Source organism: Amycolatopsis sp. NPDC004747 (assembly GCF_053601335.1).
This window is the reverse complement of the sequence record NZ_JBSGBQ010000008.1, coordinates 226,283-283,953: the sequence shown is the minus strand read 5'-3', so window position 1 is coordinate 283,953 and position 57,671 is coordinate 226,283. Positions and strand designations below refer to the sequence as shown.

Below are 57,671 nucleotides of genomic sequence, written 5' to 3'. Positions count from 1 at the left end.
GCGGCACGGCGTGCTGCCGCGCACCCTGCACGCCGACGTGCCGAGCTCGCGGGTGGACTGGCCGGACGGCACCGTACGCCTGCTCACCGAGGCCACGGCCTGGCCGGAGACCGGCGAACCCCGCCGGGCCGCGGTGTCCTCGTTCGGGATCAGCGGCACCAACGTGCACGCCGTTCTCGAAGCGGCGCCTCCGGTGGCCGAGACCCCGTCGCCCGCCGTCACCGGCCCGGTGCCGCTGGTGCTCTCCGCCCGGTCGGCGGCCGCGCTGCGGGTGCAGGCCGGCCGGTTGCGTGAACGGCTGCTGGCCGAGCCGGGGCTCGACCGGGCCGACGTGGCGCACTCCCTGCTGACCGGCCGGGCCGCGCTGGACGAACGCGCCGTCGTCGTCGGGGACGACCGCGACGCGTTGCTGGCCGGCCTGGCCGCGGTCGCTTCGGGCGCCCCCGCGGCGAGCGTGGTGACCGGCTCGGCGGGCCAGGGCAAGACGGCCTTCCTGTTCTCGGGGCAGGGTTCGCAGACCCTCGGCATGGGCCGGGAGCTGCACGCGCGGTTCCCGGTGTTCGCCGAGGCCTTCGACGAGGTGTGCGCGCGGCTGGCTCCCGCTCTGCGGGACGTGATGTGGGGTGAGGACGCCGAGGCGCTGCACCGCACGGAGTTCGCGCAGGCCGGGCTGTTCGCGGTCGAGGTGGCGTTGTTCCGGCTGCTGGAGTCGTTCGGCGTGCGGCCGGACGTCCTGGTCGGGCATTCGATCGGTGAGCTCGCCGCCGCCCACGTCGCCGGGGTCTTCTCCCTGGACGACGCCTGCACGCTGGTCGCGGCCCGTGGCCGGTTGATGCAGGCGTTGCCCGAGGGTGGTGCCATGCTGGCCGTGCAAGCGTCCGAAGTGGACATCCAGCCGGTGCTGGCGGAGCTGGCCGGGGTGTCGCTGGCCGCGGTGAACGGCCCGGACGCGGTGGTGGTGTCCGGGGACGTGGACGCCGTGGCGGCGGTGGCCGAGTGGGCGGCGGACCGCAAGACGCGCCGGCTCGAGGTGTCGCACGCGTTCCACTCGCACCGCATGGACCCGATGCTCACGGAGTTCGCCGCGGTGGCGTCCACTGTGGAGTACCACGAACCGCGGATCCCGATCCTGTCCACGCTCACCGGGAAGCAGGTGGCCGGTGAGCTGTGTTCCGCCGGGTACTGGGCCGACCAGGTGCGCGGCACCGTGCGGTTCGCCGACGCGGTCGGCGTCGCGGCCGCGGACGGCGTGACCCGGTACGTCGAAGTGGGGCCGCAGGGGGTGCTGGCCGCCGCGGCCCACGGCGTGCCGGGCGCGGAGCTGGTCACCGCGACCCAGCTGGCGGGCCGCGACGGTGTGTCGACGCTGCTCACCGCGCTGGCGCGGGCGCACGCACACGGCGTGGCCGTCGACTGGACGCCGGTGCTCGGCACCGCCGGGCAGCGGGTGGACCTGCCGACCTACGCCTTCCAGCGCGAACGGTTCTGGCTGGACTCCGCGGCCGGCTCCCGGGCCGGCACCTGGCGCTACCGGGTGACGTGGCAGCCGGTCCCGGACCGCGCGGCCGAGCTCTCCGGGCCGTGGCTGCTGCTTTCCGGCGGCGGGGACGCCGACCTCGGCGCCGCGCTGACGGACGCCGGTGCGACCGTCCGCGAGGTCGTGGTTCCGGTGGGAACCGGTCGTGCCGAGCTGGCCGAGGCCGTGACGGGCGACTACGCCGGGGTGCTGGTGGCCCTCGACGTCGTGCACACCGCCACCGCGGTGCAGGCGCTCGGCGACGCCGGCGTGACCGCGCGGGTCTGGGCGGTGACCCGCGACGCGATCGCCGTCGACGGTCCCGGCGACCCGGACGCGGCGACGGTGTGGGGGCTGGGCCGGACGATCGCCCTGGAGCTGCCCGACCGTTGGGGCGGGCTGGCCGACGTGCCCGCCGAGCTGGACGAGCGGACCGGGCCGCGGTTCGCCGGCGTGCTCACCGGCACCGAGGACCAGGTGGTGGTCCGCGAGTCCGGCGTCCACGCCCGGCGGCTCACCCGGCTCGGCGGCGTGCCCGGCGGGACCTGGGCCCCGGACGGGACCGTCCTGATCACCGGCGGCACGGGCGCCCTCGGGGCCGAGGTCGCGAAGTGGGCCGTGGCGCAGGGCGCCACCCGGCTGCTGCTGCTCAGCCGCCGCGGCCCGGACGCGCCCGGCGCCGGGGAACTGCGGGCCGAGCTGGCCGCCTCGGCCGAGGCGGCCGAGGTCCGGATCGTCGCCTGCGACGTCGCCGACCGCGAAGCGCTCGCCGGTGCCTTGGCGGGCGAACGGATCACCGCCGTCTTCCACACCGCCGGTGTGCTCGACGACGGGGTCGTCGACGGGCTCACGCCGGAGCGGTTCGAGACCGTGTTCCGCGCCAAGGTGACCGCCGCCCGGCTGCTGGACGAGCTGACCCGGGACCACCCGGTCTCGGTGTTCGTGCTGTTCTCCTCGCTGGCCGCCACGATCGGCGGGACCGGGCAGGGCAACTACGCGGCCGCCAACGCCCACCTCGACGCGCTCGCCGACCGGCGAGTCCACAATGGACTTCCGGCGCTGTCGGTCGCCTGGGGTGCGTGGGCGGCGGCCGGGATGGCCGCCACGGGGGCCGCCGCGGAGCGGGTGGACCGCGGCGGGATCGCCGCCATGCGGCCGGAAGCCGCGCTGCGCGAGCTCGGCAGGCTGCTGACGGCCACCGGGACCGTGACCGTGGCCGACGTCGACTGGGCCCGGTTCGCGCCCGCGTTCGCCGCCGTGCGGCCGAGCCCGCTGCTCACCGGCGTCCCGGAAGCCGCGCAGGCGATGGCCGCCGGGGCGGACGCCGGCTCGCAGGCCGACCGGTTGCGCGCCGCGTCGGCGGCCGAGCGCGGCCGGCTGCTGCTCGACCTGGTGCGGGCGCAGGCGGCCGCCGCGCTGGGCCACGCGTCGGCCGGGGCCGTCGCGCCCGGCCGGGCCTTCCGCGACCTGGGCTTCGACTCGCTGACCGCGGTCGAGTTCCGCAACCGGCTGGCCGTCGCGACCGGTCTCGCGCTGTCCGCGACCGTCGTGTTCGACCACCCGACGGCCACCGCACTCGCCGCCCACCTCGAAGCGGCCTTCGGCGGCGACCCGGCCGAAGCGCTGTTCGAAGACTACGAACGGCTCGAAGCCGCGCTGCTCGGCCTCCCCGGTTCGGAGGCGGCCGCCCGGATCGTGCTGCGGATGCAGAAACTCACCACCGCGTTGAAGGACAGCAGGCCCCTCGACGAACCGTCGGCGGTCCAGGACGTCGCGTCGGCCACCGACGAAGAGATGTTCGAGCTGCTGGGCAAGGAATTCGGAATCTCGTGATCGCACTCGCCGGTGCCGGTGAAGCTGGGAAGAGGACCTGCGGATGAACAACGAAGAAAAGCTCCGGCACTTCCTGAAGCGGGCGACGGCCGACCTGCAGGACGCGCACCAGCGGCTTCGGTACTACGAGGCCAAGGACGCCGAGCCGATCGCCGTCGTCGCGATGAGCTGCCGGTTCCCCGGCGGCGCCGACACGCCGGAAGACCTGTGGCGGCTGCTGGATTCCGGCGGCGACGCGATGACCGCGTTCCCGGCGGACCGCGGCTGGACGGACGCGCCCGGCGACTACGCGCGCGTGGGCGGGTTCGTCCACGACGCGCCCCGGTTCGACCCCGAGCTGTTCGGCATTTCGCCGCGCGAGGCGCTGGCCATGGACCCCCAGCAGCGGCTGCTGCTGGAGACGGCGTGGGAGGCCTTCGAGCGGGCCGGCATCGACCCGCTTTCGCTGCGCGGCAGCCGCACCGGCGTGTTCGCGGGCAGCAACGGCCAGGACTACACGCACCTGCTGACGAACGCGGCGGACGACACCGCGCTGTTCGGCGGCACCTCCGTGGCGGCCAGCGTGGTGTCCGGACGGCTGTCGTACCTGTTCGGGCTGGAGGGCCCCGCGGTCACGGTGGACACGGCGTGTTCGTCGTCGCTGGTAGCCCTGCACATGGCGGTGCAGTCGCTGCGGTCCGGCGAGTGTTCGCTGGCGCTCGCGGGCGGGGTGACGGTGATGTCGACCCCGGGCACGTTCGTGGCGTTCACCGAGCAGAACGGCCTCGCCGCCGACGGCCGCTGCAAGCCCTTCGCCGACGCGGCGGACGGCACGGGCTGGGGTGAAGGCGTCGGCCTGCTGCTGGTGGAGCGGCTGTCCGACGCCCGGCGCAACGGGCACCCGGTGCTGGCGGTGGTCCGCGGGTCGGCGGTGAACCAGGACGGCGCGTCGAACGGCCTGACGGCGCCGAACGGGCCGTCGCAGCAGCGGTTGATCAGGCAGGCGCTGGCCAACGCGCGCTTGACGGCGGACGAGGTCGACGCCGTGGAGGCCCACGGAACCGGGACCCGGCTGGGCGACCCGATCGAGGCGCAGGCCCTGCTGGCGACGTACGGGCAGGACCGCGACCGGCCGCTGTGGCTGGGTTCGATCAAGTCCAACGTGGGGCACACGCAGGCCGCGGCCGGGGTGGCCGGGGTGCTGAAGGTGGTGCTGGCGTTGCAGCACGCCCGGCTGCCGAAGACGTTGCACGTGGACGCGCCGTCGTCGCATGTGGACTGGTCGGCGGGAGCGGTGGAGCTGCTGACCGAGGCGCAGCCGTGGCCGGCGGGCGAGCGGACCCGGCGGGCGGGTGTGTCGGCGTTCGGGGTCAGCGGGACCAACGCGCACGTGATCATCGAGGAAGCCCCGGCAGCCGAGCCGGCCGGGCCGGCGGGTGTTGCGGGGTCGAGCGGTGCCGGTGGATCGGCGGGTGTTGCTGCTGGGCTGTCCGGGGCTGGCGGGCCGGTGGGGATTGCCGGGGCGCGCGGTGTTGCCGGGGCGAGCGGTGCTGCCGGGCTTTCGAGGGCTGGCGGGCCAGTCGAGATTGCCGGGGCTAGCGGGGCTGCCGGGCTGTCCGGGGCCGTCGAGCCGGGCGGGGCCGTCGAGGCCGGGCCGGTGGTGCCTTGGGTGCTGTCGGCGAAGTCCGCCGCCGGGCTTCGGGCTCAGGCCGGGCGGCTTGCCGCGTTCGCCTCCCTGGCGGATTCGCCGGTGGACGTGGGCTTCTCGCTCGCCACCACCCGGGCCGCGCTGGACCACCGTGCCGTGGTCGTCGGCGCGGATCGGGCCGAGCTGCTGGCCGGGGTCGCCGCCGTGGCCGGTGGTGGGGACGGTGCTGCCTCCGGAGTTGTCGCCGAGACCGGTTCGGGTCCGGTGCTGGTGTTCCCCGGCCAGGGTTCGCAGTGGGTCGGGATGGCGGTGGAGCTCCTGGACTCCTCTCCGGTTTTCGCGGCGAGGTGGGCCGAGTGCGAAGCTGCGCTGGAATCCTTTGTGGATTGGTCGTTGACCGAGGTGGCCCGTTCGAGCGATCCCGCGGTGTTGGAGCGGGTGGACGTCGTCCAGCCCCTGTTGTGGGCGATGATGGTCTCGCTCGCGGAGTTGTGGCGCAGCGCAGGTGTCGAGCCCGCGGCGGTGATTGGTCACTCTCAGGGTGAGATCGCCGCCGCAGTGGTCGCCAAAGCACTGTCCCTCGAGGACGGTGCCCGGGTGGTTGCTCTGCGCGCGAAAGCAATCACTGAGCTGGCCGGTTCCGGCGGAATGTTGTCGGTGCCGTTGCCGGTGGCCGAGGTGGAAAACGGCCTGGACTCCAGGCTCGGCATCGCCGCGGTGAACGGCCCGTCGGCGACGGTGGTCTCGGGTGAGGTCGAAGCGCTCGACGAAGCACAAGCGCGGTGGGAGGCGGAGGGCATCCGCGTCCGCCGGGTCCCGGTGGATTATGCGTCACATTCGCCTCAGGTGGAGGCGATCCGGGAGCGGATCCTGCGCGACCTGGCCCCGGTCAAACCATCCAGTGTGGACACGGTCTTCTTCTCGACCCTGGCCGGCGAACCGATCGACACAGCGGAACTGACCGCGGATTACTGGTACCGCAACCTCCGTGCCACGGTGAACTTCGAACAAGCCACCAAGGCCGCAATCACCGCCGGGCACATGGTCTTCATCGAGAGTTCGGCCCACCCGGTCCTCACCGTCGGCATCCAGCAGACCCTCGACGAACTCGAAGTCTCCGGCACCGTGGTACCGACGCTCCGCCGCGACCACGGCGACCTCCGCCGGCTGTACACCTCCTTCGGCGAGGCCTACGTCCGCGGAACCACCATCGCGTGGGAGAACCTGACCCCGGGCCGCCGCGTCGACCTGCCCACCTACGCCTTCCAGCGGCGGCGCTTTTGGATCGAACGCAAACCGGCCTCGGAGAGCACCGCCGACGCGCCGTTCTGGGACGCCGTCGACCGCGCCGACCTCGACGGTCTCGCGGACACCCTCGGCCTGGCCGACAGCGAGCCACTCCAGGCCGTCGTGCCGGCGCTGTCCGCCTGGCACCGCGGCCGCCGGGACGACTCGCTCGTCGACGGCTGGCGCTACCGGATCACCTGGAAGCCCCTCGGTGCGGCGGCCACGCGGCCGTCCGGCACCTGGCTCGTGCTCGACCAGGGCGGCGACCTCGCCGCCGTGGCGGCCGGCGCGCTGGCCGCGCACGGAGCCGAGGTCGTCCGGGTCGTGACCGCGCCCGGTGCGGACCGGGCCGAGCTCGCCGCGCGCGTCGTCGCGGCCCTGGACGGCACCACCCCGGCCGGCGTCGTCTCGGCGACCGGGCTGACCGGCACGGTCACCGCCGTGCAGGCACTGGGTGACGCCGGGGTCACCGCGCCGCTGTGGTGCCTGACCCGCGGCGCCGTCGCTGCCCTGCCGGACGAGACCGTCGCCGACCCGGAACAAGCCCTCGTCTGGGGCTTCGGGCGCGTGGCGGGCCTGGAACACCCCGAGCGCTGGGGCGGGCTCGTCGACCTGCCCGACGGCGAAACCGGAACCGACGCCGACGGCCCGCTCGTGGCCGCGCTGTCCGGTGCGACCGGCGAGGACCAGCTCGCCGTGCGCGCGTCCGGGCTGTTCGGCCGGCGGCTCGCCCGCGCCCCGCGGACCAGGCACACCGCCACGCGCTGGCGGCCGTCCGGGACCGTGCTCGTCACCGGCGGCCTCGGCGCGCTCGGCGCCCACGTCGCCCGCCGGCTGGCCGCCGACGGTGCCGAGCACCTCGTGCTGCTGAGCCGCCGCGGCCCGGAGGCGCCCGGCGCCGAAGAGCTGCGTGCCGAGCTCGAAGCCGCGGGCACCCGGGTCACCGTCGCCGCCTGCGACGTCGCCGACCGGGACGCGCTCGCCGCCGTGATCGCCGGCGCCGGGCCGCTGTCCGCGGTCTTCCACACCGCCGCCGCCCTCGACGACGGTTTCGTCGACGCGCTCACCGCCGACCGGATCGACCGGGTGCTCGCCCCCAAGCTGCGCGGCGCGGTGAACCTGCGGGAACTGACCGCCGGGCACCCGCTGACGGCCCTGGTGTTCTTCTCGTCGATGGCCGGCACCTTCGGCGCGTCCGGGCAGGGCAACTACGCACCGGGCAACGCCTTCCTCGACGCCTACGCCCAGGCCCTGCGCGCCGAAGGCGTGCCCGCGACCTCGATCGCCTGGGGCACCTGGGCCGGCGCGGGCATGGCCGAGTCGGGCATCGGCGAGCTCGCCCGGCGCCACGGCATCCCGGAGATGGCCCCGGACCGCGCGCTCGACGTGCTGCGGCAGGCCGTCGAAGACGGGGACGCCGTGCTCGGCTGCATCGCCATCGACTGGGACCGCTACTACGTCGCCTACACCGCGCGCAGCGCCACGAAGCTGTTCGACGAGATCCCCGAGGTGCAGCGCCTGACCGCGGCCACCGAGCCCGCGCCCGAGGCGGACGGCGGGTGGGCCGCCCGGCTCGCCGCCCGCGATCGCGCCGGGCAGCTGCGCCTGCTCACCGAGCTGGTCGGCGTGCAGGTCGCCACCGTGCTCGGCTACGCCTCGGGCGGCTCGGTCCGCGACGACCAGGCGTTCACCGACGTGGGGTTCGACTCGGTGACGGCGGTCGAGCTGCGCAACCGGCTCGGCGCGGCGACCGGGCTGAAGCTGCCCGCGACGCTCGTGTTCGACCACCCGACCCCGTCGGCGCTCGCGAAGCACCTGCGTGACCGGCTGGCCGGCGCCGAGGACCTGGCTCCGGCCGACACCGGGCCGGCCCCGGTGGCCGACGAACCCATCGCGATCGTCGCGATGGCCTGCCGGTTCCCCGGCGGGGTCGAGTCGCCGGAACAGCTGTGGGCGCTGCTGGCCGAGGGCCGCGAGGGCATCGGCCCGTTCCCCGCCGACCGCGGCTGGGGCTCCGACGGCGAAGGCGGTTTCCTCGCCGACGCCGCCGGGTTCGACGCCGGGTTCTTCGGGATTTCGCCGCGTGAGGCGCTGGCGATGGACCCGCAGCAGCGCTTGCTGCTGGAGGTGGCGTGGGAAACCGTGGAGCGGGCGGGCATCGACCCGGCCGCCCTGCGCGGGAGCCGGACCGGCGTGTTCGCCGGCACGAACGGCCAGGACTACGTGTCGCTGACCGCGCACACCACCGAGGACATCGCCGGGTACATCGGCACCGGCAACACCGCGAGTGTCCTTTCCGGACGGATCTCGTACGCGTTCGGGTTCGAGGGGCCGACGGTCACGGTGGACACGGCGTGCTCGTCGTCATTGGTGGCGATGCACCTGGCCGCCCAGGCGCTGCGGCTGGGCGAATGCCGGCTGGCACTGGCGGGCGGGGCGACCGTGATGGCGACCCCGGCGCTGTTCGGCGAGTTCTCCAAGCAGGGCGGCGTCGCCGCGGACAACCGCTGCAAGGCGTTCTCGGACTCCGCGGACGGTGCGGGCTTCTCCGAAGGCATCGGCTTGGTGCTGCTGGAGCGGCTGTCCGACGCGGAGCGGAACGGGCACCCGGTGCTGGCGGTCGTGCGTGGCTCGGCGGTGAACTCCGACGGTGCGTCGAACGGCTTGACCGCGCCGAACGGGCCGTCGCAGCAGCGGGTGATCCGGCAGGCGCTGGCCAACGCCGGACTGTCCACTAAGGACGTAGATGTTGTCGAAGCGCACGGGACCGGGACGAGCCTCGGTGACCCGATCGAGGCGCAGGCGCTGCTGGCTACCTACGGGCAGGACCGGGAACACCCGGTGCTGCTCGGCACCGTGAAGTCCAACCTGGGGCACACGCAGGCCGCGGCCGGGGTGGCCGGGGTGCTGAAGGTGGTGCTGGCGCTGCAGAACGGGCTGTTGCCGAGGACGTTGCACGTCGACGCGCCGTCGTCGCATGTGGACTGGTCGGCGGGGGCGGTGGAGCTGCTGACCGAGGCGCAGCCGTGGCCCGTGGGCGAGCGGACGCGCCGGGCGGGCGTGTCGTCGTTCGGCATCGGCGGCACCAACGCCCACCTCGTCATCGAAGAGGCGCGCACACCGGAGGCCGCCGCCCGGCCCGCACCCGGCGGGCTCGTGCCCTGGGTGTTGTCGGCGAAGTCGGAACCGGCGGTGCGGGCCCAGGCCGCGCGGCTCCGCGCGCACCTGCTCGCCGAACCGGACGTCGACCCGCGCGATGTCGGGCACACGCTCGCCACCGCGCGGGCCGGGCTGGAGCACCGCGCGGTGGTGGTCGGCGAGCGGGACGCGCTGCTGGCCGGATTGGCGGCGGTGGCGGCCGGTGAGCCGGCGGCGAACGTGGTGTCGGGTTCGGCGCGGCCGGGCCGTACGGGGTTCCTGTTTTCCGGTCAGGGTTCGCAGGTGCTCGGGATGGGCCGGGATCTGTACGAGCGGTTCCCGGTGTTCGCCGAGGCTTTCGACGCGGTCTGCGCCCGTCTCGATTCGTCGTTGCGGGACGTGCTGTGGGGTTCGGATGCCGAACTGCTGAACCGCACGGAATTCACCCAGGCCGGGTTGTTTGCGGTCGAGGTGGCGTTGTTCCGCCTGTTGGAGTCGTTCGGTGTTTGCCCGGATGTGTTGGTGGGGCATTCGATCGGTGAGTTCGCGGCGGCGCATGTCGCTGGTGTGTTGTCTTTGGATGATGCGTGTGCGCTGGTGTCGGCGCGTGGTCGGTTGATGCAGGCGTTGCCCGAGGGTGGGGCGATGCTGGCGGTGCAGGCCACGCCGGACGAGATCGGGCCGGTGCTCGGTGCTGCTGTTTCGCTGGCGGCCGTGAATGGCCCGGATTCGGTCGTTGTTTCGGGTGATGTGGCGGCGGTCGAGCAGGTTGCCGAATGGGCGGCCGACCGCAAAACGCGCTGGCTGAAAGTGTCGCATGCGTTCCATTCGCATCGGATGGATCCGATGCTGGCGGAGTTCGCGGCGGTGGCGTCCACTGTGGAGTATCACGCGCCGGAGCTGCCGATCGTGTCGACGCTAACCGGTGCGCCGATCACCGAATTCGATGCGCGGTACTGGGTGGATCAGGTCCGTGGGACTGTCCGGTTCGCCGATGCGGTAACGGGTGCCGAGCGTTGGGTCGAGGTCGGGCCGGGTGCGGTGCTGGCCGGGCTGGTCGATGGTGTGGCGGTGCAGCGGGCCGACCGTGAGGGCGTGCAGGCGTTCCTGACCGCGCTGGGCCGGCTGCACGCCGACGGCGTCGTGGTGGACTGGACGCCGCTGCTCGGGGACGGGCGCCGAGTCGACTTGCCGACCTACCCGTTCGAACACCAGCGGTTCTGGCTCGACCCCGCCGGCCCCGCGGCCGACCCCGTCGAGGCCGAGTTCTGGGCCACCGTCGACCGCGAAGACCTCACCGCCCTCTCCGGCACCCTCGCCATCGACGACGAAGCACCCCTGCGCGCCGTCGTGCCCGCGCTCGCCTCCTGGTGGCGGAACCGGCGGGACGGCGCGGCGATCCGCGGCTGGGGTTACCGCTTCCGCTGGCAGCCGCTGCCGTCCGACGGCGCCGCGGTGTCCGGCCGGTGGCTGCTGCTGTCCCACGACGACGAACCCGACCTGGTCGCCGCGCTCACCGCCGTCGGCGCCGAGGTCGACCACCGCCGGGTGGCGGCCGAAGTCGAGCCGGTCGCCGGCGGCGGGTTCGCCGGGGTCGTCCTCGCACTGGACGTCGCCGCCACGGCGGCCGCGCTGCAGGTGCTCGACGTCCCCGGCGCGAAGATCTGGGCCACCACCCGCGGTGCCGTGTCCGTCGGCGACGACGACGTCTTGACCACCCCCGACGGCGCGCTCGTCTGGGGACTGGGCCGGACCGCCGCCCTCGAACACCCCGACCGCTGGGGTGGCCTGATCGACCTGCCGACCGTGCTCGGCGACCGCGAGGCCCCGCTGCTGGCCGCCACGCTGACCGGCACCGAGGACCAGGTCGCCGTCCGCCCGTCGGGCGCGTACGCGCGGCGGCTGGTCCGCGCCGCGGTGGCCGGCGCCGAGGACTGGCAGCCGGACGGCACGGTCCTGATCACCGGCGGCACCGGCGCGCTGGGGGCGCAGGTCGCCCGCTGGGCCGCCGGACTGGGCGCCGGGCGCGTCGTCCTGCTCAGCAGGCGCGGCGAGGACGCGCCGGGCGCCGGAACCCTGCGGGACGACCTCGTCGCGGCGGGCACCGAGGTCCGGATCGCCGCCTGCGACGTCGCCGACCGCGCCGCGCTCGCCGAGGTGCTGGCCACCGAACGGATCACCGCCGTCTTCCACACCGCGGCCGTCCTCGACGACGGCGTCATCGGCGGGCTCACCCCGGACCGGCTCGCCGCCGTGCTCCGCCCGAAGGCCGTCGCCGCGCGCGTGCTGCACGAGGCGACCCTCGACCACCCGGTGTCGGCGTTCGTGCTGTTCTCGTCGCTCGCCGGGGCCCTCGGCGCGCCGGGGCAAGGTGGCTACGCGGCCGCGAACGCCTACCTCGACGCCCTCGCCGAGGAACGCGCGCAGGCCGGGTTGCCCGCCACGTCCGTGTCGTGGGGAGCCTGGGCCGGGGAGGGGATGGCCGCCGGCGGGCTCGCCGGGCAGCGCGTTACCCGCGGTGGCCTCACGCCCATGGCGGCCGGGCCCGCGCTGCGGGCGCTCCGGCGGACCCTGGGCCGGGAGACCTGCCCGGTGCTCGCCGACATCGACTGGCCGCGGTTCACCGCCGGGTTCACCGCGGTGCGGCCGAGCCCGGCGCTGCGCACCGTGCCGGAGGCCCGGCAGGCACCCGGCGCCGGGACGGCGGTCGCCGGCTTGCTGTCCGGGCCCGGCGCCGAAGACCGGCTCCTCGAGCTGGTCCGCGGCCGGGCGGCCGCCGTGCTGGGGCACGACTCCGCGGCCGCGATCGCCCCGGACACCGCGTTGCGGGACCTCGGCTTCGACTCGCTCACCGCGGTCGAGCTGCGGAACCTGCTCGGCGTGGCCACCGGCCTCGCGCTGCCCTCGACCGTGGTCTTCGACTACCCGACCGCGGCCGCGCTGGCCGGGCACCTCGCGAGCGAGCTGCTGGGCACGGAGGCCGGCGCCGCGGTGGAGACGGTCGCCGCCGCGGACGAGCCGGTGGCGATCGTCGGTATGGCGTGCCGGTTCCCCGGCGGGGTGGCTTCGCCGGAGGACCTGTGGGACCTCGTCGCCGCCGGCGGCGACGCGATGGGTCCCTTCCCCGCGGACCGCGGCTGGGACCTGGGCAAACTGCTCGGCCCCGCCGGCACGTCTTCGACGGGCGAAGGCGGTTTCGTCACCGGCGCGACGGACTTCGACCCGGCGTTCTTCGGGATTTCGCCGCGCGAAGCGCTGGTGATGGACCCGCAGCAGCGGCTGCTGCTGGAGGCGTCGTGGGAGGTGCTCGAGCGGGCCGGGATCGACCCGGGCACCCTGCGGGGCGGCCGCGTCGGCGTGTTCGCCGGCACGAACGGCCAGGACTACGCGGTGCTGGCCCGCTCCGCGCCCGAGGAGGCGGCCGCGTTCCTGCCGACCGGGAACACCGCGAGCGTGCTCTCGGGGCGGGTGTCCTACGCGTTCGGGTTCGAAGGTCCGGCGGTGACGGTCGACACGGCGTGTTCGTCGTCGCTGGTCGCGATGCACCTCGCCGGGCAGGCGCTGCGGGCGGGGGAGTGCTCCCTGGCCTTGGCCGGAGGCGTGTCGGTGATGGCGACGCCGAGTGCGTTCATCGGGTTTTCCCGGCAGAACGGTCTGGCCGCCGATGGCCGGTGCAAGGCGTTCGCGGATGCCGCGGATGGCACGGGCTGGGGTGAAGGCGTCGGCGTTGTGCTGCTGGAGCGGTTGTCGGATGCGCAGCGCAATGGGCACCGCATTCTGGCGGTGGTCCGCGGCTCGGCGGTGAACCAGGACGGTGCGTCGAACGGCTTGACGGCCCCTAATGGTCCGGCGCAGCAGCGGGTGATCCGGCAGGCACTGGCTTCCGCTGGTCTGTCCACTAAGGACGTCGATGCTGTTGAGGCGCACGGCACGGGTACCAAGCTCGGGGACCCGATCGAGGCGCAGGCGCTGCTGGCGACTTATGGCCGGGAGCGGGAGACCCCGCTGTTGCTGGGGTCGGTGAAGTCGAACATCGGGCACACCCAGGCCGCCGCGGGCGTGGCCGGGGTGATCAAGATGGTCCAGGCGATGCGGCACGGAGTACTGCCGAAGACGCTGCACGTGGACCGGCCGACGTCCGAAGTGGACTGGTCGGCCGGCGCGGTCGAGGTGCTCACCGAAGCCCGTGACTGGCCGGAAACCGGTCGTGCCCGTCGTGCGGGTGTTTCTTCGTTCGGGGTGAGCGGCACCAACGCGCACGTGATCGTCGAGGCGGTTCCCGCCGCTTCGGTGCCGTCGGCCGAGGTGGTTCCGGTGCCGTGGGTCCTGTCGGCGAAGACCGCCGACGCGCTGCGGGCGCAGGCGGACCGGCTGCGTGCGCACGTCTCGGCGCACCCCGGGGTGACGGCCGCGGACCTTGGCCTGGCTCTCGCGACCACCCGCGCCGCCCTCGGCGAACGCGCTGTGCTGGTGGGAGACCAGGAGGCGTTGCGGTCGGGGTTGGCGGCGGTGGCTTCCGGTGAACCGGCGGCGAATGTGGTGTCGGGTTCGGTGAGTTCGGGCCGGGTGGGCTTCCTGTTCTCGGGTCAGGGTGCGCAGGTGCTCGGGATGGGCCGGGATCTGTACGAGCGGTTCCCGGTGTTCGCCGGGGCTTTCGACGCGGTGTGTGCTCGGCTCGATCCCTCTCTGCGGGACGTTTTGTGGGGTGCCGACGCCGAGTTGCTGAATCGGACGGTGTTCACGCAGGCCGGGTTGTTCGCGGTCGAGGTGGCGTTGTTCCGGTTGCTGGAGTCGTTTGGTGTGCGGCCGGATGTGTTGGTGGGTCATTCGATCGGCGAGTTTGCCGCCGCGCACGCGGCCGGGGTGCTTTCGCTGGATGACGCGTGTGCGCTCGTGGCCGCTCGGGGCCGGTTGATGGACGCCTTGCCCGAGGGTGGGGCGATGCTGGCGGTGCAGGCCACGCACTTGGAGATCGCCCCGGTACTGGGTGATGGTGTTTCGCTGGCGGCGGTGAATGGCCCGGATTCGGTGGTTGTTTCCGGTGATGTGGCGGCTGTGGAGCGGGTTGCGGAGTGGGCGGCTGACCGCAAGACGCGGTGGTTGAAGGTGTCGCACGCGTTCCATTCGCACCGGATGGATCCGATGCTGGCGGAATTCGCCGCCGTGGCGTCCATTGTGGAGTATCGCGCGCCCGAGTTGCCGATCGTGTCGACGTTGACCGGTGAGCCGATCATCGAGTTCGATGCGCGGTACTGGGTGGATCAGGTGCGGGGCACGGTCCGTTTTGCCGACGCTGTGGTGGCTGCGGGTGCCGGGCGTTGGGTCGAGGTCGGGCCGGGTGCGGTGCTGGCCGGGCTGGTCGATGGTGTGGCGACGCAACGAGCCGACCGCGAAGGTGTGCCGGCGTTCTTGACCGCGTTGGGCCGGTTGCACGTCGACGGCGTCACCGTGGACTGGACGCCGGCGTTCCCCGGCGCAAGCCCGGCCGACCTGCCCACCTACGCCTTCCAGCACCAGCGCTTCTGGCTCGACCCGGCCCCGGCCGACGACTGGCGCTACCGCGTCAGCTGGACCGCCGTCGGCGCGACCGCGGGCACCCCGCGCGGCCGGTGGCTGCTGCTGCACGCCGACGGCGAAGGTGACGACGTGGCCGAAGCCCTCGGCGACGTCACGCGGATCGCCGTGCCGGCCGGCACCGGGCGCGCCGCCCTCGCCGGACGGCTCGCCGGGGTGTTCGACGGCGTGGCCGTCGCCCTCGACGCCGTCACCACCGCGACCGCCGTCCAGGCCATCGGCGACGCGGGGATCGACGCCCGGATCTGGGCGTTGACCCGCGGCGCCGTTTCGACCGGGCCCGGCGACCCGCTCACCGACCCCGAAGCGGCGATGGTGTGGGGTCTCGCCCGGACCGCCGCGCTCGAACAGCCGGACCGCTGGGGTGGCGTGATCGACCTGCCCGGCACCCTGGACGAGCGGGCCGCCCGGCTCCTCGCCGCCGCGCTGACGGGCGCCGAAGACCAGGTCGCGGTCCGGGGCGCGGGGCTGTTCGCCCGGCGCCTGGTCCGGAGCGCCGGCGAACCGGGCGAGGACTGGACGGCCGACGGCACCGTGCTGGTCACCGGCGGCACCGGCGCACTCGGCGCCCAGGTCGCGAAGTGGGCGGTCGCGCGCGGTGCCCGCCGGCTGGTTCTGCTGAGCCGCCGCGGCGAAGACGCGCCGGGCGCGGCCGGCCTCCGCGCGGAGCTGGCCGGCGCCGAGGTGCGGATCGTGGCCTGCGACGTCACCGACCGCGCCGCGCTCGCCGCGGCACTGGACGGCGAAGAGCTCGCCGCCGTGTTCCACACCGCCGGTGTCCTCGACGACGGCGTCCTCGGCGGCCTCACCCCGGACCGCTTCGACGCGGTACTGGCGCCCAAGGCCGACGCCGCCCGCCACCTGCACGAACTCACCGAGGGCCACCCGCTGCGGACCTTCGTGCTGTTCTCCTCGGTGAGCGGCACGATCGGCGCGGCCGGGCAAGCCGCCTACGCCGCGGCCAACGCCTACCTCGACGCCCTCGCCGAGCACCGCACGCAGCAGGGGCTCCCGGCCACGTCGGTGGCCTGGGGCGCGTGGGCCGACGGCGGGATGGCCGCCTCGGCCGTGGTCGAGCAGCGGATGGCCCGCGGCGGCATGCACGCCATGGCCCCGGACCGCGCACTGCGCGAGCTCACCGCGGTGGCCGGCGCCGGCGGCGCGGTCACCGTGGCCGACCTCGACTGGGGCCGGTTCGCCCCCGCCTTCACCACGCTGCGGCCGAGCAAGCTGTTCGACGGCGTCCCCGAAGCCGCCCGTGCCCTGCGCGAAAACCGCGCGGCGCCCGGGAACGCGGCGCTGCGGGCCCGGCTCGGCGAGGCGCCGGAAGCGGGACGGCCCCGGATCCTGCTCGACGTCGTCCGGTCGCAGGCCGCGGCGGTGCTCGGGCACGCGTCGGCGGAGGCGGTCAGCCCGGGCGCGGCGTTCCGGGAGCTCGGCTTCGACTCGCTGACCGCGGTCGAATTCCGCAACGCACTCGGCGCGGCGACCGGCCTGGCCCTGCCCGCGACGCTGATCTTCGACCACCCGACGCCGGCCGCGCTGGCCGGGCACCTCGCGGCCGAACTGCTGGGCACGGAGGCCGGCGCCGCGGTGGAGACGGTCGCCGCGACGGACGAGCCGGTGGCGATCGTCGGTATGGCGTGCCGGTTCCCCGGCGGGGTGGCGTCCCCGGAGGACCTGTGGGACCTCGTGGCCTCCGGCGGGGACGGCATGGGCCCGTTCCCGGCCGACCGCGGCTGGGACCTGGCGGCGCTGGCCGGCGAGGGCAGCGGCACCAGCTCGGTGGCCGAGGGCGGCTTCGTCGACGGCGCCGGCGAGTTCGACGCCGGGCTGTTCGGCATCTCGCCCCGGGAAGCGCTGGCGATGGACCCCCAGCAGCGGCTGCTGCTGGAGGCGTCGTGGGACGTGCTGGAACGGTCCGGGTTCGACCCGACGTCGTTGCGCGGCAGCCGGGTCGGGGTCTTCGCGGGCACCAACGGCCAGGACTACGCGGCCCTGATGGCCCGCGCCCCGAAGGATTCCGAGGCGTACCTGGCCACCGGGAACACCGCGAGTGTCCTTTCCGGACGGATTTCCTACGCGTTCGGGTTCGAGGGCCCGGCGGTGACGGTCGACACGGCGTGTTCGTCGTCGCTGGTCGCCATGCACTGGGCAGCCCAGGCGCTGCGGACCGGGGAATGCTCCCTGGCGCTCGCCGGCGGGGTGACGGTGATGGCGACGCCGAGTGCGTTCATCGGGTTTTCCCGGCAGAACGGTCTGGCCGCCGACGGTCGGTGCAAGGCGTTCGCGGATGCTGCGGATGGCACGGGCTGGGGTGAGGGTGTCGGTGTTGTGCTGTTGGAGCGGTTGTCGGATGCGCAGCGCAATGGGCATCGGATTCTGGCGGTGGTTCGTGGTTCGGCGGTGAACCAGGATGGTGCGTCGAACGGGTTGACGGCTCCGAATGGTCCGGCACAGCAGCGGGTGATCCGGCAGGCGCTGGCTTCCGCTGGTCTGTCCACACAGGACGTCGATGTGGTCGAGGCGCATGGCACGGGTACCAAGCTCGGTGATCCGATCGAGGCGCAGGCGCTGCTGGCGACTTATGGCCGGGAGCGGGAAACGCCGTTGCTGCTGGGGTCGGTGAAGTCGAACATCGGGCACACCCAGGCCGCCGCCGGGGTCGCCGGGGTGATCAAGGTCGTCGAGGCCATGCGGCACGGCGTCGCGCCCCGGACCCTGCACGTCGGCACCCCGTCCTCGCACGTGGACTGGTCGGCCGGCGCGGTCGAGGTGCTGACCGAGGCCCGCGACTGGCCGGAGACCGGCCGGGCCCGCCGCGCGGGCGTGTCCTCGTTCGGGATCAGCGGCACCAACGCGCACGTGATCCTCGAGCAGGGGCCGGCCGAGCCCGCGCCGGAACCCGCGCCGGCCGCCGGGCCGTGGCTGCTCTCGGCGAAGACCGAACCGGCGTTGCGGACGCGGGCCGCCCGGCTGCGGGCCTGGCTCGCCGGCCGGGACGACCTCGGCGGCGTGGCCAGGACCCTGGTCACCACGCGGGCCGGGCTGGACGAGCGGGCCGCGGTGCTCGGCGACGACCGCGAGTCCCTGCTGGCGGGCCTGGCCGCGCTGGCGGCGGGCGAACCCGCGGCGAACGTCGTCCGCGGCCGGGCCGCCGACGGGCGGCTCGGGTTCCTGTTCTCCGGTCAGGGTTCGCAGCGGCTCGGGATGGGCCGGGAGCTGCACTCCCGGTACCCCGTTTTCGCCTCGGCGTTCGACGAGGTGTGTGCGCGGCTCGATGTCGAGCTCGGCTGTTCGTTGCGCGAGGTGGTGTGGGGTGCGGAGGCGGGTGAGCTGAACCGGACGGTGTTCGCGCAGGCCGGGTTGTTCGCGGTCGAGGTGGCGTTGTTCCGGTTGTTCGAGTCGTTCGGTGTGACGCCGGATGTCTTGATCGGGCATTCGATCGGTGAGCTGGCGGCGGCGTACGTGGCCGGGGTGTTTTCGCTGGACGATGCGTGTGTGCTCGTCGCTGCCCGAGGCCGGTTGATGCAGGCGTTGCCGGAGGGTGGCGCGATGCTGGCGGTTCAGGCGTCCGAAGTGGACATTCAGTCGGTGCTGGCGGAGCTGGATGGTGTGTCGTTGGCGGCGGTGAACGGGCCGGATTCGGTGGTTGTTTCCGGTGATGCCGAAGCTGTCGAGGCGGTTGCCGCGTGGGCGGCGGGCCGGAAGACCAACCGGCTCAAGGTGTCGCATGCGTTCCATTCGCATCGGATGGACCCGATGCTCGCCGAGTTCGGCCGGATCGCCGCCACGTTGGACTACCGGGAGCCGCGGATCCCGCTCGTGTCGACGCTGACCGGCAAGCCGGTGGCGGGCGAGCTGTGTTCGGCCGCGTACTGGGTGGACCAGGTGCGGGGTGCCGTCCGGTTCGCCGACGCGGTCGCCGGGGCGGTCGCCGACGGCGTCACCCGCTTCGCCGAGATCGGGCCGGGTGCCGTGCTGGCGGGCCTGGTGCCCGGGCCGGCGGTGGCGGTGGCGGCCCAGCGCGCGGACCGGCCCGCGGGCACGGCGTTGGTGGCCGCGCTCGCCCGGCTCCACACGCTCGGGGTGGCCGTCGACTGGCGCCCGGAGTTCGGTGACGGGTCCGCCCGGCCGGTCGACCTGCCGGGCTACCCGTTCGAGCACGAGCGCTACTGGCTCGACGCACCGCTTCGGCGCACGGAACCGGACGACGCCTTCTGGGCGGACATCGAGGCCGAGGACCTGGCCGCCACCCTCGACCTCGACGGCGAGGTCCTGCGGAAGGTCGTGCCGGCGTTGGCGGGCTGGCGCCGCGACCGGGCCGCCGGCTCCGGGACGTACCGGGTCACGTGGTCACCGGTCCCACAGCCGGCGGACACACAGCTGACCGGCCGCTGGCTCGTGGTCGGCGCCGCACCACACGCGGCCGGCCCCGGTGGTGCGCTTGACGGTGGGCTCGAGGCCGCCGAGGGCAAGTTGCTCGGTGGTGTGCTTGAGGCTGGCGGCGGCGGGGCGCTCGCCGGTGGGCTCGTGGCAAGCGGCGGTGGGCTTGAGTTCGCCGACGGCAATCCGCTCGGCGGTGGGCTCGCGGCCGCCGATGGCAATCCGCTCGGCGGTGGGTTTGAGTTCGCCGATGGCAAGCTGCTCGGCGGTGGGCTTGAGTTCGCCGATGGCAATCCGCTCGGCGGCGGGTTTGAGTCCGCCAACGGCAAGCCGCTCTCCGACCTGCTCGCCGCCCTCACCCGGCACGGGGCCGAAGCCGTGCCCTGCCGGGTCGATGAGCTCGCGGCCGAGGTTGCCGCCGGCCCCGTTGCCGGGGTGCTCGTTGCGCTGGGTGCGGCCGGCCTCGCCGCCGTCGTCCAGCTGCTGGGTGAGGCGGCGCCCGGCACCCGGTGCTGGGCGGTCACCCGCGCCGCGCTGGCCGTGACCGCGGCGGACCTTCCCGATCCCGGCCAAGCGGCGGTCTGGGGCCTGGGCCGGACCGTCGCACTGGAGTCGCCCGCTCGCTGGGGCGGGCTGATCGACCTGCCCGCCGCGCTGGACGAACACGCGGGCCGCCTGCTGGCCGGTGTGCTGGCCGGCGGCACCGAGGACCAGGTCGCGATCCGCCGCGCCGGTCTGTTCGGGCGGCGCCTCGCCGGCGCGCCCGGCCTGCCCGCCGACGAGTGGACGCCGGACGGCACGGTGCTCGTCACCGGCGGCACCGGCGCGCTCGGCGCCCGGGTCGCCCGCTGGGCCGCCGGCCGCGGTGCCCGCCGGATCGTGCTGGTGAGCCGGCAGGGCGAGGCCGCGCCCGGCGCGCCGGAGCTGCGCGCCGAGCTGGTGTCGGCGGGCGCCGAGGTCCGGCTCGCCGGCTGCGACGTCGCCGACCGGGACCAGCTCGCCGCCGTGCTGGCGGACGAGGAGGTCACCGCCGTCTTCCACACCGCGGGTGTGCTCGACGACGGCATCGTCGACGGCCTGACCCCCGAGCGGTTCGCGAAGGTGTTCGCCCCCAAGGTGACCGGCGCGGTGCTGCTCGACGAGCTCACCCGCGCGCACCCGGTCTCGGCGTTCGTGCTGTTCTCTTCGATCGCGGGCACGGTGGGCGGTCCCGGCCAGGGCAACTACGCGGCCGCCAACGCCGTCCTGGACGCGCTCGCCGAACAACGGCACCGCGCCGGGCGCCCGGCGCTTTCGGTGGCGTGGGGACCGTGGGCCGAGGCCGGGATGGCCGCCTCCGACCTGGTCGGCGGCCGGATGGGCCGCGGCGGCGTCGGCGCGCTGGACCCGGAGGCCGCGCTGCGCGTGCTCGCCCGGGCGGTGTCCGTGGGCGGTGCGCTGGTGGTCGCCGACATCGACTGGGCGAAGTACGCGCCGGCGATCACCGCGGCCCGCCCCAGCCGGTTGTTCGACGGCGTACCGGCGGCCCGGCGCGCGCTGGCGGCCGTCGCGGCCGAACCCGCGGCGGCCGAGGAGACCCTGGCGGCGCGGCTGGCGGGCGCGGCGCCGTCCGATCGCGAACGGATCGTGCTCGACCTGGTCCGGAAGCAGGCGGCGGCGGTGCTCGGCCACCCGAGCGCGGACACCGTGCCCGCCGACCGGCCCTTCCGTGAGCTCGGCTTCGACTCGCTCACCGCGGTCGAGTTCCGCAACCTCCTCGCGGCGGCGTCCGGCCGCACCCTGCCGGCCACCGTGGTCTTCGACCACCCGACCCCGGCGGCGCTGGCCGCGGCCCTGGGCGCCGAGCTGGCCCCGGACGGCGGCGCGTCACCGCTCGACGAGCTCGACCGGCTCGAAGCGGTGCTGGCGGCCGCCGAGCCGGACGACCTCACCCGCAGCCGCGTCACCGTCCGGCTGCGGGCGTTGCTCGCGGGGTGGTCGGGCGGTGCGGGCCAACCCCCGGCGGCCGCGGGCTCGGACGAGATCGACTCGGCGACCGACGAGGAGCTGTTCGCGCTGATCAGGGAGGACCTCGGCCAGTGACGTCCCGGCCCACGGGCTAGGGGCACCGTAGGGGTTGTTGCCGAAGAACCGTCCGGATAGGTTTTTCTACACTGACGCAATTCGCGCTTTTCTTCGGAAAGGTTCGCCAGAATTGCGTCAGGTCCGGCGTTGTCTTCGTACAGGACGGCATCTCAATGGCTGACGAGCAGACGCTTCGCGATTACTTGAAACTGGTCACCGCCGACCTGCAGCAGACGCGGCGGCGGCTGCGCGAAGCGGAGGCGGCGGCGCGGGAACCCCTCGCCATCGTGGGAATGAGCTGCCGCTTCGCCGGCGGCGTCCGGTCGCCGGAGGACCTCTGGCGGCTGGTCGACGCCGGCCGGGACGGGATGTCGGAATTTCCCGCCGATCGCGGGTGGAATGCGCTCGACGGCACCGGTTTCGCCCGGTGGGGCGGTTTCGTCGACGGGGCCGGGGAATTCGATGCCGGGTTCTTCGGGATTTCGCCGAAAGAGGCGCTCGCCACCGACCCGCAGCAGCGGCTGCTGCTGGAACTGGCCTGGGAAGCGTTCGAACGCGCCGGCGTCGACCCGCTTTCCCTGCGGGGCAGCCGGACCGGGGTGTTCGCCGGCACCAACGGCCAGGACTACCTGGGCCTGCTGCTGCGGCTGCGGGCCGAATTCGACGGCTACGGCGGCACCGCCAACAACGCCAGCTCGCTCTCCGGGCGGCTCTCCTACGTCCTGGGGCTCGAAGGCCCCTCGGTCACCGTCGACACCGCGTGCTCGTCGTCGCTGGTCGCCCTGCACCTGGCCGCGCAGGCGCTGCGGTCCGGCGAATGCTCGCTGGCGCTCGCCGGCGGGGTGACGATCATGTCCACCCCCGGCGGCTTCCTCGAATTCGGCAAGCAGAACGGGCTGGCCCCCGACGGCCGCGTCAAGGCGTTCGCCGACGCCGCGGACGGCACGAACTGGGGTGAAGGCGTCGGCGTGCTGCTCGTCGAGCGGCTGTCCGACGCGCGCCGCAACGGGCACCCGGTGCTGGCCGTCCTGAGGGGATCCGCGGTCAACCAGGACGGCGCTTCGAACGGCTTCACCGCGCCGAACGGCCCGTCGCAGCAGCGCGTGATCCTGCAGGCGCTGGTCAACGCCGGGCTCACGGCCGGCCAGGTCGACGCCGTCGAGGCGCACGGAACCGGCACGACGCTGGGCGACCCGATCGAGGCGCAGGCGCTGCTGGCGGCCTACGGCCAGGAGCGGGAGCACCCGCTCCTGCTGGGATCGGTGAAGTCGAACCTCGGGCACACCCAGGCCGCCGCCGGGGTCGCCGGCGTGATCAAGATGGTCATGGCGATGCGCTACGGCGTGCTGCCGAAGACGCTGCACGTGGACGCGCCCTCGTCGCACGTGGACTGGTCCGCGGGCGCCGTCGAGCTGCTCACCGAGCCGCGGCCGTGGCCGGAGACCGGCGAACCGCGCCGGGCCGGCGTCTCCTCCTTCGGCGTCAGCGGCACGAACGCCCACGTGCTCCTCGAGCAGGCGCCCGAGGCCGAGGCGCCGGAGCCGGCCGGCGCCGAGCCCGCGGTGGTGCCGTGGGTGCTGTCCGCCAAGACCGCTGCCGCCCTCCGCGCGCAGGCCGGCCACCTGGCGGCCTGGCTCGGCGAGCACCCGGGCGCCTCCCGCGCCGACATCGGGTTCTCCCTGGCTACGACCCGGGCGGCCCTGGAATCCCGGGCCGTGGTCGTCGGCGCCGATCCGGCCGATCTCGCGGCACTGGCCGGCGGCGAAGACGCGCCCGGTGTTGTGACGGGCGACATCGTCGGCACGGCTTCGCGTCCGGTGCTGGTGTTCCCGGGTCAGGGTTCGCAGTGGGTCGGTATGGCTGTCGAGCTGCTGGATTCTTCGGAGGTCTTCGCGGCTCGGTGGGCTGAGTGCGAGGCGGCGTTGTCGTCTTTTGTGGACTGGTCGTTGACGGAGGTGGCGCGTTCGGCTGATCCGGCCGTGCTGGAGCGGGTCGATGTGGTGCAGCCGCTGCTGTGGGCCGTGATGGTCTGCTTGGCCGAGTTGTGGCGGGACGCCGGTGTCGAGCCCGCGGCGGTGATCGGGCATTCGCAGGGTGAGATCGCGGCCGCGGTGGTGGCTGGCGCGTTGTCCCTTGAGGACGGTGCTCGGGTCGTTGCCCTGCGCGCGAAGGCGATTACCGAGCTGGCGGGTACCGGTGGGATGCTGTCGGTGCCGCTGCCGGTCGCCGAGGTTGAAGCGGGTCTGGACCCGCGGCTGGGCATTGCCGCGGTGAACGGCCCGTCGGCGACGGTGGTCTCGGGTGAGGTCGCCGCGTTGGATGAGGCGCAGGCGGCTTGGGAGGCGGCTGGAGTCCGCGTCCGGCGGGTTCCGGTGGATTATGCATCACACTCGCCGCAGGTCGAGGCGATCCGGGAGCGGATTCTCGCCGACCTGGCGCCAGTCAAAACCTCCACAGTGGACACGGTGTTTTTCTCGACGTTGACCGGTGGGCAGATCGGCACGGCCGAGCTGACCGCGGACTACTGGTACCGGAACCTGCGGGCGACGGTGAAGTTCGAGGACGCGGTCCGGGCGGCGATCGCGGCTGGGCACACGGTGTTCGTCGAGAGCTCGGCGCACCCGGTGCTCACGGTCGGCGTGCAGCAGACGCTGGACGAGCTGGAAGTCTCCGGTGCGGTGGTGCCGACGCTGCGCCGAGATCACGGCGACCTGCGGCAGCTCTACACCGCGTTCGGCCAGGCATTTGTCCGCGGCGTGGCCGTCGCCTGGGAGAAGCTGACCCCCGGCCGCCGCGTCGACCTGCCCACCTACGCCTTCCAGCGACGCCGTTACTGGCCGGAACCGGGCCGCCGCGGCCCGGCCGACGTGGCGGGCCTCGGCCTCACCGAGACGGCGCACCCGTTGCTCGGCGCCGGCGTGACCGTCGCCGAAACCGGGCAGCTGCTGCTCACCGGCTCCCTCGCCGTCCGGACCCACCCCTGGCTCGCCGACCACGCCGTGCTCGGCGAAGTCCTGGTGCCGGGCACCGCGTTCGTCGAGCTCGCCGTGCGCGCGGGCGACCAGGTCGGGTGCGACCTCCTCGAGGAACTCACCCTGGAAACGCCGCTCGTGCTGGCCGCCGACGGCACCGCGCTGCTGCAGGTCACGGTCGGGCCCGCCGCCGGGGACGGCCGCCGGGCGGTGACCGTCCACGCGCGACCGGACGACGCCGTCCCGTGGACCCGGCACGCCACCGGCACCCTCGCCACGGCCACCGGCGGCGAGCCCGCGGCCGTCGCCTGGCCGCCCGCCGGCGTGGAAACCGTGCCGGTCGGGGACTTCTACGCCCAGTCCGCGACCCTCGGCTACGGCTACGGACCCGCCTTCCAGGGCCTCCGCGCCGCCTGGCGGGCCGGCGGCACCGTCTACGCCGAGGTCGAGCTGCCCGAGGACGCGGGCGGCGCCGACGGCTACGGCATCCACCCCGCGCTGCTCGACGCCGCGTTGCACCCGCTCGGCCTGGCCGGCCGCGGCCCGGGGCACGCGGGCCCGCGGCTGCCGTTCTCCTGGTCCGGCGTCCGCCTCCACGCCGCGGGCGCGACGAGCGTCCGGGTCGAGGTCCGCGCACTCGACGACGACGCCATCGCCCTCTCGGTCGCCGACGCCGACGGCCACCCGGTGGCCACGGTGGACCGGCTCGCCCTGCGGCCGGTGGCCCCCGGCGGCCTCCGCCGCCGCGACGCCGGGTCGCTGTTCGAACTCGCCTGGGAAGCGGTGACCCCACCGCCGGCGGAGCCGGTGGCCTGGATCCCGGTGGCCGAGCTCCCCGCCGACGGGCCGGTGCCGGCCGTGGTGGTCGCCGAAGCGCACGGGCCCGACCCGGCCGTGGCGGTGCTCGAACTGGTCCGGACCTGGCTCGCCGACGAGCGGTGCGCCGGCTCGAAGCTCGTCGTCGTCACCCGGGGTGCGGTCGGCGTCCTGCCGGACGACCCGGTCGACGGGTACGCGCAGGCCACCGTCTGGGGCCTGCTGCGGTCGGCGCAGTCCGAGCACCCCGGCCGCTTCCTCCTGCTGGACACCGACGACGGCCTCGACGCGCTCGCCGCCGTGCTCGCCTCCGGCGAACCCCAAGCCGCCGTGCGCGCCGGCGCCGTCCACGCCCCGCGGCTGCGCCGGGCCGCGACCGAGGACCGCGCGCCCGGATGGGATCCCGAGGGCACGGTGCTGATCACCGGCGGCACCGGGCTGCTCGGCGGGCTGCTCGCCCGGCACCTGGTCACCCGGCACGGCGTCACGCGGCTGCTGCTGATCAGCCGCCGCGGTCCGGCCGCCGAAGGGGCCACCGCACTGCGCGAAGAGCTGACCGCGCTGGGCGCCGACGTCCGGATCGCCGCGTGCGACGTCGCGAACCGGGCGGCACTGGCCGAACTGCTCGCCGGGCTGCCGGCCGGACACCGGCTTTCGGCCGTCGTGCACGCCGCCGGTGTGCTGGACGACGGCGTGCTCGAAGCGCTCACCCCCGAGCGCGTCCGTGCGGTGCTGCGGCCCAAGACCGACGCCGCGCTCGCGCTGCACGAACTCACCGCGGACCTCGACGAGTTCATCCTCTTCTCGTCGGCGGCCGGGATCTTCGGCGCCGCCGGGCAGGCCGGTTACGCCGCCGCCAACGCCGGGCTCGACGCGCTCGCGCAGCACCGCCGGGCGCACGGCCTGCCCGCCCGGTCGCTGGCCTGGGGGCTCTGGGCGCAGGCCAGCGGCATGACCGAAAACCTGGGCGCGGAGCACCGGCAGCGGCTGGAACGCGGCGGTTCCGGCACGCTCGGCTCCGAGCAGGGGCTCGAACTGTTCGACACCGCCTTGACCGCGACCGCCGCGATCGTCTCGCCGATTTCGCTCGACCTCGCGGGCATCCGGGCGCGGGCCGCGGCCGCGGGCGTGCCGCCGCTGCTGCGCGGCCTGGTGCGCGGTCCGGCGCGCCGCCAGGCGGGTGCGCGGGCGGCCGAGGCGTCGGAGTTCGCCGTCCGGCTGCGCGGCCTCGACGACCCCGGGCGGGCGGTGCTCGACGTCGTGCTCCGGCAGATCGTCCAGGTGCTCGGGCACGCGTCCGCGGCCGACATCGACCCGGCACGGCCGTTCAAGGACCTCGGCTTCGACTCCCTGACCGCGGTCGAATTCCGGAACCGGCTGAGCGCCGCGACCGGGCTGCGGCTGCCGGCCACCCTCGTGTTCGACCACCCGGCTCCCGAAGTGCTCGCCCGGTGGCTGTGCGGTGAGCTGCTCGGCCACGCGGCGGCCGGCGAAACCGCCGGGCCGGCCGCGGTGGACGGCGACCCCGTCGCCATCGTCGGCATGGCCTGCCGGTACCCGGGCGGGGTGCGCACGCCCGGGCAGCTGTGGGACCTCGTGGCGGCCGGTCGCGACGCCATTTCGGCGTTCCCCACCGACCGCGGCTGGGACCTCGGCGCGCTCGCCGGCGCCGGCCCCGGCACGTCACTGGCCGCCGAGGGCGGTTTCCTCCACGACGCGGCGGAGTTCGACGCCGGGTTCTTCGGCATCTCGCCGCGCGAGGCGCTGGCGACCGACCCGCAGCAGCGGCTGCTGCTCGAAACGTCCTGGGAGGCGGTCGAATCCGCCGGGATCGACGCCGCGGCCCTGCGCGGCAGCCGGACCGGCGTGTTCGCCGGCGTGATGTACCACGACTACAGCAGCAAACTGGTCTCCTCGGCCGAGGACCTGGCCGAACTCGAGGGCTACCTCGGCAACGGCACGTCCGGCAGCGTCGTCTCCGGCCGGGTGGCCTACACGTTCGGCTTCGAGGGCCCCGCCGTCACCGTGGACACCGCCTGCTCGTCCTCGCTGGTGGCGGTGCACCTCGCGGCGCAGGCCCTGCGCGCGGGGGAGTGCACGCTCGCGCTCGCGGGCGGCGTCACCGTGATGGCCCACCCCACGCTGTTCGCGGAGTTCTCCCGGCAGGGCGGCCTGGCCGGCGACGGGCGGTGCAAGTCGTTCGCCGCGGCGGCGGACGGCGCCGGCTTCGCCGAAGGTGTCGGCGTGCTGGTGCTCGAGCGGCTGTCGGACGCGCGCCGCAACGGGCACCCGGTGTTGGCCGTGCTCAAGGGATCGGCGGTCAACCAGGACGGTGCTTCGAACGGGCTGACCGCGCCGAACGGCCCGGCGCAGCAGCGGGTGATCCGGCAGGCGCTCACCGCGGCCGGACTGTCCACTCAGGACGTCGACGTCGTCGAAGCGCACGGCACCGGCACCACGCTGGGCGACCCGATCGAAGCGCAGGCCCTGCTGGCCACCTACGGGCAGGACCGCGAGGAACCGGTGCTGCTCGGGTCGGTCAAGTCGAACCTCGGGCACACCCAGGCCGCCGCCGGGGTCGCCGGGATCATCAAGGTGGTGCAGGCGCTGCGGCACGAGTCGCTGCCCCGCACCCTGCACGTCGACGAGCCGACGCCGCACGTGGACTGGACGGCGGGTTCGGTCGAGCTGCTCACCGAGGCGCGGCCCTGGCCCGCCGGCGACCGGACGCGCCGCGCCGCGGTCTCCTCCTTCGGCATCAGCGGGACCAACGCGCACGTCATCGTCGAGGAGGCGCCGGCCACCGAGCCGGTGGCCGCGAGCGAGACCACCGGGGTGGTGCCCTGGGTGCTGTCGGCGAAGACCGAACCGGCGCTGCGGGCCCAGGCCGCCCGGCTCCGGGACCACCTCGACGGCGAACCCGCCGCCGACGTCGGGTTCTCGCTGGCGACCACGCGCACGGCGCTGGAGCACCGGGCCGTCGTCGTCGGCGAAGACCGCGAGACGCTGCTCGGCGGCCTGGCCGCGGTCGCGGCGGGCGAGCCGTCGGCCGCGGTGACCGCCGGCACGGCGGAGACCGGCCGGGTGGCGTTCCTGTTCTCCGGGCAGGGTGCGCAGACGCTCGGCATGGGGAAGGCGCTCCACGCCCGGTTCCCGGTGTTCGCCGAGGCCTTCGACGCGGCGTGCGCGCTGCTGGACGCCGAGCTCGGCGGCTCGCTGCGGGACGTGCTGTGGGGCACGGACGCGGCCGCGCTGGAGCGGACGGTGTCCGCCCAGGCCGGCCTGTTCGCGGTCGAAGTGGCGCTGGTCCGGCTGCTCGAGTCCGTCGGCGTCACCGCCGACCTGCTGATCGGGCACTCGATCGGCGAGCTCGCCGCGGCGCACGTCGCCGGCGTGCTCTCCCTCGAAGACGCCTGTGCGCTGGTGGCCGCGCGCGGCCGGCTGATGCAGGACCTGCCCGAGGGCGGGGCGATGCTGACGGTCCGGGCCACCGAGGCGGAGATCGCGCCGCTGCTCGACGGGCTCGAAGGCGTCTCGATCGCCGCGGTGAACGCCGAAGACTCGGTGGTGGTCTCGGGTGACGCCGAGGCCGTCGAGGCGGTCGCCGCATGGGCGGCGGGCCGGAAGACGACCCGGCTCAAGGTCTCGCACGCCTTCCACTCCCACCGGATGGACCCGATGCTGGCCGGGCTCACCGCCGTGGCGTCCACTGTGGACCACTGGGCGCCGTCGATCCCGATCGTGTCGACGGTGACCGGCGAACCGGCCACCGCGTTCGACGCGGGGTACTGGGCCGGCCAGGTCCGGGGCACCGTCCGGTTCGCCGACGCCGTCGCGGCCGCGGTCGCGAGCGGGGTGACGCGGTTCGTCGAGATCGGCCCGCGCGCGGTGCTCGCCGGGCTGGTGCCGGGAACCGCGGTGGCGACGCAGCGAGCCGGCCGCGACGGCGAGCTCGCCTTCGTCACCGCACTGGGCACGCTGTTCGCCGCGGGGGTGCCCGTGCGCTGGGAGCCGCTGTTCGGCCGGGCCCGGCGCGTGGACCTGCCCACCTACCCCTTCCAGCGCGACCGGTTCTGGCCGCGCGGGACCGCCCGCCGGACCGCGGCCGACCCGGGACTGCGCCCGCGGGCGGAAGCCTTGGCGGGCACCGGTCAGCTGGTGCTCTCGGGCAGCGTCTCGACCGCCGCGTACCCGTGGCTGGCCGAGCACACGGTGCTCGGCGCCGTGGTGGTGCCGGGCGCGGTGCTCGCCGAGCTGGCGGTGTACGCGGGCGACCAGGCCGGTTGTGCCGTCGTCGAAGAACTGACCCTGGAGAGCCCGCTGGTGCTGCCGCCCGCGGGAGAGGTCCGGCTGCAGGTGACGGTCGAGCCCGCCGACGAGGCGGGCCGCCGGATGCTGACCGTCCACTCGCGACCCGGCGAGGAGGAGCCGTGGACCCGGCACGCCACCGGCCTGCTCGCCGCGGCGGGCGGGGAACCGGTATCGCCGCCCGCCGGAGTGGCCGGCCTTCGTGCGAGGAGGTCCGGGGAATCGGGCGGGGCACCGGCGTCGCCGCCTGCCGGCGAGCCGATCGCCCCGCACGCCACCGGCGCGGGAGAGCCGGCCGAGGCACTGGCGTGGCCGCCCGTCGGCGACCCCGTCGATCTCACCGGCTTCTACGCCGCCTCCGACCGGACCGGGCTCGGCTACGGCCCGGCCTTCCAGGGCCTGCGCGCCGCCTGGCGGGCCGGGGACACCGTCTTCGCCGAGGTCGGGCTTCCGGAGGCGGCCACCGGTGCGAGCGAGTTCGTCCTGCACCCCGCGCTGCTCGACGCCACCCTGCACGCCGCCGGGTTCGGGGCGCTGCCCGCGGAGCCCGGTGCGCCGCTGCTGCCGTTCGCCTGGACCGGCCTGCGCCTGCACGCCACGGGCGCCCGCACGCTGCGGGTCCGCCTGCGCGCCGACGGCACCGACGCCCTTTCCCTCTTCGCCGCGGACGAGACCGGCGCCCCGGTCGTCACGGTTGACCGGCTGGTGCTGCGGCGCGTCGACCCCGGACGGCTGCGGGCCGCGGAACCGGGCGCGCTGTTCGAAGTCAACTGGGACCCCACAGAGCTGCCCGCCCTGCCCACCTGGGCCGAGCTCGGGTCCGGCCGGGTCACCCCCGTGATGGCGGCCGAAGCGGCGGACCCGGGCCAGGCGCTCGACCTCGTGCGCGGCTGGCTCGCCGACGAGCGGTTCGCCGAGGCGAAGCTCGTGGTCCGCACGCGCGGAGCACTGACCGAGCCGGCCGCCGCCGGGGTCTGGGGGCTGGTGCGGTCGGCGCGGGCCGAGCACCCCGGCCGGTTCGCCCTGCTGGACACCGACACCGACGTGACGCTGTTCGACACCGACGAGCCCGAAGTCGTCGTCCGGAACGGGACGGTCCTCGTGCCGCGCCTGCGCAAGGCGGCCGACGGCGGACGTCCGTCCACTTGGGACACCGAGGGCACCGTGCTGATCACCGGCGGCACCGGGGCGCTCGGCGCCCGGGTCGCCCGGCACCTGGCGGCCGAACACGGTGTCCGCCACTTCGTCCTGCTCAGCAGGCGTGGCCCGGCCGCCGACGGCACCGCGGAACTGCGCGCCGAGCTGGGTGAAGGCGCGAAGGTCGTGGCCTGCGACGCCGCCGACCGGGCCGCGCTGTCCGCCGTGCTCGACGCGATCCCGGCGGACCGCCCGCTGCGGGCGGTCGTCCACGCCGCCGGGGTGCTCGACGACGGCCTGGTCGCCTCGCTCACCCCGGACCGGCTCGCCGCCGTGTGGGAGCCGAAGGTGACCGCCGCCCAGGTGCTGCACGAGCTCACCGCCGGGCTGGACCTGACCGCGTTCGTGCTCTTCTCCTCCGTCGCCGGCACCTTCGGCGCACCCGGGCAGGCCAACTACGCGGCGGCCAACGCCGCCCTGGACGCGCTCGCCCGCCACCGGCACGACCTCGGCCTGCCCGCCACGTCGCTGGCCTGGGGCCTGTGGGAGACCGGCGGCGGGATGACCGCCGGGCTCGACGGCACGCACCGCCGCCGGATCGGCCGGGGCGGCCTCACCGGGATGTCCGCCGCCCGCGGGCTCGAGCTGTTCGACGCGGCGCTGGCGACCGGCTCGCCGACGGCCGTGCCGGCGGCGCTCGACCTGGCCGGCGTCCGGGCCCGCACGGACTCGGTGCCCGCGTTGCTGCGCGCGCTCGTGCCGGCGGCGCGGCGCACGGCGGGAACGGGCGCGGTGGCCGCCGGGTTCGGCGCGCGCCTGGCCGGGCTCGACGAGCCGGACCGCCGTCGCGCGGTGCTCGACCTGGTCCGCGCGCAGGCCGCCGCCGTGCTCGGGCACCCGTCCGCGGCCGCGGTCGAACCGGGCCGGTCGTTCACCGACCTCGGCTTCGACTCGCTGACCGCCGTCGAACTGCGCAACCGGCTGACCGCCGCGACCGGGCTTCGCTTGCCCGCGACGCTGGTGTTCGACCACCCGTCGCCGCGCGTGCTGGCCGGGTTCGTGCTGGCGGAACTCGACGGCCGCGGCCCCGCCGTCGCACCCGTGGTGGCGTCCGCGGCGGCCGACGAGCCGGTCGCCGTCGTCGGCATGGCCTGCCGGTACCCGGGCGGGATCGCCGACCCCGACGGCTTCTGGCGGCTGGTCGCCTCCGGCGGCGACGGCGTTTCGGCGTTCCCCGCCGACCGCGGCTGGGACCTCGAAGCGCTGGCCGGCGCGGCCGGGCGGCCGGGCTCGTCGGCCACCGGCGAAGGCGGCTTCCTCTACGACGCCGCGGAGTTCGACCCCGGCTTCTTCGGGATCTCGCCGCGCGAGGCGGCCGCGATGGACCCGCAGCAGCGGCTGCTGCTGGAAAGCTCGTGGCAGGCCTTCGAATCGGCGGGCATCGACCCCGAATCGCTGCGCGGCAGCCGGACCGGCGTGTTCGCCGGTGTGATGTACCACGACTACGGCACCGGGGTGTTCGCCGACGCCGACGGGACACCCGCGCACGTCGGCTACGGCAGCGCCGGCAGCGTTGTTTCGGGCCGCGTCGCCTACACCTTCGGGCTGGAGGGCCCGGCGGTCACGGTGGACACGGCGTGTTCGTCTTCGCTGGTGGCGCTGCACTGGGCGGCCCAGGCGCTGCGGTCGGGCGAGTGTTCGCTCGCCCTCGCGGGCGGGGTGACCGTGCTGGCCACCCCGGGCGCGTTCGTCGAGTTCACCCGGCAGGGCGGGCTGGCCGCGGACGGCCGGTGCAAGCCGTTCGCCGACGCCGCCGACGGCACCGGCTGGGGCGAGGGAGCCGGCGTGCTGGTGCTCGAGCGGCTGTCGGACGCCCGGCGCAACGGGCACCCGGTGTTGGCCGTGCTCAAGGGTTCCGCGGTCAACCAGGACGGTGCTTCGAACGGGCTGACCGCGCCGAACGGACCGGCGCAGCAGCGGGTGATCCGGCAGGCGCTCACCGCGGCCGGACTGTCCGCCCAGGACGTCGACGTCGTGGAGGCGCACGGCACCGGTACCGCGCTGGGCGACCCGATCGAAGCGCAGGCGCTGCTGGCGACCTACGGGCAGGACCGGGAACACCCGCTGCTGCTCGGGTCGGTCAAGTCGAACTTCGGCCACACCCAGGCCGCCGCCGGTGTCGCCGGGGTGATCAAGGTGATCCTGGCCATGCGGCACGGGCTGGTGCCCGAAACCCTGCACGTGGACGCGCCGTCGTCGCACGTGGACTGGACGGCCGGGGCGGTCGAGCTGGTGACCGCGCCGACGCCGTGGCCGGAGACCGGGCGGCCGCGCCGGGCCGCGGTGTCGTCGTTCGGCATCAGCGGCACGAACGCCCACGTCGTGCTCGAAGCCCCGCCCGCGGCCGAGCCGGCCGGGCCCGGCCCCGCCCCCGAAGTCCCGCTGCCCTGGGTCCTGTCGGCGAAGTCCGCCGACGGCGTGCGGCGGCAGGCGGTGGCCCTGCGGGCCCACCTGGCGGAGAACCCCGGTTTCGGCGTCGCGGACGTCGGCCATTCGCTCGCCGCGACGCGGGCGCGGCTGCGTCACCGCGCGGTGGTCCTCGACCCGGCGGCGCTGGACGCGCTCGCCGACGGCCGGGCCACCCCGGACGTCGTGCGCGCGGAGGCCGGTTCCGAACCACGGCTCGGGTTCCTGTTCTCCGGCCAGGGTTCGCAGCGGCTGGGCATGGGCCGGGAGCTGCACGAGCGTTACCAGGTGTTCGCCGAGGCCTTCGACGACGTCTGTTCCCGGCTCGACGCCGAGCTCGGCTGTTCGCTGCGCGAGGTGGTGTGGGGTGCGGAGGCGGGTGAGCTGAACCGGACGGTGTTCGCGCAGGCCGGGTTGTTCGCGGTCGAGGTGGCGTTGTTCCGGCTGTTCGAGTCGTTCGGCGTGACGCCGGACGTCCTGATCGGGCATTCGATCGGTGAGCTGGCGGCGGCGCACGCGGCTGGGGTGTTTTCGCTGGACGATGCGTGTGTGCTGGTGGCTGCTCGTGGCCGGTTGATGCAGGCGTTGCCGGAGGGTGGCGCGATGCTGGCGGTTCAGGCGTCCGAGGTGGACGTTCAGCCGGTGCTGGCGGAGCTGGATGGTGTGTCGTTGGCGGCGGTGAACGGGCCGGATTCGGTGGTTGTTTCCGGTGATGCCGAGGCTGTCGAGGCGGTTGCCGCGTGGGCAGCGGGCCGGAAGACCAACCGGCTCAAGGTGTCGCACGCGTTCCACTCGCACCGGATGGACCCGATGCTCGCCGAGTTCGGCCGGATCGCCGCCACGCTGGACTACCGGGAGCCCCGGCTCACCGTCGTGTCGACGCTCACCGGCAAGCCGGTGGCCGGCGAACTGTGCTCCGCCGCGTACTGGGTGGACCAGGTGCGGGGTGCCGTCCGGTTCGCCGACGCCGTCGCGGTCGCCGCCGACCAGGGCGTCACCGCCTTCGCCGAACTCGGCCCCGACGGGGTGCTGGCCGCGCTCGCCGCGGCCGTGGCCGAGGGCGCCACGACCGTGGCGGCCCAGCGGGCCGGGCACGACGCCACGCACAGCCTGCACACCGCTTTGGCCACGGTGCACGCGCACGGCCTGCCGGTCGACTGGACGCCGCTGTACGCGCCGTACCGGCCGCGTCGCGTCCCCCTGCCCGGCTACGCCTTCGAGCGGTCCCGGTTCTGGCTGGCCCCGGTGCGCGAGACCGGCGGCGAGGTCGACGCGCGGTTCTGGCAGGCGGTGTCCGAAGAGGACTGGGACACCCTCGGCCCGGCACTGGGCCTCCCGGACGCCGGTGCGCTGTCGGCGACGACCGCCGCGCTCGCGGCGTGGCGGCGCGGGCAGGACCAGGCCTCCGCCGTGGACCGGCTCCGCTACCGCGTGGCCTTCGTGCCGGTCGCCGACCCCGCGCCGGCGCCGCTGACCGGTGCGTGGCTGCTGCTGACCGACGACGCCGCCGGCCACGCCGACCTCGCCGCGCACCTGGCCGTCACCCGCGTCGTCGTTCCGTCCGATCTGGACGCCGAGACCCTGGCGGCACTCGCCGGACCGGCCGAAGGCGTGCTCAGCACCCTCGACGCGGCCCGGACCGCGCTGGTCCTCCAAGCGCTCCCGGACGTCCGGGTGTGGGCGGTGACCCGCGGCGCCGTCACGACCGGTGCGGCCGACCCGGCGCCGGATCCCGGGCAGGCGGCGGTGTGGGGCTTCGGCCGGACCGCCGCGCTGGAGTACCCCGGCCGGTGGGGCGGCCTCGTGGACCTGCCGGAGCGGCTGGACGAGCGCGGGCTGGCCCGGTTCACCGCCGTGCTCGCCGGCCCGGAGGACCAGGTCGCCGTCCGCGGGTCGGGCGTCTTCGCCCGCCGTCTCCTGCCGGCCGGCGCGGCCGGGGACGAGGAATGGGCCACGGACGGCACCGTCCTGGTCACCGGCGGCACGGGCGCGCTGGGTGCGAAGGTGGCTCGGTGGGCGGCCGGTCGGGGTGCCCGGCGGGTGGTCCTGCTCGGCAGGCGCGGCCCGGACGCCCCGGGCGCGGCGGCATTGCGGGACGAGCTGACCGCGCTCGGCGCGGAGGTCCGGATCGAGGCGTGCGACGTCGCGGACCGGGCCGCACTGGCCGCGGTGCTGGCGGACGAGCGGGTCTCGGCCGTGTTCCACACCGCGGGGGTGCTCGACGACGGGGTCGTGGCCGCGCTCACACCGGATCGGTTCGCGAAGGTGTTCGCCCCCAAGGCCGCCGCCGCGCGGCACCTGGACGAGCTCACCGCCGGGCACCCGGTCACCGCGTTCGTGCTGTTCTCGTCGCTGGCGGGGGCGCTCGGCGCGGCCGGGCAGGCCAACTACGCCGCCGCCAACGCCTTCCTCGACGCGCTCGCCGAACAGCGGCGCCGCGCCGGACGGCCCGGGCTTTCGGTGGCGTGGGGCGCGTGGGCCGAAGCGGGCATGGCCGCGGCCGGTGACGCGCGGCTCGGCCGGGGCGGCATCGTCCCGATCGAGCCGTCCGACGCCCTGCACGCGCTGGACCGCGCGCTGGCCGGCTCCGACGTCGCCCCGGTGGTCGCCGGGATCGACTGGGCGCGGTTCGTCCCGGCGTTCACCGCGGTGCGCCCGAGCCCGCTGCTGGCCGACCTGCCCGACGCGGCTCGCCACGCCCGGGCCGCGATCGACGGCGACGCGGCCGGGCGGCTGCGGGAGCGGCTCGCCGGAGCGAGCGACGCCGAACGCGAACGCCTGCTGCTCGAACTGGTCCGCGAACAGGCGGCCCTCGTGCTGGGCCACCGCGGCGGCGCGGCCGTCGACGTCCGGGAATCGTTCCGCACGCTCGGGTTCGACTCGCTGACCGCGGTCGAGTTCCGCAACCTGCTCGGGGCGAGCACCGGGCTGGCGCTGCCGGCCACGGTCGTGTTCGACCACCCGAACCCGGTCGCGCTGGCCCGGCACCTGCTCGGCGGGCTCGCCGGGCCGGACGGCTCGGTGACCGGCGAGCTCGACGCGCTGGAGGCCGCCATGCGGGCCGCCGAGCCGGATCCCGCGACCCGCAACGCCGTCACCCTGCGCCTGCAGGTGCTGCTGTCCCGGTGGTCGGCCGGGGAGAACACCGCGATCACCGCGGACACCGCGGCGGACACCGGCGAACCGGCCGAGATCGCCGAGCAGCTGAAATCCGCCACCGCCACCGAGGTCTTCGACTTCATCGAGCGCCAACTGGGCATGCCGTAGCGGCACCGGAGCGCCGGACCGCCGCCGAAGGGGGCCATCTTTTCCATGGACGACAACGAGAAGCTGCTCGACTACCTGAAGCGGATCTCGGCCGATCTGCACCAGACGCGGCGCAGGCTGCGCGAAGCCGAGAGCCGGAACTCCGAGCCCATCGCGATCATCGGGCTGGCCTGCCGGTTCCCGGCGGGTGCCGAGACGCCGGAGGACCTGTGGCGGCTGCTCGCCACCGGGCAGGACGCGATCGGCGGGTTCCCGGACGACCGCGGCTGGGACCTCGGCGCGCTGGCGCAGACGGACCCGGACCAGCGCGGCACCTCCTACGTCGGCGAAGGGGGTTTCCTCGACGGCGCCAGCCGGTTCGACGCCGGGTTCTTCGGGGTGTCGCCGCGGGAAGCGCTCGCGATGGACCCGCAGCAGCGGCTGCTCCTGGAGGTCTCCTGGGAGGCGTTCGAGCGGGCCGGCATCGACCCGCTTTCCCTGCGCGGCAGCCGGACCGGAGTGTTCGCGGGCACCAACGGCCAGGACTACGCCTCGGTGCTGATGCGCGCGCTCCCCGCGCTCGACGGCGCCGAGGGCTACATCGCGACCGGGACGTCGGCCAGCGTGCTCTCCGGGCGGGTGTCGTACACGCTCGGGCTGGAGGGCCCGGCGGTCACGGTGGACACCGCGTGCTCGTCTTCGCTGGTGGCGCTGCACTGGGCCGCGCAGGCGCTGCGGTCCGGGGAGTGCTCGCTGGCGCTGGCCGGCGGGGTGACGGTGATGTCGACCCCGCACGCGTTCGTCGAGTTTTCCCGGCAGCGCGGCCTGGCCGCCGACGGCCGGTGCAAGCCGTTCGCCGACGCCGCCGACGGCACCGGCTGGGGCGAGGGCGCGGGCGTGCTGCTCGTCGAACGGCTCTCGGACGCCCAGCGCCACGGGCACCCGGTGCTGGCCGTGCTCAAGGGGTCGGCGATCAACCAGGACGGCGCTTCGAACGGGCTGACCGCGCCGAACGGGCCGTCCCAGCAGCGGGTCATCCTGCAGGCGCTGACCGACGCGGGCCTCGCCGTCCACGACGTCGACGCCGTGGAGGCGCACGGCACCGGCACCACCCTCGGCGACCCGATCGAGGCCCAGGCGCTGCTGGCCACCTACGGCCGCGATCGGGACCGGCCGCTGTGGCTGGGCTCGGTCAAGTCGAACATCGGGCACACCCAGGCCGCCGCCGGCGTCGCCGGGGTGCTCAAGGTGGTGCTCGCGCTGCAGCACGGGGTGCTGCCCAAGACGCTGCACGTGGACACGCCGACCTCGCACGTGGACTGGTCGGCGGGTTCGGTCGAGCTGCTGACCGAGGCCCAGCCTTGGCCCGCCGGGGACCGGCCGCGCCGCGCCGGCGTCTCGTCGTTCGGCATCAGCGGGACCAACGCGCACGTGATCATCGAAGAGGCGCCGCCGTCCGAAGCGGGCGCGCCCGTGGCGGCCGCCGCGCCGGTGGTGCCGTGGGTGCTGTCGGGGAAGACGCCGGAGGCGGTCCGGGCCCAAGCGGACCGGCTGGCCGGGCACCTCGCCGGGCAGCCGGACCTCTCGCCGCCGGACGTCGGGTTCTCCCTGGCGACCTCGAGGTCCGCGCTGGACGAGCGCGCGGTCGTCGTCGGTGCGGATCGCGCCGAACTCCTCGACGGCCTCGCCGCGCTGGCCGGCGGCGAGCCCGCGCCCGGGGTGGTGACCGGTCGCGTGGCCGGCGGCACCGGTCCGGTGCTGGTGTTCCCGGGGCAGGGTTCGCAGTGGGTCGGGATGGCGGTCTCGCTGCTGGATGCTTCGGAGGTTTTCGCGGCTCGGTGGGCCGAGTGCGAAGTCGCGCTTTCGTCCTTTGTGGACTGGTCGCTGACCGAGGTGGCTCGCTCGGCCGATCCGGCGGTGCTCGAGCGGGTCGACGTGGTGCAGCCGCTGCTGTGGGCGGTCATGGTCGCCCTGGCCGAGGTGTGGCGGTCGGCCGGCGTCGAACCCGCCGCGGTGATCGGGCACTCGCAGGGTGAGATCGCCGCCGCCGTCGTCGCCGGTGCACTGTCCGTCGAGGACGGCGCTCGGGTGGTTTCGCTGCGGGCCAAGGCGATCACCGAGCTGGCCGGTACGGGCGGGATGCTGTCGGTGCCGTTGCCGGTGGCCGGCGTCGAAGCCGGGCTTGACCCGAGGCTGGGTGTCGCGGCGGTGAACGGGCCGTCCGCGACGGTCGTCTCGGGTGAGGTCACCGCGCTCGACGAAGCCCAGGCGCGGTGGGAGGCCGAAGGTGTCCGGGTGCGCCGGGTGCCGGTGGACTACGCCTCGCACTCACCGCAGGTGGAGGCCATCCGGGCCCGGATCCTGGCGGACCTGGCCCCGGTGCGTCCGTCCAGTGTGGACACGGTGTTCTTCTCGACGCTGACCGGTGCGGCGATCGACACGGCCGAGCTGACCGCCGGCTACTGGTACCGGAACCTCCGGGCCACGGTGAAGTTCGAAGACGCGGTCCGCGCCGCGGTCGCCGCCGGGCACACCGTGTTCGTCGAAAGCTCGGCGCACCCGGTGCTCACCGTCGGGGTCGAGCAGACCCTCGACGCCCTCGACGTCGCCGGGGCCGCCGTGCCGACCCTCCGCCGCGACCACGGCGGCCTCCGGCAGGTGTACCGCGCGTTCGGCGAGGCCTTCACGCGCGGGGTCGCGGTGGCGTGGGACCGGCTCACCCCCGGACGGCGGGTCGAGCTGCCCACCTACGCCTTCCAGCGGGACCGGTACTGGGCCGACCCGGCCCCCGGCGCCGCCGGCGACCCGGCCTCGATGGGCCTCGGCTCCGCCGGGCACGCCCTGCTCGGCGCGGTCGTCTCGGTGGCGGAGTCCGGCCAGGTCGTCCTCACCGGCAAGCTGTCGACCCGGGCGCAGCCGTGGCTCGCCGACCACGCCGTGCTCGGGTCCGTGCTGGTGCCGGGCACCGCGTTCGTCGAGCTGGCCGTGCGGGCCGGTGACCAGGTCGGCTGCCGGGTCGTCGAGGAGCTGACCCTCGAAGCGCCCTTGGTGCTCCCGGCCGCCGGGGCCGTGCAGGTCCAGGTCGCGGTCGAGGCCGGGGACGGCGGGCGCCGCGCGGTCACCGTGCACGCCCGGCCCGACGACGCCGACGCCGCCTGGGTCCGCCACGCCGCCGGCGTGCTCGACGTCGACGGGCCCGCCGAACCCGGGAGCCTGGCCGAGTGGCCGCCGCCCGGGGCGGAGCCGTTGCCGCTCGACGGCTTCTACGAGGCCTACGCGCAGGCGGGCTACGGCTACGGGCCCGCGTTCCGGGGACTGGGGGCGGCCTGGCGGGCCGAGGGCGCCGTCTACGCCGATGTCGAGCTGCCGCCGGAAGCGGGCGCGCCGGACGGGTTCGGGGTGCACCCCGCGCTCCTCGACGCCTGCCTGCACGCGGCGGGCCTCGGCGGCCTGCTGGGTGCCGCGGCCGGCCCCCGGCTGCCGTTCGCCTGGTCGGGCGTGCGGGTGCACGCCGAGGGCGCCCGCCGGGTCCGGGTCGCGCTCGCGGCGCAGGGCCCCGATTCCTTCGGCGTCGTCGTGGCCGACGAGACCGGCGCGCCGGTGGCCACGGTGGATTCGCTGGCCCTGCGCGCGGTCGCCGACGGTGCCCTGCGGGCCGGCGTGGGTTCGCTCTTCGAAGTCGCCTGGGAGCCGGTCGCCGCCGAGCCGTCGGCCGCCTGGGCCGAGGTCGTCGAGCCCGCGGACACGGCCGACGCCTTGGCGGCGATCCAGCGCTGGCTGGCGCGGCCCGAGGGACGGCTCGCCGTCGTGACCCGCGATGCCGTCGGCGTCACCGCGGACGACCCGGTCACCGGCTTGGCGCAGGCGGGTGTCTGGGGCCTGGTGCGGTCGGCGCAGTCCGAGCACCCGGGCCGGTTCGTCTTGGTGGACACCGATGGCGAGGTGCCTGCCGGGTTGCCGGACGAGCCGCAGCTGGCGGTGCGCGACGGCGCCCTGTACGTCCCGCGGTTGCGGCGCGCGGCGACCACGGCGGAAGCCGAGTGGCCGACCGAGGGCACGGTCCTCATCACCGGCGGCACGGGGCTGCTGGGTGGCTTGGTGGCGCGGCATCTGGTGGTCGAGCACGGTGTCCGGGATCTGGTGCTGCTGAGCCGTCGTGGCATGGCTGCCCCGGGAGCGGCGGAACTGGCGGATCTCGATGCCTCGGTGCGGATTGTCGCCTGCGATGCGGCCGACCGTGTGGCACTGGCCGAGGTGCTGGGCACCATTGAGCACCTGAGCGCGGTGGTGCACGCGACCGGGGTGCTCGATGACGGCGTCGTCGAGTCGCTGAGCCCGGAGCGGTTGGAAACGGTGTGGCGGCCGAAGGTCGATGTGGCGTGGAACCTGCACGAGCTGGCCGGTGACGTCGAGAAGTTCGTGCTGTTCTCGTCCGCGGCCGGGGTGTTCGGCGCGGCCGGGCAGGGCAGCTACGCGGCGGCCAACACCTGGCTGGACGCCTTGGCCCAGCACCGCCGCGCCCGCGGCCTGCCGGCGACGTCCATGGCCTGGGGGCTGTGGGAACAGGCCAGCGGGATGACCGAGGCCCTCGACGGCGACGACCACCGCAGGCTCGGCCGGTCCGGCCTGGTCGAACTCCCCACCGAGGACGGCCTCGCCCTGTTCGACGCCGCCGCGTCCACGCTCGTCGTGCCGGTGGCGCTGGACTTCGCCACCCTCCGGGCGCGAGGCGTGCCGCCCCTGCTGCGCGGCCTCGTGCGTGGCGGCGGACGGCGAGCCGTCCGCACCGCGGCGGCCGGCGGCGCCTTCGCCAAGCGGCTGTCCGGCCTGGGCACCGAGGAACGACGGCGGTTCGTGCTCGGCACCGTGCGGGCGCAGGTGGCCGAGGTGCTCGGCCACGGCTCCGGCGACGCGATCGACCCGCGCCGCCCGTTCGGCGAGATCGGCTTCGACTCGCTGACCGCGGTCGAGCTCCGCAACCGGCTCACCGCCGTCACCGGCCTGAAACTGCCCGCCACGCTGGTCTTCGACTTCCCGACCCCGGCCGCGCTCGCCGACCACCTCCGCACGGCGGTCCTCGACGGCGACCGCGCCGAGACGGCCATCGCGCGGCCGGTGGCCGCCGACGAGCCGGTCGCGATCATCGGCATGGCCTGCCGGTTCCCCGGCGGCGTCGGCTCGCCCGACGAGCTGTGGCAGTTCGTCTCCGGCGGCGGCGACGGGATTTCGGCGCTGCCCGGCGACCGCGGGTGGGACCTCCCCGGCGGCGGTGCCGGCGGCTTCCTGCCCGACGCGGCCGACTTCGACGCGGCCTTCTTCGGCATCTCGCCCCGCGAGGCCCTCGCCATGGACCCGCAGCAACGGCTCCTGCTGGAAACGGCGTGGGAGGCGGTCGAGCACGCGGGCATCGACGCGACGGCGTTGCGCGGCAGCCGCACCGGCGTCTTCGCGGGCCTGATGTACCACGACTACGCGGCCCGGCTGACCAGCGTCCCCGAGGAAGCCGCGGGCTACCTCGGCACCGGCAACTCCGGCAGCGTCGCGTCCGGCCGGATCTCCTACACCCTCGGGCTCGAAGGCCCATCGGCCACTGTGGACACCGCTTGTTCGTCCTCGCTGGTCGCCCTGCACCTGGCCGCGCAGTCGCTGCGCGCGGGCGAATGCAGCTTGGCGCTCGCCGGCGGCGTCACCGTGCTGGCCACCCCCGCGTTGTTCGCGGAAATGGCGGCGCAGGGCGGCCTCGCCGACGACGGCCGCTGCAAGGCCTTCGCCGACGCGGCGAACGGCGCCGGCTTCAGCGAAGGGGTCGGCGTGCTCGTCGTCGAACGCCTCTCCGACGCCCGCCGCAACGGGCACGAGGTGCTCGCGGTGGTGCGCGGCTCGGCGGTGAACTCCGACGGCGCGTCGAACGGGCTCACCGCGCCGAACGGCCCCTCGCAGCAGCGGGTGATCCGCCAGGCGCTCGCGAGCGCCGGCCTGTCGCCCCAGGACGTCGACGCGGTCGAGGCGCACGGCACCGGCACGACGCTGGGTGACCCGATCGAGGCGCAGGCGCTGCTGGCGACCTACGGGCAGGATCGCGAGGAACCGCTCTGGCTCGGTTCGGTCAAGTCGAACCTCGGGCACACGCAGGCCGCGGCGGGCGTGGCAGGCGTGATCAAGATGGTGCAGGCCATGCGGCACGGCGTGCTGCCGAAGACGTTGCACGTGGACGCGCCGTCGTCCCACGTGGACTGGCCGTCCGGGGCGGTCGAGCTGCTCACCGAGGCCCGGGACTGGCCGCGGCGCGGCCGTCCCCGCCGCGCGGGTGTCTCGTCGTTCGGCATCAGCGGGACGAACGCCCACGTCGTCATCGAGGAGGCACCGCGCCCGGCCGCCCCGCCGCCGGCCGCCCCGCCGGCCGCGGTCGTGCCGTGGGTGCTGTCGGCGAAGACCGCGACGGCGCTGCGGGCGCAGGCCCGGCGCCTGGCCGGCCACGCCGCCGGGCTGCCCGCGGCCGACGTCGGGTTCTCGCTCGCCACCGGGCGGGCGCGGCTGGAGGAGCGCGCGGTCGTCGTCGGCGGGGACGCCGGGGAACTGCTGGCCGGCGTCACCGCCTTGGCCGACGGCGCGGCCGCCCCGAACGTGGTGACCGGCCGGGTGGCCGACGTCGACGCGGGTCCGGTCCTGGTGTTCCCGGGGCAGGGTTCGCAGTGGGCCGGGATGGCGGTCTCGCTGCTGGATGCTTCGGAGGTTTTCGCGGCTCGGTGGGCCGAGTGCGAGGCGGCGCTGTCGTCCTTTGTGGACTGGTCGCTGACCGGGGTGGCGCGTGCGGACGATCCCTCGGTGCTGGAGCGGGTCGACGTGGTCCAGCCGCTGCTGTGGGCGGTCATGGTTTCGCTGGCGGAGCTGTGGCGTGCCGCCGGTGTCGTCCCTGCGGCGGTGATCGGGCACTCCCAGGGCGAGATCGCAGCTGCCGTCGTAGCCGGTGCGTTGTCGCTTGAGGACGGTGCACGGGTGGTTGCGCTGCGGGCGAAAGCGATCACGGAGCTGGCGGGGACCGGCGGGATGTTGTCGGTGCCGCTGCCGGTCGCCGAGGTGGAAACCGGCCTGGACCCGCGGCTGGGCATTGCCGCGGTGAACGGGCCGTCGGCGACGGTGGTTTCGGGCGAAGCCGATGCCCTGGATGCCGTCCAGGCGGCTTGGGAGGCCGCCGGGGTTCGCGTTCGCCGGGTTCCCGTCGACTACGCGTCGCACTCGCCGCAGGTCGAGGCGGTCCGGGAACGGATACTCGTCGATCTGGCTCCGGTCACTCCGTCCAGTGTGGACACTGTCTTCGTTTCGACGCTGACCGGCGAAGCGATCGACACGGCCGAGCTGACCGCGGATTACTGGTACCGGAACCTGCGGGCGACGGTGAAGTTCGAGGACGCGGTTCGCGCGGCGATCGCGGCTGGGCACACGGTGTTCGTCGAAAGCTCGGCACACCCGGTGCTCACCGTCGGGGTGCAGCAGACCCTGGACGCACTGGAAGTCGCCGGTGCGGTGGTGCCGACGCTCCGCCGCGACCATGGCGACCTGCGGCAGCTCTACACCGCCTTCGGCCAGGCGTTCGTCCACGGCGTGGCCGTCGCCTGGGACCGGCTGACCCCGGGCCACCGGGTCGGTCTGCCCACCTACGCCTTCCAGCGCGAGCGGTTCTGGCTCGACGCCGGCGCGCCCGTCCGGGCCGCCGACGCCGCCGAAGCCGAGTTCTGGCGGGCGGTCGAAGCCGAAGACCTGGCCGCGGTGGCCGGCACCCTCGAACTGACCGGCGGCGAACTCGGCACCGTCGTCCCCGCCCTGTCCGCCTGGCGGAAGCGGCGCCGCTCACTGTCCGCCTTGGACGGACTGCGCTACCGCGTCACCTGGCAGCCGCTCACCACCCCCGCGACCCGGCTCGACGGCCGCTGGCTGCTCGTCACCGGCGGCGACGACGCCGGTGTCGCGGACCTGCTGACCGCCGCGGGCGCCGAAGTGCGCACCCTCGCGGTCACCGACCCGGCCCGGGAGGCGCTGGCGGAGCAGCTTCGGACCTACGACGACCTTCGCGGCATCGTCTCGACACTCGCCCTCGGCGAAGGCGGCTTGCTCGACACCGCCGCGCTGGTGCAGGCGCTGGGGGACGCCGGCCTCCGATGTCCGCTGTGGACGGTCACCCGCGGCGCCGTGGCCGTGGGCGGCGCGGAGGAGCCGCACGCCGGCCAGGCCGCCGTCTGGGGCTTCGGCCGGGTCGCCGCGCTCGAACACCCCGGCCGCTGGGGCGGCCTGATCGACCTGCCGGCCCGGCCGGACGCCCGCGCGGCAGGCCGGCTCGCCTTCGCCCTCGCCGGCCGGTCCGGGGAGGACGAGGTCGCCGTCCGGGCGTCCGGCGTGTTCGGACGGAGGCTGGTGCGCGCACCGGGCCAGGCCCCGGTCCGGCGCTGGGCACCGCGCGGCACCGTGCTCGTCACCGGCGGCACCGGCGCGCTCGGCGCCCACATCGCGCGCTGGGCGGCCGAGACCGCCGACCGCGTGCTGCTGCTCAGCCGCCGGGGACCCGAGGCACCGGCCGCGCGCGACCTGCTGGCCGAGCTCGGCGACCGGCTGGAGGTCGTCGCCTGCGACGTCACCGACCGGGCCGCGCTGGAGCGGGTGCTCGGGACCATTCCCGCCGAGCGTCCGCTGAGCGCCGTGCTGCACGCCGCGGCCGTGCTCGAGGACCGGGTCGTCGACGGCCTCACCCCCGAGCTGTTCGATGCGGTCCTGCCGGTCAAGGCGGTCGCCGCCCGGCACCTGCACGAGCTGACCGACGGCCACGACCTCGACGCGTTCGTGCTCTTCTCCTCGCTGACCGGCACGGCCGGGAACGCCGGCCAGGCCAACTACGCCGCCGCCAACGCGTTCCTCGACGCGCTGGCCGAGCAGCGCCGCGCCGCGGGCCTGCCGGCGACGTCGATCGCCTGGGGCGCCTGGGCCGATTCGCTCGCCACCGGCAGCGCGGTCCGCGAAGACCGGATGCGCCGCGGTGGCGTCGGCTTCCTGGCCGCCGAGCAGGGCATCGCCGCGTTGCGCGGCGCGGTCGAGCACGACGACACCACCGTGGTCGTCGCCGACATCGACTGGCCGCGGTTCGCCGCCGGCCGCCGTGGCCCGCTGTTCGAAGGCATCCCGGAAGCCGTCGTCGACCGGCCCGCCACCGGGAGCGCCGAGCTCGCCAGGACGCTCGCCGAAACCGCCGAGGGGGAGCGGCACCGGCTCGTGCTCGACCTCGTCCGCGCCCACGCGGCGGCGGTGCTCGGCCACGCCTCCGCGGGCGCGGTCGACGCTCGCACGTCGTTCCGGGAACTCGGCTTCGACTCGCTCACCGCCGTCGAACTGCGGAACCGGCTCGCCGCCGCGACCGGGCTGACCCTGCCGGCCACCCTCGTGTTCGACTACCCGAACGCCGAGGTCATGGCCGGGCACCTGCTCGGCGCGGCACTGGGCGGGCCACCCGAGACCGCGCCGGTCCCGGTCGCCGCGGCGGTCGCCGACGACCCGATCGCCGTCGTTTCGATGGGCTGCCGCTTCCCGGCCGGGGTCCGCACCCCCGAGCAGCTGTGGCGGCTGCTGGCCGACGGCCGGGACGTCATCACCGAATTCCCTGGCGACCGCGGCTGGGACCTCGCCGGGCTCTACGACCCGGACCCGGACAGCCCCGGCAAGAGCTACGCCCGGCACGGCGGGTTCCTCGACGACCCCGGGGAGTTCGACCCGGCGTTCTTCGGCATCTCCCCGCGCGAGGCGCTCGCGATGGACCCGCAGCAGCGGGTGCTGCTGGAGATCTGCTGGGAGGCGGTCGAACGCGCGGGCATCGACCCGGTGACGCTGCGCGGCAGCGCCACCGGCGTGTTCGCGGGCACCAACGGCCAGGACTACAGCGCGCTGCTCGCGGCCGGGCCCGCCGGGCTCGAGGGCTACACGCTCACCGGCAACGCGGCGAGCGTGGTGTCCGGCCGGGTCGCCTACACCCTCGGCCTGGAAGGCCCCGCGGTCAGCGTCGACACCGCGTGCTCGGCGTCGCTGGTCGCCGTGCACCTCGCGGCCCAGGCGCTGCGCGCGGGCGAGTGTTCGCTGGCGCTGGCCGGCGGTGTCACCGTGATGGCCACGCCGAGCCTGTTCGTGCAGTTCTCCCGGCAGCGGGGGCTCGCCGTGGACGGCCGGTGCAAGGCGTTCGCGGCGTCGGCCGACGGCACGTCCTGGGGCGAGGGCGCCGGCGTGGTCGTGCTGGAGCGGTTGTCCGACGCCCGGCGCAACGGGCACCCGGTGCTCGCCGTGCTGCGCGGGTCGGCGGTGAACCAGGACGGTGCTTCGAACGGCATCACCGCGCCGAACGGCCCGTCGCAGCAACGGCTCATCCGGCAGACCCTCGCCCTGGCCGGGCTCGCCCCGCGGGACGTCGACGCCGTCGAAGCGCACGGCACCGGCACCAGCCTCGGCGACCCGATCGAGGCGCAGGGGCTGATCGCCACCTACGGCCAGGACCGCGACCGGCCGCTGCTGATCGGGTCGGTCAAGTCGAACCTCGGGCACACCCAGGCCGCGGCGGGCATCGCGGGCCTGCTGAAGACCGTGCTGGCGCTGCAGCACGGCGTGCTGCCCGCCACGCTGCACGTGGACCGGCCGACCCCGGAGGTCGACTGGTCGGCGGGCGCGGTCGAGCTGCTCACCGAAGCGCGCCCGTGGCCGCGCACCGGTGGGCTGCGCCGGGCCGCCGTCTCCGCGTTCGGCGTCAGCGGCACGAACGCCCACCTGATCGTCGAGCAGGCGCCGCCGGCCGGGCCGGCGGAATCCACTGTGGACCGGCTGGTGCCCTGGCTGCTCTCCGGGCGGACCGAGGACGCGCTCGCCGCCCAGTCGGCCCGGCTGGCCGAGTTCGTCGGGGACCGGCCCGAACTGTCTTTTGTGGACATCGGCTTCTCGCTCGCTTCGACGCGAGCGGCGTTCGAGCACCGCGCCGTGGTGCTCGGCGCGGACCGGACGGCACTGGCCGACGGCGTGGCCGGGCGTCGTCCGGCGGCGGTGCTCGCGGGCACCGCACGAGCCGATAGGGGACGGCTAGGGGTTCTGTTCTCCGGCCAGGGTTCGCAGTATTCAGGCATGGGCCGTGCTTTGCGTGAGCGGTTCCCCGTCTTCGCCGACGCTTTCGACGCGGTGTGCGCGCGCCTGGACCTCCTGCTGGACCGGCCGCTTGGCGAAGTGCTGTGGGAAGCCGAAGACGACACCGTCGACCGGACGGTGTACGCGCAGGCGGGCTTGTTCGCCTTCGAAGTGGCGCTGTACCGGCTGACCGAGTCCTTCGGCGTGGTGCCGGAGGTGCTGATCGGGCACTCCATCGGCGAGGTCGCCGCGGCGCACGTCGCCGGCGTGCTGTCCCTGGACGACGCCTGCGTGCTCGTCGCCGCGCGGGGAAGGCTGATGCAGGACCTGCCGGACGGCGGCGCGATGCTCGCGGTCCGCGCCACGGAAGAGGAAGTGGCCGCCCTGCTGGGTGACCGCGTTTCGCTCGCGGCGGTCAACGGACCGGCGTCCGTGGTGGTGTCCGGCGACACCGACGCGGTCGCCGCCGTCGAGACCTGGGCGGCCGGACAGGGCCGGAAGGCGAAGCGGCTGCGGGTGTCCCACGCGTTCCACTCCCACCGGATGGAGCCGATGCTCGCGGAGTTCACCGCGAAGCTCGGCACCCTGGAGTTCCGGCCGCCCGCCATCCCGATCGTCTCCACGCTGACCGGGAAGGTCGCGGACGCGGCCGAGCTGTGCACCCCGCGGTACTGGGCCGACCAGGTCCGGAACACGGTCCGGTTCGCCGAAGCCGTCCGGGGCGCGGCCGCGTACGGTGTCGACACGTTCGTCGAGCTCGGCCCGGACGCCGTGCTCGCCGCCGCCGCCGGCGAAGTGCTGGCCGACGAGGACGCGCTGGTGGTGTCCACCCAGCGGGCCGGCCGGGACCCGGAGCACACGCTGCTGGCCGCGCTCGCCCGGCTGCACGTCGACGGCGCCGCGATCGACTGGGCACCGGTGTTCGACGGCGCCCGCCGCGTCGACCTGCCGACCTACGCCTTCCAGCACCGCAGCTTCTGGGTGCGCCCGGTCCGCCGTCCCGCGGGCGACGTCACCGCGGCCGGCCTCGGTTCGACCGGCCACCCGCTGCTCGGTGCCGCGGTCCCGCTCGCGGAGTCGGGGCAGTGCGTGCTGACCGCGCGGCTTTCGGTGGCGACGCACCCGTGGCTCGCCGACCACGCGGTCGGCGGCACGGTGCTGCTGCCGGCCACCGCGTTCGTCGAACTGGCGCTGCACGCGGCCGGCCAGGTCGGCTGCGGCCGGCTCGAAGAGCTCACGCTGGCCGCCCCGCTCGTGCTGCCCGAGGACGGCTCGGTGCAGGTCCAGCTCACCGCCGGCGAGGCGGGCCAAGCGGGCCGCCGGACCCTGACGGTGCACGGCCGGATCGGCGACGACCCGTGGACCCGGCACGCGGACGGCGTGGTTGCCCCGGGTGCGCCCGGTGCACCCGACGTCTCCGCGCTCGCGGCGTGGCCGCCGCCGGGTGCCTCGGCGCTGCCGGTCGCGGAGTTCCACGACCAGCTGGCCGCGCTCGGCTTCGGCTTCGGCCCGGTGTTCCGCGGTTTGACGGCGGCTTGGCGCACCGGCGACGACGTGTTCGCCGAGGCGGTGCTCCCGGAGGGCGCAACGCCCGGAGCGGCGGAGTTCGGCCTGCACCCCGCTTTGCTCGACGCCGGGGTCCAGGCGGTCGGGCTGGGCGAAGGCCTGGCCGCGACCGAGGGCGCGCGCTTGCCGTTTTCCTGGTCGGGCGTGGAGCTCCACGCAACCGGCGCGGGTCGCTTGCGGGTCCGGTTGTCGAAGCTGGGCCCGGACCGGGTCGCGGTCCTGGCGGTCGACGGATCGGGCGCAGCGGTGTTCTCGGCGGAGTCGCTGACCCTGCGCAAGCTCACGGCCCCACCGTCCCGCACCGGCCACCTGTTCGCGCTGGAGTGGCAACCAATCGCGACGGCGGTCGAGGGCGGGGGTTCGCTGGGCGCGCTCGCGGCTCAGGTGGGCGAGGTTTCGGCGGGTGTCGCGGTGGCTGAGGCTGGCCGTGCGGTGCCTTTGACGCAGCTGGGCGAGGTTTCGCCGGGTGTCGCGGTGGCCGGGCCTGGCGGTGCGGTGCCTGTGGCGCAGCTGGGCGAGGTCGCGGCCGGGGTCGTGGCGGCCGTGCCCGGCGGTGCGGTTCCCGCGGCTCACCTGGGCGAGGTGCCGCCTGGCGTCGCGGTGGCCGAGCCCGGTCGCCCGGTCGCCGCAGCCCACCTGGGCGAGATTCCGCCCGATATCACCGTGGCCGAGCTGGCCGTGCCCGGCGGTGACCTCGTCTCCGCGGCCCACGCGGTGGCCGCCCAAGCGCTCGAGCTGGTCCGGTCCTGGCTGGCCGATGGCCCTGCCGATGCCCGGCTGGCCGTCGTGACCCGTGGCGCGATCGCCGTCGGGGACACCGATCCCGTGCCCGGCGTGGCCGCGGCGACCGCCTGGGGTCTGGTGCGGTCGGCGCAGTCCGAGCACCCCGGCCGGTTCGTCCTGGTCGACACCGACGAATCCGCCACCCTCGCCGCCGCGCTCGCCACCGGCGAGCCGCAGGTCGCCGTGCGGGACGGGGCCGTGCTGGCGCCCCGGCTCGCCCGGCTCACCGGCGAACCGGCCGCCGTCGCGTGGGACACCGAGGGCACCACCCTCGTCACCGGCGCCACCGGCATGGTCGGCGGGCTCGTCGCCCGGCACCTGGTCACCCGGCACGGCGTGCGGGACCTGCTGCTGCTCAGCAGGCGTGGCCCCGACGCCGAAGGCGCCGCCGAGCTACTGGCCGAGCTGACCGGGCTCGGCGCGCGGGCGACGCTCGTCGCCTGCGACGCCGCCGACCGGGCCGCGCTGGAGCGGGCACTGGCCGGCGTCCGGGTCGCTTCCGTCGTGCACACGGCGGGCGTGGTGGACGACGGCCTCGTCGAAACCCTGACACCGGAACGACTCTCCGCCGTCCTGCGGTCCAAAGTGGACGCCGTGGTCAACCTGCGCGAGCTTGCCGGCGAGGCCGGGGTGTTCGCGGTGTGCTCGGCCGCGGCGGGCCTGTTCGGCGGGCCCGGCCAGTCGGCCTACGCGGCGGCCAACAGCTTCGCCGACGCCTACGCCCGGCACAGCCGGGCCGCCGGGGTCCCGATGACGGCGCTGGCCTGGGGCATGTGGGCGGCCGACGGCGGCATGACGGCGCAGCTGGGTGCCGCGGACCGGGCCCGGATCGCCCGTTCCGGGTTCGCCCCGATCGACGCGGAGCTCGGCATGGAGCTGTTCGACGCGTCGCTCGGCATGGACCGCGCGCTGACCGTGCCGGTCCGGCTGGACTTCGGCGTGCTGCGGGCGGCCCCGGCCGTGCACCCGCTGCTGCGCGGGCTCGTCCGGCCGGCGCCGCAGCGTCCGGCACCCGTGGCCGACCTGACGGCGCTGTCCGGGGCGGACCTCGCCCGGCAGCTGACCGAGCTGGTGCGCCGGCAGGTCGCCGAGGTGCTCGGCCACGATTCGCCGCTAGCCGTCCCGCCGGACCGGGGTTTCCTCGAACTCGGCTTCGACTCCCTCGCCGCGGTCGAGCTGCGCAACCGGCTGGTCGCCGCGACTTCGGCGCGGCTGGCCCCGACCGCCGTCTTCGACTACCCGACGGTGACCGACCTCGCCGCGCACCTGGTCGAGCTGCTCGCCGACGACGGCGCGGCCACCGCCCCGGTCACCGAGGAGATCGCGAAGCTGGAAGCGCTGCTGGCCACCGCCGATCCCGGCGACGAGGAGATCACCACCCGGCTGCGGCGGCTCATGGCCACCTGGACCGAACGCGAGCGGCAGTCCGGCCCGAGCGAGGGCAGCGACCTCGCCGAGGCCGACGCGGAGGAGCTGTTCAGCCTCCTCGACCAAGAACTGGGCACGGCCTGAGGCCCCCACCCGACGTCCCGAGGAGTGAACGCACGTGACGACTGAAGCGAGGTACCTCGACTACCTCAAGCGGGCCACCGCCGACCTGCGCGAGACCCGGCGGCTGCTGCGCGAGGCCGAGTCGCGGAACACGGAGCCGGTCGCCATCGTGTCGATGAGCTGCCGCTACCCCGGCGGCGTCGGCTCGCCGGACCAGCTGTGGTCACTGGTCGAGGCGGAAACCGACGCCATCTCGGCGTTCCCGGCCGACCGCGGCTGGGACCTCGAGGCGATGTCCGCCCCGGGCGCCGGGTTCGTCACCGAGGGCGGTTTCCTCCACGACGTCGCGGAGTTCGACGCGGCCCTGTTCGGCATCTCGCCCCGCGAGGCGCTGGCCATGGACCCGCAGCAGCGGCTCGTGCTGGAGGCTTCCTGGGAGGTGCTCGAACGGGCCGGGCTGGACCCGACGTCGTTGCGCGGCAGCCGGACCGGCGTGTTCACCGGCGTGATGTACCACGACTACACCTCCGGCGTCCGCGCCGTGCCCGAGCAGTCGGCGGGCTTCCTCAGCACGGGCAACGCGGGCAGCGTCGTGTCGGGCCGGGTGTCCTACACCTTCGGGTTCGAGGGCCCCGCGGTCACCGTCGACACGGCGTGTTCGTCGTCGCTGGTCGCGCTGCACCTGGCCGTGCAGGCCGTCCGCCAGCGCGAGTGCTCGCTGGCACTGGCCGGCGGCGTGGCGGTGATGGCCACGCCCGGCACGTTCGTCGACTTCAGCAGGCAGGGCGGGATGGACCCCAGCGGCCGCTCGAAGTCCTTCGCCGCGTCGGCCGACGGCACGGCGTGGAGCGAGGGCGTCGGCGTCCTGCTCGTCGAGCGGCTTTCGGACGCGCAGCGCAACGGCCACCCGATCCTCGCGGTGGTCCGCGGCACGGCGGTCAACCAGGACGGCGCGAGCAGCGGCCTCACCGCGCCCAACGGGCCGTCCCAGCAGCGGGTCATCCGCCAGGCCCTGGCCAACGCCCACCTCGCGGCCGAGCAGGTCGACCTGGTGGAGGCCCACGGAACGGGCACCCGCCTCGGCGACCCGATCGAGGCACAGGCCCTGATCGCCACGTACGGGCGAGACCGCGACCGGCCGTTGTGGCTCGGTTCGATCAAGTCCAACATCGGCCACACCCAGGCCGCGGCGGGCGTGGCCGGCGTGATCAAGGTGGTCGAGGCCATGCGCCACGGCAGGCTGCCGAAGACCCTCCACGTGGACGAGCCGACGCCCCAGGTGGACTGGTCGGCGGGGGAGGTGCAGCTGCTCACCGAGGCGAGGGACTGGCCGGAGACGGGCCGGCCACGCCGGGCCGGGGTGTCGTCGTTCGGCATCAGCGGCACCAACGCGCACGTGATCATCGAAGCGCCGCCGGCGATTGAACCGGCTGGGCCCGCCGAATCCGCTGAGTCGGTTGCCGGGGTTGGGGTCGCCGAGGCGGCAGGGGCGGTGGAAACAGCGAAGCCGGTTGTGGTGGCCGGTCCCGCTGGGGTGGCCAAGCCTGCCGGGACGGCCGCATCCGCCCTGGAGGCTGTGCCCCCGGCCCGGTCCAAGACCGCCGCGGCAGCAGACCCCGCCGCGGTCGCTGACCCCGCCGGCCCGGCCAAGCCCGCTGACCCCGCCGGCCCGCCCAGGCCCGCTGACCCCGCCGGCCCGGCCAAGCCCGTCGGCTCGGCCGAGCAGGCCAAGCCCGCCGCGGCCGGGATGCCCGTCGTGCCTTGGGTTCTCTCCTCGAAGTCGGAAGCCGGCCTGCGGGCGCAGGCCGGGCGGCTTGCGCGGTGGACCACGCCAACCTCCTCACCCGCCGATGTCGGGTTCTCCCTCGCCACTTCCCGGGCGGCGCTGGACTACCGCGCCGTCGTCCTGGGCGCCGATCACGACGAGCTGGTCGCCGGCGTCTCCTCGGTTGCCGCGGGGGAGGCCCGCGACGGTGTCGTGTCCGGGGTGGCCGGGCTCCCCGGCGCCGGCCCGGTGCTGGTGTTCCCCGGCCAGGGTTCGCAGTGGGTCGGGATGGCGGCGGAGCTCCTGGATTCTTCCCCGGTGTTCGCGGCGAGGTGGGCCGAGTGCGAGGAAGCACTCAGGTCCTTTGTGGATTGGTCGTTGACCGAGGTGGCTCGTTCGGGCGATCCCGCGGTGTTGGAGCGGGTAGACGTCGTCCAGCCCCTGTTGTGGGCGATGATGGTCTCGCTCGCGGAGTTGTGGCGCAGCGCAGGTGTCGAGCCCGCGGCGGTGATTGGTCACTCTCAGGGTGAGATCGCCGCCGCCGTGGTCGCCAAAGCACTGTCCCTCGAGGACGGTGCCCGCGTGGTTGCCCTGCGCGCGAAAGCAATCACTGAGCTGGCCGGTACCGGCGGAATGTTGTCGGTCCCGTTGCCGGTGGCCGAGGTGGAAAACGGCCTGGACTCCAGGCTCGGCATCGCCGCGGTGAACGGCCCGTCGGCGACGGTGGTCTCGGGTGAGGTCGAAGCGCTCGACGAAGCACAAGCGCGGTGGGAGGCGGAGGGCATCCGCGTCCGCCGGGTCCCGGTGGATTATGCGTCACATTCGCCCCAGGTGGAGGCGATCCGGGAGCGGATCCTGCGCGACCTGGCCCCGGTCAAACCATCCAGTGTGGACACGGTCTTCTTCTCGACCCTGGCCGGCGAACCGATCGACACAGCGGAACTGACCGCGGATTACTGGTACCGCAACCTCCGTGCCACGGTGAAATTCGAACAAGCCACCAAGGCCGCAATCACCGCCGGCCACACGGTCTTCATCGAGAGTTCGGCCCACCCGGTCCTCACGGTCGGCGTCCAGCAAACCCTCGACGCACTGGACATCACCGGCACCGTGGTACCGACGCTCCGCCGCGACCACGGCGACCTCCGCCGGCTGTACACCTCCTTCGCCGAGACCTACGTCCGCGGAACCCCCGTCGCCTGGCAGAACCTGACCCCGGGCCGCCGCGTCGACCTGCCCACCTACGCCTTCCAGCGGGAACGCTTCTGGCTCCCCACCGCCGTCGAGGCGCCGGAAGCGCCCGCGCCCCGGATGGGCGGTTCACTCGAAGACCGCTTCTGGGAAGCCGTCGACCAGGAGGACCTCACCAGCCTCGCCGAGACACTCGCCCTCCCCGACGGCGAGCACCTCGGCAGCGTCGTCCCCGCGCTCTCCGCCTGGCACCGCAAGCACCGCGAGTCCGCCGTGCTGGACCAGTGGCGCTACCGCGTCACCTGGAAGGGCATCGGCACGCCCACCGGACAGCTCGGCGGCACCTGGCTGGTGCTCGACCCCGGCACCCGCGTCACCGCCGCCGTCGTCGCCGCACTGGAGGAAAACGGTGCGACACCGCTGGTGCTCGACGTCGGCGACTGGGAACGCGCCGCGCTGGCGGAGCAGCTGACCGACGCGGTCGCGGACCACCGGCCCGAAGGCGTGGTTTCGCTGGCCGCGCTCGCCGAGGGACGGCGGGACGGCTGCGTCGTCGCGCCGCGCTCGCTGACCGACACCCTGAGCACCGTGCAGGCCCTCGGTGACGCCGGCGTCACCGCGCCGCTCTGGTGCCTGACCACCGGTGCCGTCCGCGCCGAGGCCGGCGAGCCCGTCCGCAGCCCGCTGCAGGCGGCGGCGTGGGGCCTGGGCCGGGTGGCCGGGCTGGAGCACCCCGACCGCTGGGGCGGGCTGATCGACCTGCCCGCCGAGCCGGACGAGCGCACCCGGCGCGCGCTGGCCGCGGTCCTTTCCGGTACCTCACAGGAGGATCAGGTCGCCCTCCGCGCGTCCGGCACCTACGTGCGCCGCCTCGTGCGGGCGCCGCGCACCCGGCTGCCGGGCGCCGTCGCCTGGCGTCCGGAGGGCACCGTCGTGGTCAGCGGCGGCACCGGCCCGCTCGGCTCGCACGTCGCGCGCTGGCTGGCCGCTCTGGGCGCCGCCCACCTCGTCCTGCTGAGCCGGCGGGGACCGGCCGCGCCGGGCGCCGGCGAACTGCGCGCCGAGCTCGAAGCCACGGGCACCCGGGTCACCATCGCCGCCTGCGACGTCGCCGACCGCGAGGCGCTGCGGGCGGTGCTGGCCGAGGCCGGCCCGCTGTCGGCGGTGTTCCACACCGCGGCGGCCCTCGACGACGCGGTCGTCGCCGGGCTCACCCCCGAGCAGGTCGACCGGGTCCTGCTCCCCAAGCTGCGGGGCGCGGTCAACCTGCGGGAGCTCACCGCGGACCAGCCGCTGTCCGCCCTGGTCTTCTTCTCCTCCATGGCCGGCACTTTCGGCGCTTCCGGGCAGGGCAACTACGCGCCGGGCAACGCCTTCCTGGACGCCTACGCGCAGGCACTGCGGGCCGAAGGCGTCCCGGCGACGGCGATCGCCTGGGGGCCGTGGGCGGGCGCGGGCATGGCGGAGTCGGGCATCGGCGAGCTCGCGCGCCGGCACGGCGTCCCCGAGATGGCTCCGGAGCGCGCGCTGGCCGTCCTGCACCAGGCCGTCGAGGACGGCGAAGACGCGCTCGGCGTCCTCGACATCGACTGGGACCGGTACTACGTCGCCTACACCGCGACCAACCCGACGAAGCTGTTCGACGAGCTGCCCGAGGTCCGGCGGCTCGCCGTCACCGCGAAGGCCGAACAGGCGCCGTCCTCCGACCTGGGCCGCCGGCTCGCGGGCCGGAACCGGGCGGACCAGCTCCGGCTGCTCACCGAGCTGGTCGGCGCGCAGGTCGCCACCGTCCTCGGCTACGCCTCGGCGGGCACCGTCCGCGAGGACCAGGCGTTCAGCGACGTGGGGTTCGACTCGGTGACGGCGGTCGAGCTGCGCAACCGGGTCGGCGCGGCGACCGGGCTGAAGCTGCCCGCGACGCTCGTGTTCGACTACCCGACGCCGAGCGCGCTGGCCAAGCACCTGCGTGCCGAGCTGCTGGGTGGCGGCGACGCGCCCGCGGTGGTCGAAGCGGCGGCCGTCGCCGACGACCCGATCGCGATCGTGGCCATGTCCTGCCGGTTCCCCGGCGGGGTCGGGTCGCCCGAAGAGCTGTGGGCGCTGCTGGCCGAAGGCCGCGAGGGCATCGGCCCGTTCCCCGCCGACCGCGGCTGGGACCTCGACGCGCTCGCCCGGGTCAGCCCCGACGGCGCGAACACCATGGAAGGCGGCTTCCTCACCGACGTCTCCGCGTTCGACGCCGGGTTCTTCGGGATTTCGCCGCGTGAGGCGCTGGCGATGGACCCGCAGCAGCGGCTGCTGCTGGAAGTGGCGTGGGAGACGCTGGAGCGGGCCGGGATCGACCCGGCCGTCCTGCGCGGGAGCCGGACCGGCGTGTTCGCCGGCACGAACGGCCAGGACTACGCCGGGTTCCTCGCCTCCGTCGCCAAGGACGTCGCCGGCTACATCGGCACCGGGAACGCCGCGAGTGTCCTTTCCGGACGGGTGTCGTACGCGTTCGGGTTCGAGGGGCCGACGGTCACGGTGGACACGGCGTGCTCGTCTTCGCTGGTCGCCATGCACCTGGCGGCGCAGTCGCTGCGGGCCGGGGAGTGCTCGCTCGCCCTCGCGGGCGGCGTCACCGTGATGATCACGCCCACGTTGTTCCTCGAGGTCAACGAAAACAACAGCGTGTCCGCCGACAACCGCTGCAAGGCGTTCTCGGACTCCGCGGACGGTGCGGGCTTCTCCGAAGGCATCGGCCTGCTGTTGCTGGAGCGGCTGTCCGACGCCGAGCGCAACGGACACCCGGTGCTGGCGGTCATGCGCGGCTCCGCGGTGAACTCCGACGGCGCTTCGAACGGCCTGACCGCCCCGAACGGGCCTTCGCAGCAGCGGGTGATCCGCCAGGCGCTGGCCAACGCCGGACTGTCCACTCAGGACGTCGACGTCGTCGAGGCACACGGCACGGGCACCAGCCTCGGCGACCCGATCGAGGCGCAGGCGCTGCTGGCGACCTACGGGCAGGACCGGGAACAGCCGCTCCTGCTGGGCTCGGTCAAGTCGAACCTCGGGCACACCCAGGCCGCGGCCGGAGTGGCCGGGGTGCTGAAGATGGTGCTGGCGCTGCGCCACGGCCTGCTCCCCAAGACCCTGCACGTGGACACGCCGTCGTCCCGGGTGGACTGGTCGGCCGGAGCGGTGGAGCTGCTCACCGAGGCCCGGCCGTGGCCGGAGGCGGACCGCCCGCGCCGGGCGGGCGTGTCGTCGTTCGGCATCGGCGGCACCAACGCGCACCTGATCATCGAGGCCGCCGCACCCGCACCGGCCGCGCCGGCCGCCGAGGAGCCGGCCACGGTCCCGCTGGTGCTGTCCGCCCGGACCGCG

At 75.1% G+C, this 57,671-nt stretch carries 4 protein-coding genes and 1 pseudogene (2 of these 5 running past the window's edge); all 5 read left to right on the top strand.

What is annotated here, in order from left to right; translation table 11 throughout:
• Positions 1-3,349: pseudogene (locus ACWEGE_RS15795) on the top strand (SDR family NAD(P)-dependent oxidoreductase); its annotated part reaches 1,166 nt to the left of the window's first position; the annotation flags it as partial.
• A gap of 43 nt (positions 3,350-3,392) precedes the next feature.
• Positions 3,393-21,443 (top strand): type I polyketide synthase, encoded by an 18,051-nt coding sequence (locus ACWEGE_RS15790; protein WP_449661151.1) that lies wholly within the window; start codon positions 3,393-3,395, stop codon positions 21,441-21,443.
• A 155-nt stretch (positions 21,444-21,598) separates the two neighbouring features.
• Entirely contained in the window at positions 21,599-36,391 is a 14,793-nt protein-coding gene (locus tag ACWEGE_RS15785; RefSeq protein ID WP_449661150.1) for a type I polyketide synthase, read from the top strand.
• Positions 36,392-36,427: 36 nt separating this feature from the next.
• Entirely contained in the window at positions 36,428-51,370 is a 14,943-nt protein-coding gene (locus ACWEGE_RS15780) for a type I polyketide synthase (RefSeq protein ID WP_449661183.1), read from the top strand.
• A 34-nt stretch (positions 51,371-51,404) separates the two neighbouring features.
• On the top strand, positions 51,405-57,671 hold the 5' portion of the coding sequence (locus ACWEGE_RS15775; protein WP_449661149.1) for a type I polyketide synthase. Its footprint extends 7,707 nt past the window's final position; only the first 6,267 of its 13,974 coding nucleotides appear in the window; its start codon is at positions 51,405-51,407; its stop codon lies off the right edge, out of view.

Coding starts and splice junctions, on each gene's coding strand:
- ACWEGE_RS15790 (WP_449661151.1), top strand. CDS start 3,393: ATGAACAACGAAGAAAAGCTCCGGCACTTCCTGAAGCGGGCGACGGCC.
- ACWEGE_RS15785 (WP_449661150.1), top strand. CDS start 21,599: ATGGCTGACGAGCAGACGCTTCGCGATTACTTGAAACTGGTCACCGCC.